Source organism: Siccirubricoccus sp. G192 (assembly GCF_019084075.1).
Classification (GTDB): domain Bacteria; phylum Pseudomonadota; class Alphaproteobacteria; order Acetobacterales; family Acetobacteraceae; genus G192.
The window spans coordinates 5216731-5270951 of record NZ_JAHREN010000001.1 but is presented as its reverse complement, the minus strand read 5'-3'; the positions used below and the strand labels follow the sequence as shown (position 1 = coordinate 5270951).

General features: G+C 68.4%; 54 protein-coding genes, 1 tRNA gene, 8 pseudogenes and 1 riboswitch (2 of these 64 only partly in view). Of the genes and pseudogenes, 42 read left to right on the top strand and 21 right to left on the bottom strand.

Going from position 1 to position 54221, the window contains the following annotated elements; translation table 11 throughout:
• The 5 genes and pseudogenes from KSF81_RS25415 to KSF81_RS30515 form a co-directional block, all read left to right on the top strand.
• Positions 1-234, top strand: partial view of a fumarylacetoacetate hydrolase family protein gene (locus KSF81_RS25415; RefSeq protein WP_217381340.1) — the 3' portion only. Its footprint begins 453 nt before the window's first position; only the last 234 of its 687 coding nucleotides appear in the window; its start codon lies off the left edge, out of view; the stop codon is at positions 232-234.
• A 1-nt stretch (position 235) separates the two neighbouring features.
• Positions 236-1081, top strand: a complete 846-nt coding sequence (locus tag KSF81_RS25410; protein WP_217381339.1) for an exodeoxyribonuclease III — start codon at positions 236-238, stop codon at positions 1079-1081.
• 107 nt (positions 1082-1188) lie between these two features.
• Positions 1189-1863 carry a tRNA (adenosine(37)-N6)-threonylcarbamoyltransferase complex dimerization subunit type 1 TsaB gene (tsaB, locus tag KSF81_RS25405; RefSeq protein WP_217381338.1) on the top strand — a complete coding sequence of 225 codons (675 nt, stop codon included), beginning with the start codon at positions 1189-1191 and terminating at the stop codon, positions 1861-1863.
• 5 nt (positions 1864-1868) lie between these two features.
• Positions 1869-2069: pseudogene (locus KSF81_RS32500) on the top strand (ribosomal-protein-alanine acetyltransferase); the annotation flags it as partial.
• Between the two features lie 55 nt (positions 2070-2124).
• Positions 2125-2298, top strand: a complete 174-nt coding sequence (locus KSF81_RS30515) for a hypothetical protein (RefSeq protein WP_254453743.1) — start codon at positions 2125-2127, stop codon at positions 2296-2298.
• 43 nt (positions 2299-2341) lie between these two features.
• Here the strand turns inward: KSF81_RS30515 and KSF81_RS25395 are convergent, their stop codons facing one another.
• Positions 2342-2587, bottom strand: a complete 246-nt coding sequence (locus KSF81_RS25395) for a sulfurtransferase TusA family protein (RefSeq protein WP_217381337.1) — start codon at positions 2585-2587, stop codon at positions 2342-2344.
• Between the two features lie 100 nt (positions 2588-2687).
• On the opposite strand from KSF81_RS25395, the gene KSF81_RS25390 reads away from it, so the two are divergent.
• The 3 genes from KSF81_RS25390 to KSF81_RS25380 all read left to right on the top strand — a co-directional run bounded on the left by KSF81_RS25390 (position 2688) and on the right by KSF81_RS25380 (position 4805).
• Positions 2688-3167, top strand: a complete 480-nt coding sequence (locus tag KSF81_RS25390; RefSeq protein ID WP_217381851.1) for a MucR family transcriptional regulator — start codon at positions 2688-2690, stop codon at positions 3165-3167.
• A 268-nt stretch (positions 3168-3435) separates the two neighbouring features.
• A complete protein-coding gene (locus tag KSF81_RS25385) occupies positions 3436-3948 on the top strand; it encodes a Fur family transcriptional regulator (RefSeq protein ID WP_217381336.1) in 513 nt (170 codons plus the stop codon).
• Positions 3945-4805 carry a GNAT family N-acetyltransferase gene (locus KSF81_RS25380; protein ID WP_217381335.1) on the top strand — a complete coding sequence of 287 codons (861 nt, stop codon included), beginning with the start codon at positions 3945-3947 and terminating at the stop codon, positions 4803-4805. The genes KSF81_RS25385 and KSF81_RS25380 overlap by 4 nt, the downstream gene beginning before the upstream one ends.
• Before the next feature lie 12 nt (positions 4806-4817).
• Here the strand turns inward: KSF81_RS25380 and apaG are convergent, their stop codons facing one another.
• Together apaG and metZ are read right to left on the bottom strand one after the other, a co-directional pair.
• Positions 4818-5228, bottom strand: a complete 411-nt coding sequence (gene apaG, locus KSF81_RS25375; protein WP_217381334.1) for a Co2+/Mg2+ efflux protein ApaG — start codon at positions 5226-5228, stop codon at positions 4818-4820.
• 123 nt (positions 5229-5351) lie between these two features.
• Positions 5352-6596 carry an O-succinylhomoserine sulfhydrylase gene (gene metZ / locus KSF81_RS25370; RefSeq protein ID WP_217381333.1) on the bottom strand — a complete coding sequence of 415 codons (1245 nt, stop codon included), beginning with the start codon at positions 6594-6596 and terminating at the stop codon, positions 5352-5354.
• Positions 6597-6657: 61 nt separating this feature from the next.
• Positions 6658-6736: riboswitch (SAM riboswitch) on the bottom strand.
• Between the two features lie 165 nt (positions 6737-6901).
• Here metZ and KSF81_RS25365 point away from each other — a divergent pair.
• The 4 genes from KSF81_RS25365 to KSF81_RS25350 all read left to right on the top strand — a co-directional run bounded on the left by KSF81_RS25365 (position 6902) and on the right by KSF81_RS25350 (position 9835).
• Positions 6902-6976: transfer RNA gene (locus tag KSF81_RS25365), tRNA-Gly, on the top strand.
• A 666-nt stretch (positions 6977-7642) separates the two neighbouring features.
• A complete protein-coding gene (locus KSF81_RS25360; protein ID WP_217381332.1) occupies positions 7643-8341 on the top strand; it encodes a CoA transferase subunit A in 699 nt (232 codons plus the stop codon).
• 13 nt (positions 8342-8354) lie between these two features.
• A complete protein-coding gene (locus KSF81_RS25355; protein ID WP_217381331.1) occupies positions 8355-9014 on the top strand; it encodes a 3-oxoacid CoA-transferase subunit B in 660 nt (219 codons plus the stop codon).
• Positions 9015-9085: 71 nt separating this feature from the next.
• Positions 9086-9835 carry an SDR family NAD(P)-dependent oxidoreductase gene (locus KSF81_RS25350; protein ID WP_217381330.1) on the top strand — a complete coding sequence of 250 codons (750 nt, stop codon included), beginning with the start codon at positions 9086-9088 and terminating at the stop codon, positions 9833-9835.
• Between the two features lie 53 nt (positions 9836-9888).
• Here the strand turns inward: KSF81_RS25350 and KSF81_RS31690 are convergent, their stop codons facing one another.
• Positions 9889-10323 carry a CsbD family protein gene (locus KSF81_RS31690; protein WP_217381329.1) on the bottom strand — a complete coding sequence of 145 codons (435 nt, stop codon included), beginning with the start codon at positions 10321-10323 and terminating at the stop codon, positions 9889-9891.
• Between the two features lie 138 nt (positions 10324-10461).
• Positions 10462-12078, bottom strand: a complete 1617-nt coding sequence (locus KSF81_RS25340; protein WP_217381328.1) for an ABC transporter substrate-binding protein — start codon at positions 12076-12078, stop codon at positions 10462-10464.
• A gap of 178 nt (positions 12079-12256) precedes the next feature.
• Between KSF81_RS25340 and KSF81_RS25335 the strand changes: the two genes are divergently transcribed.
• Genes KSF81_RS25335 through KSF81_RS25325 form a run of 3 tightly spaced genes read left to right on the top strand, consistent with a single transcriptional unit; the run spans position 12257 to position 14395 of the window.
• The gene (locus KSF81_RS25335) at positions 12257-12967 is read left to right on the top strand and encodes a glycine/sarcosine/betaine reductase selenoprotein B family protein (protein WP_217381327.1); all 711 of its coding nucleotides are present in this window, start codon (positions 12257-12259) and stop codon (positions 12965-12967) included.
• A 40-nt stretch (positions 12968-13007) separates the two neighbouring features.
• Positions 13008-13193 (top strand): hypothetical protein, encoded by a 186-nt coding sequence (locus KSF81_RS25330; protein ID WP_217381326.1) that lies wholly within the window; start codon positions 13008-13010, stop codon positions 13191-13193.
• Positions 13190-14395, top strand: a complete 1206-nt coding sequence (locus KSF81_RS25325) for a CaiB/BaiF CoA-transferase family protein (protein ID WP_217381325.1) — start codon at positions 13190-13192, stop codon at positions 14393-14395. Before KSF81_RS25330 ends, KSF81_RS25325 begins: the two co-directional genes overlap by 4 nt.
• A 79-nt stretch (positions 14396-14474) precedes the next feature.
• Here the strand turns inward: KSF81_RS25325 and KSF81_RS25320 are convergent, their stop codons facing one another.
• Positions 14475-15398, bottom strand: a complete 924-nt coding sequence (locus KSF81_RS25320) for a LysR family transcriptional regulator (protein WP_217381324.1) — start codon at positions 15396-15398, stop codon at positions 14475-14477.
• A 157-nt stretch (positions 15399-15555) separates the two neighbouring features.
• On the opposite strand from KSF81_RS25320, the gene wrbA reads away from it, so the two are divergent.
• The 8 genes from wrbA to KSF81_RS25280 all read left to right on the top strand — a co-directional run bounded on the left by wrbA (position 15556) and on the right by KSF81_RS25280 (position 23008).
• Complete coding sequence (gene wrbA, locus KSF81_RS25315; protein WP_217381323.1) at positions 15556-16155, top strand: NAD(P)H:quinone oxidoreductase; 600 nt, start codon at positions 15556-15558, stop codon at positions 16153-16155.
• 109 nt (positions 16156-16264) lie between these two features.
• The gene (locus KSF81_RS25310) at positions 16265-17209 is read left to right on the top strand and encodes a ring-cleaving dioxygenase (protein WP_217381322.1); all 945 of its coding nucleotides are present in this window, start codon (positions 16265-16267) and stop codon (positions 17207-17209) included.
• A gap of 24 nt (positions 17210-17233) precedes the next feature.
• Positions 17234-17905: an alpha/beta hydrolase gene (locus tag KSF81_RS25305; RefSeq protein ID WP_217381321.1), complete on the top strand. Its 672-nt coding sequence runs from the start codon at positions 17234-17236 to the stop codon at positions 17903-17905.
• A gap of 73 nt (positions 17906-17978) precedes the next feature.
• Entirely contained in the window at positions 17979-18962 is a 984-nt protein-coding gene (locus KSF81_RS25300; protein WP_217381320.1) for a pirin family protein, read from the top strand.
• A gap of 133 nt (positions 18963-19095) precedes the next feature.
• A complete protein-coding gene (locus tag KSF81_RS25295; RefSeq protein ID WP_309139673.1) occupies positions 19096-20157 on the top strand; it encodes a patatin-like phospholipase family protein in 1062 nt (353 codons plus the stop codon).
• Positions 20158-20177: 20 nt separating this feature from the next.
• Positions 20178-20960, top strand: a complete 783-nt coding sequence (locus KSF81_RS25290) for a 3-hydroxybutyrate dehydrogenase (RefSeq protein WP_217381318.1) — start codon at positions 20178-20180, stop codon at positions 20958-20960.
• A 71-nt stretch (positions 20961-21031) separates the two neighbouring features.
• Positions 21032-21475, top strand: a complete 444-nt coding sequence (locus tag KSF81_RS25285; RefSeq protein ID WP_217381317.1) for a DUF2721 domain-containing protein — start codon at positions 21032-21034, stop codon at positions 21473-21475.
• A 180-nt stretch (positions 21476-21655) separates the two neighbouring features.
• Positions 21656-23008, top strand: a complete 1353-nt coding sequence (locus KSF81_RS25280) for an MFS transporter (RefSeq protein ID WP_217381316.1) — start codon at positions 21656-21658, stop codon at positions 23006-23008.
• A 211-nt stretch (positions 23009-23219) separates the two neighbouring features.
• Here KSF81_RS25280 and KSF81_RS25275 read toward each other — a convergent pair whose 3' ends face one another.
• On the bottom strand, positions 23220-24707 hold the full coding sequence (locus tag KSF81_RS25275) for a catalase (RefSeq protein ID WP_217381315.1): 1488 nt from the start codon (positions 24705-24707) through the stop codon (positions 23220-23222).
• A 635-nt stretch (positions 24708-25342) separates the two neighbouring features.
• On the opposite strand from KSF81_RS25275, the gene KSF81_RS25270 reads away from it, so the two are divergent.
• The 4 genes and pseudogenes from KSF81_RS25270 (at position 25343) to KSF81_RS25255 (ending at position 28027) form a co-directional block, all read left to right on the top strand.
• Positions 25343-25630 (top strand): hypothetical protein, encoded by a 288-nt coding sequence (locus KSF81_RS25270; RefSeq protein WP_217381314.1) that lies wholly within the window; start codon positions 25343-25345, stop codon positions 25628-25630.
• A gap of 167 nt (positions 25631-25797) precedes the next feature.
• Positions 25798-26745: a DUF5996 family protein gene (locus KSF81_RS25265; RefSeq protein WP_217381313.1), complete on the top strand. Its 948-nt coding sequence runs from the start codon at positions 25798-25800 to the stop codon at positions 26743-26745.
• Positions 26746-26813: 68 nt separating this feature from the next.
• Positions 26814-27047 (top strand): hypothetical protein, encoded by a 234-nt coding sequence (locus tag KSF81_RS25260; protein WP_217381312.1) that lies wholly within the window; start codon positions 26814-26816, stop codon positions 27045-27047.
• Between the two features lies 1 nt (position 27048).
• A pseudogene (locus KSF81_RS25255) lies at positions 27049-28027 on the top strand (glutathione S-transferase family protein).
• A gap of 347 nt (positions 28028-28374) precedes the next feature.
• Here the strand turns inward: KSF81_RS25255 and KSF81_RS25250 are convergent.
• From KSF81_RS25250 to KSF81_RS32495, 3 genes and pseudogenes are all read right to left on the bottom strand, one after another.
• Positions 28375-28830, bottom strand: a pseudogene (locus KSF81_RS25250) (transposase); the annotation flags it as partial.
• Positions 28739-29779, bottom strand: coding sequence for a recombinase zinc beta ribbon domain-containing protein (locus tag KSF81_RS25245; protein ID WP_217381311.1), 1041 nt, complete (start codon positions 29777-29779; stop codon positions 28739-28741). The pseudogene KSF81_RS25250 and the gene KSF81_RS25245, both read right to left, overlap by 92 nt.
• Before the next feature lie 277 nt (positions 29780-30056).
• Positions 30057-30446, bottom strand: a pseudogene (locus KSF81_RS32495) (recombinase family protein); the annotation flags it as partial.
• A gap of 329 nt (positions 30447-30775) precedes the next feature.
• On the opposite strand from KSF81_RS32495, the pseudogene KSF81_RS25235 reads away from it, so the two are divergent.
• Positions 30776-31231: pseudogene (locus KSF81_RS25235) on the top strand (transposase); the annotation flags it as partial.
• Between the two features lie 33 nt (positions 31232-31264).
• Here KSF81_RS25235 and KSF81_RS25230 read toward each other — a convergent pair.
• Together KSF81_RS25230 and KSF81_RS25225 are read right to left on the bottom strand one after the other, a co-directional pair.
• Complete coding sequence (locus tag KSF81_RS25230) at positions 31265-31474, bottom strand: hypothetical protein (RefSeq protein ID WP_217381310.1); 210 nt, start codon at positions 31472-31474, stop codon at positions 31265-31267.
• 177 nt (positions 31475-31651) lie between these two features.
• Positions 31652-32125 (bottom strand): hypothetical protein, encoded by a 474-nt coding sequence (locus KSF81_RS25225; RefSeq protein ID WP_217381309.1) that lies wholly within the window; start codon positions 32123-32125, stop codon positions 31652-31654.
• 202 nt (positions 32126-32327) lie between these two features.
• Here KSF81_RS25225 and KSF81_RS25220 point away from each other — a divergent pair, with 202 nt between their 5' ends.
• The 5 genes from KSF81_RS25220 (at position 32328) to KSF81_RS25200 (ending at position 37177) form a co-directional block, all read left to right on the top strand.
• Positions 32328-33677 (top strand): IS1380 family transposase, encoded by a 1350-nt coding sequence (locus KSF81_RS25220; protein WP_217381308.1) that lies wholly within the window; start codon positions 32328-32330, stop codon positions 33675-33677.
• A 650-nt stretch (positions 33678-34327) separates the two neighbouring features.
• Complete coding sequence (gene tnpA / locus KSF81_RS25215) at positions 34328-34753, top strand: IS66-like element accessory protein TnpA (RefSeq protein WP_217377327.1); 426 nt, start codon at positions 34328-34330, stop codon at positions 34751-34753.
• Positions 34750-35106 carry an IS66 family insertion sequence element accessory protein TnpB gene (gene tnpB / locus KSF81_RS25210; protein WP_217377328.1) on the top strand — a complete coding sequence of 119 codons (357 nt, stop codon included), beginning with the start codon at positions 34750-34752 and terminating at the stop codon, positions 35104-35106. The genes tnpA (KSF81_RS25215) and tnpB (KSF81_RS25210) overlap by 4 nt, the downstream gene beginning before the upstream one ends.
• Positions 35107-35119: 13 nt before the next feature.
• Positions 35120-36715, top strand: coding sequence for an IS66 family transposase (tnpC, locus tag KSF81_RS25205; protein WP_217381307.1), 1596 nt, complete (start codon positions 35120-35122; stop codon positions 36713-36715).
• 63 nt (positions 36716-36778) lie between these two features.
• Positions 36779-37177: a hypothetical protein gene (locus KSF81_RS25200; protein ID WP_217381306.1), complete on the top strand. Its 399-nt coding sequence runs from the start codon at positions 36779-36781 to the stop codon at positions 37175-37177.
• A gap of 48 nt (positions 37178-37225) precedes the next feature.
• Here KSF81_RS25200 and KSF81_RS25195 read toward each other — a convergent pair whose 3' ends face one another.
• Positions 37226-38329: a helix-turn-helix transcriptional regulator gene (locus KSF81_RS25195; RefSeq protein ID WP_217381305.1), complete on the bottom strand. Its 1104-nt coding sequence runs from the start codon at positions 38327-38329 to the stop codon at positions 37226-37228.
• A 584-nt stretch (positions 38330-38913) separates the two neighbouring features.
• Between KSF81_RS25195 and KSF81_RS25190 the strand changes: the two genes are divergently transcribed.
• Positions 38914-39054, top strand: a complete 141-nt coding sequence (locus KSF81_RS25190; RefSeq protein ID WP_217381304.1) for a hypothetical protein — start codon at positions 38914-38916, stop codon at positions 39052-39054.
• Positions 39054-39695 carry a LysE family transporter gene (locus tag KSF81_RS25185; protein WP_217381303.1) on the top strand — a complete coding sequence of 214 codons (642 nt, stop codon included), beginning with the start codon at positions 39054-39056 and terminating at the stop codon, positions 39693-39695. Before KSF81_RS25190 ends, KSF81_RS25185 begins: the two co-directional genes overlap by 1 nt.
• A 116-nt stretch (positions 39696-39811) precedes the next feature.
• On the opposite strand, the gene tnpC (KSF81_RS25180) is transcribed toward KSF81_RS25185, so the two are convergent.
• From tnpC (KSF81_RS25180) to KSF81_RS25165, 4 genes are all read right to left on the bottom strand, one after another.
• Positions 39812-41407: an IS66 family transposase gene (gene tnpC, locus KSF81_RS25180; protein WP_254453374.1), complete on the bottom strand. Its 1596-nt coding sequence runs from the start codon at positions 41405-41407 to the stop codon at positions 39812-39814.
• A 13-nt stretch (positions 41408-41420) separates the two neighbouring features.
• Complete coding sequence (gene tnpB, locus KSF81_RS25175; RefSeq protein ID WP_217378046.1) at positions 41421-41777, bottom strand: IS66 family insertion sequence element accessory protein TnpB; 357 nt, start codon at positions 41775-41777, stop codon at positions 41421-41423.
• Positions 41774-42196 carry an IS66-like element accessory protein TnpA gene (gene tnpA, locus KSF81_RS25170; RefSeq protein WP_217378047.1) on the bottom strand — a complete coding sequence of 141 codons (423 nt, stop codon included), beginning with the start codon at positions 42194-42196 and terminating at the stop codon, positions 41774-41776. Before tnpA (KSF81_RS25170) ends, tnpB (KSF81_RS25175) begins: the two co-directional genes overlap by 4 nt.
• A 217-nt stretch (positions 42197-42413) precedes the next feature.
• Positions 42414-44009 (bottom strand): ABC transporter substrate-binding protein, encoded by a 1596-nt coding sequence (locus KSF81_RS25165; protein WP_217381302.1) that lies wholly within the window; start codon positions 44007-44009, stop codon positions 42414-42416.
• Positions 44010-44230: 221 nt separating this feature from the next.
• Here KSF81_RS25165 and KSF81_RS32490 point away from each other — a divergent pair, with 221 nt between their 5' ends.
• Complete coding sequence (locus KSF81_RS32490) at positions 44231-44575, top strand: transposase (protein WP_375293354.1); 345 nt, start codon at positions 44231-44233, stop codon at positions 44573-44575.
• Between the two features lie 88 nt (positions 44576-44663).
• Here KSF81_RS32490 and KSF81_RS32485 read toward each other — a convergent pair whose 3' ends face one another.
• Positions 44664-44915, bottom strand: a complete 252-nt coding sequence (locus tag KSF81_RS32485) for a helix-turn-helix transcriptional regulator (RefSeq protein ID WP_375293378.1) — start codon at positions 44913-44915, stop codon at positions 44664-44666.
• Between the two features lie 164 nt (positions 44916-45079).
• Positions 45080-45646 (bottom strand): annotated as a pseudogene (locus KSF81_RS32480) (hypothetical protein); the annotation flags it as partial.
• A gap of 377 nt (positions 45647-46023) precedes the next feature.
• On the opposite strand from KSF81_RS32480, the gene KSF81_RS25150 reads away from it, so the two are divergent.
• The 5 genes from KSF81_RS25150 to KSF81_RS25130 all read left to right on the top strand — a co-directional run bounded on the left by KSF81_RS25150 (position 46024) and on the right by KSF81_RS25130 (position 51959).
• Entirely contained in the window at positions 46024-46812 is a 789-nt protein-coding gene (locus KSF81_RS25150) for a hypothetical protein (RefSeq protein ID WP_217381299.1), read from the top strand.
• A 75-nt stretch (positions 46813-46887) separates the two neighbouring features.
• Positions 46888-48033, top strand: a complete 1146-nt coding sequence (locus tag KSF81_RS25145) for a hypothetical protein (RefSeq protein WP_217381298.1) — start codon at positions 46888-46890, stop codon at positions 48031-48033.
• A complete protein-coding gene (locus KSF81_RS25140; RefSeq protein WP_217381297.1) occupies positions 48030-50168 on the top strand; it encodes a hypothetical protein in 2139 nt (712 codons plus the stop codon). Before KSF81_RS25145 ends, KSF81_RS25140 begins: the two co-directional genes overlap by 4 nt.
• Positions 50169-50206: 38 nt before the next feature.
• The gene (locus tag KSF81_RS25135) at positions 50207-51652 is read left to right on the top strand and encodes a hypothetical protein (protein ID WP_217381296.1); all 1446 of its coding nucleotides are present in this window, start codon (positions 50207-50209) and stop codon (positions 51650-51652) included.
• Between the two features lie 94 nt (positions 51653-51746).
• Entirely contained in the window at positions 51747-51959 is a 213-nt protein-coding gene (locus KSF81_RS25130; protein WP_254453741.1) for a transposase, read from the top strand.
• Between the two features lie 13 nt (positions 51960-51972).
• Here the strand turns inward: KSF81_RS25130 and KSF81_RS25125 are convergent.
• Positions 51973-52308, bottom strand: a pseudogene (locus KSF81_RS25125) (transposase); the annotation flags it as partial.
• A 2-nt stretch (positions 52309-52310) separates the two neighbouring features.
• Between KSF81_RS25125 and KSF81_RS25120 the strand changes: the two are divergent.
• Positions 52311-53712, top strand: a pseudogene (locus KSF81_RS25120) (IS30 family transposase).
• Here the strand turns inward: KSF81_RS25120 and KSF81_RS25115 are convergent.
• Positions 53612-54221, bottom strand: partial view of an IS3 family transposase gene (locus KSF81_RS25115; RefSeq protein WP_254453373.1) — the 3' portion only. The gene runs 74 nt beyond the window's last position; only the last 610 of its 684 coding nucleotides appear in the window; its start codon lies beyond the right edge, outside the window — the gene reads right to left on this strand; its stop codon occupies positions 53612-53614. The pseudogene KSF81_RS25120 and the gene KSF81_RS25115 sit on opposite strands and share 101 nt — an antisense overlap.

Below are 54221 nucleotides of genomic sequence, written 5' to 3'. Positions count from 1 at the left end.
TCGAAGGGCCGGATCGAGCTGAAGGTGAACGGCAAGGTCCGGCAGACCTCGGATTTGTCCAAGCTGATCTGGTCGGTGCCGGAGGTGATCTCCAACCTCTCCCACCTGGTGCGGCTGGCGCCGGGCGACCTCATCATGACCGGCACGCCGGAAGGCGTCGCGGCGGTGGAGCGGGGCGACCTGCTGGAAGGCTTCGTCGAGGGTGTCGGCGAGGTCCGCTGCCGGATCGTCTGAGATGCCTGCCGCGCCGAACCTGGCCCGCGCCACGGCGCGGCGGCCGCTCCGCATCGCCACCTGGAACATCAACTCCGTCCGCCTCCGCCGGCCGCTGCTGGCCGAACTCGTCAAGGCGCTCGACCCCGACGTGCTCTGCCTGCAGGAGACGAAATGCCCGGATGAGGTCTTCCCGCTGGAAGACCTGAGGGCCTTCGGCTTCCCGCATGTCGCCTACAAGGGGATGAAGGGCTACAACGGCGTCGCCATCCTCTCCCGCCTGCCCTTCACGGCGCGGCAGGACGACCCGGACTGGTGTGGCAAGGGCGATTGCCGGCACCTGGCGGTGGAACTGGACGCGCCGGGCGGGCCGATCGAGCTGCATGACTTCTACGTGCCGGCCGGCGGCGATACGCCGGACCGGGAGGCCAACCCGAAATTCGCCCATAAGCTGGATTTCGTGGCCGAGGCCACCGCCTGGACCGCCGGCCGCGGCACCGCCAAACGCAGCGTGCTGGTGGGCGACCTCAATATCGCGCCGCTCGAACATGATGTCTGGAGCCACCGGCAGATGCTCGGCGTGGTGTCCCATACGCCGGTCGAGGTCGCGGCGCTGGAGGGCTGGCAGCGGGCCGGCGAATGGCACGATGCGCTGCGCCATTTCGTGCCGGCCGAGGAAAAGCTCTATACGTGGTGGTCCTACCGGGCGCGGGACTGGGAAGCGGCGGATCGTGGCCGGCGGCTGGACCATGTCTGGGTCAGTGGCGACCTGGCCGGGCGCCTGACCCGCCACGCCGTCCTGAAACCTGCCCGCGGCTGGACCCAGGCCAGCGACCATGTGCCGGTCATGGTGGAATTGGCGCTCTGAATCGGGCAGTGGAATAATATCTGCCATGGTCTCTCTTTCTCGTGAGCGATAGCATGGCGGGGCGGGGCGGCGACCAGCCTGTCGAAGGCCCCGGGGGAAAACGCCCGGTGTGGATCCTCGCCCTTGATGCCTCGCTCGCCCGCTGCTCCGCCGCCGTGCTGGCGGATGGCGTGGTGCTGGCACAACAGATCCAGGACGTGGCGCGCGGCCATGCCGCCGCCCTGCCGCCGCTGGCCGCCGCGGTGCTGGCCGAGGCCGGGGTGCCGCCCGCGAATCTGGATGCGGTGGCGGCGGTGGTCGGGCCGGGCGGCTTCACCGGCCTGCGCGCCGCCCTCGCCCTGGCCGAGGGCATTGCGCTCGGCGCCGGCCTGCCGGTGATCGGCGTCACCACCGGGGAGGCATTGGCAGCCGCCCTGCCGGAGGCCATCCGCGCCCGCCACACGGTCTGGGCGGTGGTGGACAACCGGCGTGGCCGGGTGGCGCTGGAACGCTTCGCCCCGGGCGCCGCCGCGGCGCAGGGGCCGCCGGAAATCCTCGCCGAAGCGGAGCTGCCGCAGCCCGCCGGCAAGGTCGCGGTGGTGGGCGATGCCGCCGCCGCCGTCGCAGCCAGGCTGGCCGCCCGTGGCGTGGATGTGGTGCTGACCGGGCTGCACCTGCCCGAGGCCGCCGCCGCCGCCCGTGTGGCGGCCCTGCGCCTGGCCGGCCGGCTGCCGCCGCTGGCCGCCCGGCCGCTCTATGTGGAGCCGCCGGCGGTGCGCCTGCCCGCCGCCACCCGGACGTGACCGTGATGCTGCGGCAGGCCGCCGGGGAGGATGCCCCGGCCCTCGCCGCCCTGCACGCCGCCGCCTTCCCGTCGGCCGAGGCCTGGGGGGCGGCGGCGATCGGCCTGATGCTGGCCATGCCGGGCGCCTTTGGCCTGTGGCGCGAAGGGCAGGGCTTCGTGCTGGCCCGCGTCGCAGCGGGAGAGGCGGAGATCCTCACCTTGGCGGTGCGGCCGGAAGCGCGCCGGCAGGGGCTCGGCGCCGCGCTGATGGCGGGGGGCGATGGCAGCGGCGCGGGCCCGCGGGGCGGCGGCGATGTTCCTGGAGGTGGCGGCCGGCAATCCGGCCGCGCTGGCGCTGTACAGGGGGCTGGGCTTCGACCGGGTCGGCCAGCGCCGGCGCTATTATCCGGACGGGTCGGACGCGCTGGTGCTGCGGCGGGACCTGGTTTCTTGAGACCAGCGCCCCGGCTTGCGGCCCCGGCCGGGACGCCCCTGGCCTAACCCTTCCGCAGCAGCAGCAGCGTGATGCCGTCCGGCAGTTCCTGCTGCGCCAGCACGGCATGGCCCTGCTCGGCGGCGGTGCGCGGGACGTTGCGGCGGGGCTCCTCGCCGCGCAGCCGGATCAGCAGCGTCTGCCCCGGCTGCATACGATCCAATGCCAGACGGGTCCGCACAAAGGTCATGGGGCAAGTCTCCGCGGTTATGTCGAGTTGGCGATCCGCGGTCAATTCTTGGCTTGGCATAGGATTCACCGGTTCATGCCCTTCAAACCCGAAAAACGCGTTGCGAAACGGCGAGAGGTGGCACTATAGCTTCCAAACTTTGATCGGGAAGATGCGTGTCATGGCTGAAGAAACCCCCACGGCCGACCTGTTGGGACTGACGGCGGAAATCGTCTCCGCGCATGTCTCCAACAATCCGGTTTCGCTCGGCGACCTGCCGAACCTGATCCAGGATGTATACCGCACCCTTGCTTCCGTCGGCCTGCCGGCGGTGAAACCGCAGCCGGAGCGGCCGCAGCCTGCGGTGCCCATCAAGAAGTCGATCACCCCCGAATACCTGATCTGCCTGGAGGACGGGAAGAAGTTGAAGATGCTGAAGCGGCATCTGCAGACTTCCTATGGCCTGACCCCGGAGCAGTACCGGGAGCGTTGGGGTTTGACCTCGGATTATCCGATGGTGGCACCGAATTATGCCAAGCATCGCTCCACCCTGGCCAAGAAGATCGGCCTCGGCACCAAGCCGCGCGGCCGCCCGCCCGGCAGCCGGCGCCGGGAGGCCGCCATGGCCGCCATGGCCACGTCGCCGACCAAGACCAACTGATCCGGCCGCCCGTCGCCGCTCGTCCGCAGATCCCGGCTGCGGCACGGAGGCGGCGGGCGCGCCCTCCCGCCTTGCGGAGGGCGCCACTGGAGCGGAAGGCGGCGCATATGATTGCCGCGCGCTGGCCAGGCATGCGCTTTTCGGCCTATTGGTCAGGCACGCGTTTCAGCGTGATGGTGGCGGCAGCCGCAGCAGGCTATGGTGGTGATCGAGACACGCACGGCAGGCCCTGCCTGCCGTCCGCCAGGAAGGGCACCGGCCCACGCGCATGGATACCCGCGCTTCGAATAACCGCGAAGGCGCCTCCCGCATCGAACGGCTCTGCATCGACCGCGGCCTGAAGATGACCGGGCAGCGCCGCCTGATCGCCCGCGTGCTGTCCGACAGCGCCGACCACCCCGATGTGGAGGAGCTGTATCGCCGCGCCGTGGCGCAGGACAGCCGCATCTCCATCGCGACGGTCTATCGCACCGTGCGCCTGCTGGAGGAGAAGGGCATCCTGGAGCGGCATGACTTTGGTGGTGCCCGCGCCCGCTACGAACCCACCGAGCATGGCCACCACCACCACCTGATCGATGTGGATACCGGCCGGGTGATCGAATTCGAGGAGCCGCAGCACGAGGCCCTGGCGCAGGCGATCGCGGCACGGCTCGGCTTCGAGCTGGTGGACCACCGGCTGGAATTGTTCGGCCGCCGCTTCCCCGAGGCCAAGCCCGCGCCCCGCCCGGGGCCACGCCGCGTGACACCGCGCCGCACCACCAACGGGCGGGACGCCGAATGACCCCTGAAAGCTCCCTCTCCTCCACCGAAGCTGACACCGAGGCCGGCTTCGGCGAGATCCGCGCCGGCAATCTCGGTGTCCGCATCGCCGAGACGGCGGCCGAGGTCGATGCCGCGCAGGCGCTGCGCTTCCGCGTCTTCTATGAGGAAATGGGCGCCCACCCGGATGCCAGCACCCTGGCCGCCCGCCGCGACAGGGATGCCTTCGATGCGGTGGCCGACCATCTCCTGGTGCTGGACCACGATATCGGCAATGGGCCGGAGGCGGTGGTCGGCACCTACCGGCTGATCCGCCGGTCCGCCGCCGCGAAGCTCGGCCGCTTCTACTCGGCGGATGAATACGACATCACGCCGCTGGTGAACCTACCCGGACAGATCCTGGAGCTCGGCCGGTCCTGCGTGCATGCCAATTACCGCACGCGCGGCAGCCTGCAGCTGCTCTGGCGCGGCATCGCGGCCTATATCTACAAGCATGAGGTCGTCGTGATGTTCGGCTGCGCCAGCCTGCCGGGAACCGACCCGGACGCGCTGGCGCCGCAGCTCACCTATCTGCATGCCAACCACCTGGCGCCGGCGGCGCTGCGGCCGCGCGCCCTGCCAAACCGCTATGTGGCGATGGACCGTCTGGACCCGGCCGGGCTCGACACGCGGGCGGTGCTGAACGAGCTGCCGCCGCTGGTGAAGGGCTATCTGCGGCTCGGTGGCTTCGTCGGCGAAGGCGCGGTGCTGGACCGGCAATTCAACACCACGGATGTCTGCGTGGTGGTGAAGACGGATCTCCTCACCGACAAATACCACAAGCACTACGAACGCAAGCGGGGCGGCCCGGGCCAGGGTGATGAAAGGTCCGGCGAATAGCCCGCTTCCGCCTCAATGGACCCCGCCGGGCTGGTGCGGGCTGTCCAGGCTGAAGCTCGGGATCGTCACGTCGAAGGGCTCGCCGGTATCGCTCACCACCATGTGGTAGGTGCCGCGCATGAAGCCGGAGGGCGTCGCCAGCGGCGTGGCGGAGGTGTATTCGAAGCTCTCGCCCGGATCGAGCACTGGCTGCTCCCCCACCACCCCGTCGCCCTGCACCTGCTGGGTGCGGCCCAGGGCATCGGTGATGCGCCAGGTGCGGCGCAGCAATTGCACGGTCCGGCGGCCCTCATTGGCGATGGTGACGCGATAGGCCCAGGCGAATTGGCCACGCTCCGGCTCCGACTGGTCGGCCAGGTAGAAGGCGCGCACCGTCACCCGGATGTCGCGCGTGACCTCGGTATAGGCAGGAGGGGTGGGCATGGCCGGCTCAGCCCCCGCGCGAGGTCGCGGGGGCGAAGGCGGTCCCGGTTTCCAGCATCATCGGCTCTGCTCCCAGTCCCGCCAGCCTGCCATGCCGGCAGTGCGGCACGCTACTCCGGCGGCCTATTCTGCCGCGCGCGAATCGATGGCACCGGCGGAGTCCAGCGCCTCGGCCAGGTCGTCGATCAGATCGGCGACATCCTCCAGCCCGACCGAGAGGCGGATCGTGCCTTCGGTGATGCCGAGCCGCGCCCGTTCCTCGGCGCCGATCCGCATATGGGTGGTGGTGGCGGGGTGGGTCACCATGCTCTTGGCGTCGCCGAGATTGTTCGAGACATCGATGATGCGCAGCGCGTTGCAGAAGCGGAAGGCCGCCTCCTTGGCGCCCCCTGGGGCGCCCCCTGGGCCTCCGGCGAGGTCGAAGGTCACCACCGTGCCGCCGCCCGACATCAGCCGCTTGGCCAGCGCATGCTGCGGGTGGTCGGCCCGGAAGGGATACAGCACGCGGTCGACCTCCGCCCGCTCCGACAGGAAATCGGCGATGGCGGCAGCGCTGCGCCCCATGGCATTGACCCGCAACGCCAGGGTCTCCAGCCCCTTCAGGATCACCCAGGCATTGAAGGGCGAGAGCGCCGGACCGGTATTGCGGGTGAAGGGCTGCAGCACCTCATCGACCCATTTCTTGCTGCCGAGCACGGCGCCGCCGAGGGTGCGGCCCTGGCCGTCCATGTGCTTGGTGCAGGAATAGACCACCACATCGGCGCCCAGCGTCAGTGGCTTCTGCAGCAGCGGCGTCGCGAAGACATTGTCCACCACCACGATGGCGCCGGCCTGGTGCGCCAGCGCCGCCACCGCCGGCAGGTCCGCCATTTCCAGCATCGGGTTGGAGGGCGTCTCCAGCAGCACCAGGGCGGCGGGGCGGGACAGCGCGCTCTCCCACTGCGCGAGATCCGTGCCATCCACGAATTCCGTCTGGATGCCGTAGCGCGGCAGCAGGGTGGAGACGATCCAGTGGCAGGAGCCGAACAGCGCGCGGGAGGCCACCATGCGGTCGCCGGTCTTCAGATGCGACAGCAGGGCGGCATGCACCGCGGCCATGCCGGTGGCGGTGACGCGGCAGGCCTCGGCGCCTTCCAGCGCGGCCAGGCGCGCCTCCAGCATCGCCACGGTGGGGTTGCCGAAGCGGGAATACTGGTAGTGCTGCTCGGCGCCGGTGAAGGTCGCCTCCGCCTGCTCGGCGCTGTCGTAGACAAAGCCGGAGGTGAGGAACAGCGCCTCGGAGGTTTCGGCGTGGTTGCTGCGGTTGGTGCCTCCACGGACCAGCAGGGTGGCGGGGCGGAGCGGGCGATGCGGCAGGGATTTGGACATGGGTGAGGGACACCTTCAGCACGCGGCGTCCGGCCCCCTGAGCGGGGCGCGAGGGTGCCTATGGCAACCCCCAACGGCCGTTTAGCGCGCTTGTTTCACCTCGCCGCAAGCTGGCCGGACAAATCGCGAGGGGCAGCGCAGCCGCCACCAGGGCCACTGGCATAGGCCCGGCCAGCCGCACGGGTCAAGCGGCGAAGCGTGCGGATCCTGTCCCGACCCACCCCGCAAGGGCGCGGGCCGCGGCACGGGCGCATGTGGCCGAGCCTTGCCGCGCAGCGCCGGCACCGCTAATACTGGCCCGTGGCGCGGGCGTAGTTCAGAGGTAGAACGTCAGCTTCCCAAGCTGAATGTCGTGGGTTCGATTCCCATCGCCCGCTCCAAGGTTTTCAGCAGCCTGGCCAGGCATGGCTGTGCGGGACACGCCAGCCCCGGGCCGCGGGGGCACGCCCAGGACACGAATTTCCTCCGCGGCTTGGATCCACTGCCTCCTGCTCAGCGGGGCCAAGGTTCGGGCCCTTGTGCGCCTGCCATCGCTCAGCGTCTTTCGGGGATAGCATGCTCCGAGCCAAGGCAATGCCCGTGGTTCATGGTCCGCGAGCGTAGCCAGGATGCGGCAACCCGCGGGGGCGCCGCGGCAGCCAGTCTCCACCATGCGCGCCAGTTCGGCGCGCAACGCCTCGAGCCGCCGCAGTTTCCCTTCCACTTCGGCCAGCCAGGCGGAAACGATGCCGTGCGCCGCCTCGCCGGGGTGATCGGCCGCCCGGGCTTGCCGACAGCTCCCGACCGGCCGGAGGCATGACGGAGCGAGTGCCTCCACCGCCTGGGCATCGCCACGGTGTTCCATCAGTGTCTTGCAGCGCTGCACAGCCATCCCGGCGCTTTGCGGCATCCCATGCTGCGTTGCAGGAGGGTCGCAAGGCGCTGCTGCCGCGCCCGCTCTGGTGCTGTGGTCCAGTCTTCACTAACGTTTCCAGCCAGACCATTCCGGGGCGGCCGATCAATGCCACCGCGCGAAAGGCGGAATCCATCGGTGGGGGGCCGGGACGATGATCAATAAATTCGTGCGTTCCATGGCGGAGGCCATGAACGGCATCAAGGACAACTCCACCGTGCTGCTGGCCGGGTTTGGCGATGTCGGCACGCCCAATGCCCTGCTGGACGGGTTGATCGAGCAGGGCGCCACCAATCTCACCATCGTCGCCAATGCCGGCGGGCGGGCGCGCAGCCCGGACCACCCGGCGCGCGGCCTGCCACGGCTGATCGAACTCGGCCGTGTGAAGAAGCTGATCTGCAGCTTCGTTCGCGCCCAGAGCATAGCCGGCGAGGCGGTGCGCGACGGGCGGATGGAGGTGGAAGTGGTGCCGCAAGGCACGCTGGCGGAGCGCATCCGCGCCGCCGGCGCCGGCGTGCCCGCCTTCTTCACCCCCACCGGCGCGGACACGCTGGTGGCCGAGGGCAGGGAGGCGCGCGAATACGACGGCCGCACCTGCATCCTGGAACGCGCGCTGCCCGGTGATGTGGCGCTGGTCGAGGCCTGGATGGCGGATCGCTGGGGCAACCTGACTTATCGGGACAGCGGCCGCAACTTCAACCCGGTCATGGCCATGGCGGGAAAACTCACCATCGTGCAAACGCATCATGTCTGCGATCTCGGCCATTTGCCGGCAAACGAGATCGTCACCCCGGGGATCTTCGTCGATCGCGTGCTGCACGTCGAGGCCGGCGATCCGAAGCTGCCGGAATGAAGGGGCGCACGCGATGAACGAAACCGCACATGCATTCAGGCCGCTCGGCCGGGCCGGCATGGCCGCCCGCGCGGCGCAGGACATCCCGGAAGGCTGGTATGTCAACCTCGGCATCGGCATTCCCAGCCTGATCGCCGATCACGTGCCGGCAGACCGGGAAGTCGTCTTCCACTCCGAGAACGGCATCCTCGGCATGGGCCCGGCGCCGGAGAAGCACCGGGAGAATCCCTGGCTGATCAATGCCAGCACGCAGCGCGTCAGCCTGCGCACCGGCGGCAGCTATGTCCACCATGCCGACAGCTTCGGCATCGTCCGCGGTGGGCATCTCGATCTCTGCGTCCTCGGCGGCTTCCAGGTGGCGGAGAACGGCGACCTGGCGAACTGGGCACAATCGGCCAGCGAAGCAGGCCGCCAGATCGGCGGCGCGATGGACCTGGCCGTCGGGGCCAAGCGCGTCTGGGTGACCATGGAACACACCACCAAGCATGGCCATGCCCGCATCCTGAAGCAGTGCAGCTATCCGCTGACGGCGAAGCACTGCGTCAGCCGCATCTATACCAACCTCGCAGTGCTGGAGGTCACGCCGAAGGGCTTCGTGGTGATCGACATAATCCCCGGCCTGTCCTTCGATGAGTTGCAGGCACGCACGGAAGCCGTGCTGCACCGCGCCTGACAGCCTCGTTGCCCCCTGACCGGGGAGAGCAACGCGGCATTGGCCAGCGCATGTCCTCGGGAGATGAAGCGATGGGCACTCTGGACGGCAAGGTGGCGCTGGTAACTGGCGCGGGCAGGAACATAGGCCGCGCCATCGCGCTGCACCTGGCGCGCGACGGTGCCGCGGTTGTGGTCAACGGCCGTTCCGATCGTGCCGCCATCGAGGCGGTCGCGGGCGAGATCGTCGCCATGGGCGGCAAGGCCCTTGCCCATCTGGCCGATGTCTCCGACCCGCATGCGGTTGCGCAGATGGCCGAGTTCGCGGCGGCCAGGCTGGGCGGCATCGACATCGCGGTGTCGAATGCCGGGCTGCGACGCCAGACGCCGTTCCTCGACATGTCCTTCGAGGAATGGCGGGAGATCCTGGCCGTGGCGCTCGACGGCGCCTTCATCCTGTCGCAGGCGGTCGTGCCGCACATGATCCGCCGCGGTGGTGGCGCGATCATCGGGCTCTCGGGCATCTCGACCCATATCGGCACACCGAACCGCGCCCATGTCTCTGCCTCCAAGGCGGGGCTCGAAGGTCTCATGCGGGCGCTTGCGGTGGAGTTGGCGCCCCATGGCATCCGCTGCAATTGCGTGGCGCCGGGCGCCATCGACACCCTGCGCGGCGCCTCGGCAGGCACGCTGCCGGCCACGCGCGGCGATGCCACCGTGCCGCTGCGGCGCAAGGGTTCGGTTGACGAGATCGCCGCCATGGTCCGTCTGTTGGCCGGCCCGGAAGGCGGCTATGTCACGGGCCAGACGATCCACGTGAATGGCGGCGCATTCCTGACGTGAGTTGCCCTGCCTTTCCGGTCCGGACGTGACTCGGCCAGGAGTGCCGCCGGCCATCACCGGCGGTAGATGTATGTCGCGCCCTTGGTCAATCGGCCCAGAAAATACCCCGCAATGGCAGCGCCGCTGATCGCGGCCAGTGGGTGGTCCCACACCAGATCCGCAAGGGCGTCCGACCGGCGGGCCACGGCGGCCTCCGCCTGCCTTGCATAGGCATCCACCCGCGCGCTCGCCGCGGCCAGCCTGGGCGCAACGGGCTCGGCCGAGACTTCGTCGAGTTCCTCTCGAAGATGCCGGATTTCGGTCTGCGCCGACTCGCCGGCTTCCCTGGCCGCGTCCTTCGCGCCGCCCGCGGCATTGCGGACCGTCCCCGCCGCATGGTCGGCCGCGCCCTCCGCCTGCAGCTTGGCGTCACCCAGCACGCGGCCGGCGGCCGCCTCGGCCGAACCTTTGGCCTGCTGCGCTGAGCCGGCGATGCGATCCTCATCCATCGGCAATCTCCTCCCGATGCCTTCTGCCTGAACCCGCGGCCAGGCTGATGCGCCCTTGCAACGCTGCCGCCGCCAGGGAGTTCACCCTTCGGTGCATGGCGCGGTAGGCGCTCGGCCATCCAGACCACGGTGCCCGCACTATTGCATCTCCACCGTCGTCAGGTCCTGGAACCAGGATTGAGCAGAGACAAAGCCGCGCACGCGCCGGCTCATGGCGCGCGGATTGAGGTCGTGCACGACCCACAGCCAGGGCGGGTTGTCCACCAGACGCTCATGTGCCGTGCGCAGGAGCGCCTGAACACGTGCCGGGTCTGCCTCCACCTCCAGCGCCGCAAAGGCGGCCTCGAACGCCTCGTCGCGCCACTGGCCGGAGTTCGAGCCGCGCGGGGAGAAGCTGGACGCAAGGAACCAGCGTGCCATCTGGGACGGATCGGAGGAGATGAGGGAGATGTTCACGGCATCTGCACCAAGCCACCCCGGGGCCGTGGGCTCGGATCGGAGCGCGATGAGCAGCGTGTTCCATTCCACAACCTCGAAAGCGACCTCCACACCGCAGTTCTCGCGCAGTGATTGCTGCAGGAACTCGTTCATCGGCAGCGGCAGCATCTGGCCGGAGCCTGAGTTGGAGATGCCGATACGCAGCCGCAGCGGGCGCTGCGCGTTGAAGCCTGCCTCAGCCAGCAGGGCACGACCTCGCGCGGCATCCAGTCGATATCGGTTCTGCGGGTTGCCGAAATTCGGGTCATCCGGCTTGAAGAATCCGACCGACGGCTCGGCGGTGCCGTTCAACAACTGCACCATCTCAGCGCGATCGAAGCAGTAGTTCAGGCCCTGCCGCACGCGCGGATCCGCCGTCGGGCTGCTTTGGCGGCCGGCGGCGAATACCCAGGGCCAGACATGCGGGTAGGAGTTCGTCACGATGTTGAAGCCCGCCTGACGGAGGCTGGGGATGGCGTCGGGCGGCGGCACCTCGATCCAATCGACCTGGCCTGAGCGCAGTGCGGCAAGGCGGGTATTCGCCTCAGGCATGGGCAGCAGCACGATACGGTCGAGGCGCGCCCGGCGGTTCGTGTCCCAGTAGCTGTCGTTGCGACCGAGCTCGACAAGCTGGCGGGGCACGAAGCGCGTCAGGCGGAACGGGCCTGTTCCCGCCGCCGGCAGCGCGGCGACACGGGCCCAATCGCGCCCGCCCTGCTCCCAGGAATTCGGCGAGGTGAGCAGGATGTTGCTGACGATGTAAGGCGTGTAGGAGATTGGCCGCACCGTTTCCAGCTCGACCGCAAGGTCATCCAGCTTCCGGTATGCGGTGAGCACCGAAACCCGCCCGCGCGCAATGGCGCTGCCAGCCGGATCGAATTGCGGACTGTCATTGCGGAAGAAACGATCCAGATTCCAGATTACCGCATCGGCGTTGAAGGGCGTGCCGTCATGAAAGACGACGCCGGCCCTCAGCGAGAACCGCCATTTGCGGGGGTCGGCGGCATCCTGCTCCCAGCGCTCAGCCAGTCCGGGGCGCAAGGTTGCCACCTGGTCAGGGCGCGACAGATCCCAGAGCACCAAAGCCTCGAATATCGGATAGCCGAGGAAACGCATGCCCTCGGAGCCATTGTTCGGCATCCCGGTGGTGGTTGGCACGTCGGTCGCTGTCATTGCGATCCGCAACGTCCGGGGCGATGGCTGCGCGTCAGCCGGCCGCCCTGCCCCCGCAATGAGGCTGACCAGCGTGAGCACGGCAGCGCCAACGGCGTTCCTCATCCCGTCTCCTCCCCTCGCTGTCCGAAGCGTGGGGGCGCCCAAGGTCGAAAGTAAAGGGGCTTCAGTGCCTTCCCGGGAATGGCCCTGGCCGGGTGATTTCACTCGGGCGGAGTTTGCTCTAGCGTCACGCTGATATGCCATCGCCTCGCCGGTTGCCGGCGGGCAGGAGGAAGCCACGATGAGCACCGCCGAAATCGACCGCGCCATGGGTTTCGCGCCCGATTACGACAGCCCGGTCCCCTACATGGCGCGCACCCGCGCCTACTACCAGGCGATCGGCTACGACCCCTATCGCTGGGCGCACTACCGCGACGTGCCCTTCACCCCCTTTACCAGGAAGCTGTCGGAAAGCCGCATCGGGCTGATCACCACCGCAGCACCCTACGACCCTGCCAAGGGGGACCAGGGGCCCGGTGCGCCCTACAATTCCGGCGCGAAATTCTACGAGCCGTATTCAGGGGACACAGCCGCCGACCACGACCTGCGCATCTCCCATATCGGCTACGACCGCAAGCACACCACCGCGACCGATTGCAACAGCTGGTTCCCGCTGCCTCTGCTGCGTGCGGCGGTGAAGGCCGGGCGGATCAAGGAGCTGTCCCCCCGCTTCCACGGCGCGCCGACCAACCGCAGCCACCGCCACACCGTCGAGATCGACTGCCCCGAGCTGGTGCAGCGATGCCAGGAAGACGGCGTGGACGCGGTGATCCTGGTGCCGAACTGCCCGGTCTGCCACCAGACCTGCAGCCTGGTGGCGCGCGCCCTGGAAGCCGCAGGCATCCCGACCGTCATCATGGGCTGCGCCAAGGACATCGTGGAGCATTGCGGCGTGCCGCGTTTCCTGTTCAGCGACTTCCCCCCTGGGCAACAGCGCCGGCAAGCCGCATGACCCGGAGAGCCAGGCCCGCACGCTGGAACTGGCGCTGCGCGTGCTGGAAACCGCGCCGGGGCCGCGCACCACGGTGCAGAACCCGATCCGCTGGACCGAGGACGGGCTCTGGAAGAACGACTACAACAACCTCGAGCAGATCGGCGAGGCGGAGCTGGCCCGTCGGCGCGAGGAGTTCCTGAAGCAGAAGGCGGTCGCCAAGGGCCTGCGCGAGAAGGCGGCATGACCGGCCCAGGTGCCCGCCCCTTCGAGGGCGTGAAGATCCTGGACTTCACCCAGGTGCTGGCCGGCCCCTTCGGGGTCTGCCAACTGGGGTTGCTCGGCGCCGATGTGATCAAGGTGGAACGCCGCGAGGGTGAGGATGCGCGGCGCAATCCGCAATCCCGCGAATGGGCGGAACGCAACCAGGCACCGTCCTGGCAGGCGATCAACCTGAACAAGCGCAGCCTGACGCTGGACCTGCAGAAGCCCGAGGCCATCGCCATCCTCAAGCGGCTGGTGGCCGAGGCCGATGTGGTGACGGAGAATTTCCGCCCCGGCGTGATGGAGCGGCTGGGGCTTGGCCATGACGTGCTCTCCGCCATCAATCCGCGCATCATCTATTGCAGCGTCTCCGGCTTCGGCCATACCGGGCCGGACCGCAGGGAGCCGGGCTATGACGGGCGCATCCAGGCGATGTCCGGCATCATGGCCATGACCGGCCATCCCGGCGGCGATCCGCTGCGCGCCGGCTTCGCGATCTGCGACGTGCTGTCCGGCATGACCTCGGCCTTCGCCATCTCCTCCGCGCTGTTCCAGCGCACCCATACCGGCCAGGGGCAGAGGATCGACGTCTCCATGCTGGAATCCACCCTGGCCTTCCTCAGCGGCCAGGTGGCGGACTGGACGGTGGGCGGCTTCCAGCAGAAGCAATGGGGCAACCAGGCCGTCAGCCGTCGCGCCACGGCCAACCTTTTCAGGGCGCGGGACGGGCACCTGCTGCTGGCGGCGAATACCGACAAGCAGTACGAGATCCTGATGCGGGAGCTGGGCCTGACCCGGCTGTTCGACGATCCACGTTTCGCCGACTGGTTCCTGCGGCTGGAGAACCAGGCCGAATTGCGCGAGAACCTGGAGGGTGTGCTGACCCAGGACGACGCCGCGAATTGGGAGGAGAGGCTCACCGCCGCGGGCGTGCCCTGCGCCCGCATTTGGCGGGTGGACGAGATCATCGAGCACCGCCAGGTCCTGGCCCGCGACGCCCTGCAGGATGTGGAGACGCCCTGGGGCAATAGGCGCTTCGCCACTACCGGCTTCCGCATGGCGCATGGCGGTGCCCGCATCGACCGCCCCGCGCCGCAACTGGGCGCGCATACGGATGAGGTGTTGCGCGAGGCTGGCTACACCGAGGCGGAGATCGCCGCCTATCGGGAAGCACTGGTGATCTGATCCGGGCGGCCCGCGCCGGACCGGGCGCGGGCCGTTTCTTCGCCAGGGCCGGGCGGCGAAAGACACGCCTCCATCCGCGTCACGCCTCGACGGGTGTCGCCCAGGGCGCGGCGGCCAGGCGGCGCGCCAGGAACTCGATCACCGCGGCGACGCGGGCCGGCCGCAACCCGCCGGGCGGCGTGACGATGTTCAGCGCGATCGGCGGCATCGACCAGCCCGGCATCACCGCCTCCAGCCGTCCGGCGGCGAGATCCTCCCACACCAGGAACTCCGGCTGCACCGCGACACCCAACCCGGCCAGCAAGGTCGGCATCAGCGCGTCGCCGTTGTTGGCGCGCAGCGGGCCGGCCGGCGTGACGACCGCCTCCTCGCCCGAGGCGTGGATGAAGCGCCAGCGGTCTGGGCTGGGCAGATAAGCATAGCCGAGGCAGGCATGGCCGGCGAGGTCCTGCGGCTGCCCCGGGCGGCCGCGGCGCGCGAAATAGGCGGGCGCGCCCACCAGCAACCGCCGGATCCGGCAGAGGCGCCGCGCCCGCAGGCTGGAATCGGCGAGCGCCGCGATCCGCAGCGCCAGGTCGAAGCCGCCGCCAACCAGGTCCACCTGCTCGTCGCCGAGATGCAGGTCGACCGAGACCTCGGGATAGGCCGCAAGTAGCTCCGGCAGCAGGGGCGCCAGATGCGCGATGCCGAAGGACATCGGCGCGGCCAGCCGCACCAGGCCCCTCGGCGCGAGGGATTGCGACATGGCCTCCGCCTCCACCGCCTCCGCCTCGGCCAGGAGGCGGGTGGCGCCGGCGGCGGCGGCACGGCCGGTCTCCGTCAGGGCAAGGCGCCGGGAGGTGCGGTTCAGCAGGGCCGCGCCGACCCGCGCCTCCAGCCGGGCGACGGCCTTGGAAACGGTCGCCTTGGACAGGCCGAGCTCAGCGGCCGCGCGGGTGAAGGAGCCGGTCTCCGCCACCTTGGCGAAGACCGCCCAGGCTTCGAGGTCGGGCAGGCGGGGCATGGGCAAATCCGGAAACGATGAGTTTCCGTTGTTTCCCTTTTCTGTCCCTCCGCCAAGGCCGATCTTCACACCAGACGGATCGGACGCCCCTCCGCAACAGGAGGTCAGCCCGATCAATCCTCAACCGACACCATCCGAATCAATCAGGGAGTCACAGATGACCAAGGTCCTCGTCCTCTACTATTCCAGCTACGGCCACATCGAGACCATGGCCGATGCCGTTGCCGAGGGCGCGCGCAGCGCCAGGGCCGAGGCGGTGGTGAAGCGGGTGCCGGAACTGGTGCCCGAGGCGGTGGCGCGCGCCAGCCACTACAAGCTCGACCAGGCCGCGCCCATCGCCACGCCGGCCGAATTGGCGGAATACGACGCCATCATCGTCGGCACCGGCACCCGCTATGGCCGCATGACCTCGCAGATGGCGAATTTCTGGGACATGACCGGCGGCCTCTGGGCGCAGGGCAAGCTGATCGGCAAGGTCGGCGCCGCCTTCACCTCCACCGCCACCCAGCATGGCGGCCAGGAGACGACGCTGATGAACATCCACACCATGCTGCTGCACCACGGCATGGTCATCGCGGGCCTGCCCTATTCCTTCCAGGGGCAGATGCGGCTGGATGAGGTGGTCGGCGGCGCGCCCTACGGCGCCACCACGATCGCCGGCGGCGACGGCTCCCGCCAGGTCAGCGCGACCGAACTGGAGGGCGCCCGCTTCCTCGGCCGCCACGTGGCCGAGATCGCCGGCAAGCTGGCAGCCTGACACCGGCACGGAGCGTTGCTGCCGCCATGCGTCGCTGGTCCGCAGCGCGCATGACTGGCGCAATGGCAAAGAGGTGCAGCCACGAAGACGGAATAAAGGAAAGATCGCAATGCAACTCCACGGAATCCACCATCTGACCGCCGTCTCGGCGGATGCGCGCGGCAACCACGACTTCTACACGCGCGTGCTCGGGATGCGGCTGGTCAAGAAGACCGTCAACCAGGACGACGTCTCCGCCTACCACCTGTTCTACGCCGATGGCGCGGGCAACCCCGGCACCGACCTGACCTTCTTCGATTGGCCGGCCGAGCAGGAGCGGCGCGGCACGCATTCCATCGTCCGCACCGCGCTGCGGGTGGCGGGCCAGGAGGCGCTGGACTACTGGACCGCCCGCCTCGACGAGGCGGGCGTGCAGCACGGCCCGGTGCGGGAGGTGGACGGCCGGAAACAGCTCGATTTCGAGGACCCGGAAGGCCAGCGGCTGACGCTGGTGGATGATGGCGGCGCCGGTCCGTCCCACCCCTGGGACCGCAGTTCCGTGCCGGAGGCCTACCAGATCCGCGGCCTCGGGCCGATCACCATCAGCGTGCCCGACCTCGCGCCCTCCGACCACTTCCTCACCGGTGTGATGGCGATGCGCCAGGGGCGCAGCTATGCAGCGCCGGACGCGGCCGGAGTGACGGTGCATGTCTACGAGATGGGCGAAGGCGGCCCCGCGGCGGAACTGCATGTGCGGGTCGAGCCCGACCTGCCGCCGGCGCGCCCCGGCGCGGGCGGTGTGCACCATGTCGCCTTCCGGGTGCGCGACGAGGAATACGCCGCCTGGGTCGAGCGGCTGCAACGCCTGCACATCCGCTCCAGCGGCCCGGTGGACCGCTTCTGGTTCCGCAGCCTCTACACGCGGGAGCCGAACGGCATCCTCTACGAGATCGCCACCGACGGCCCGGGCTTCGCGACGGACGAGCCGCTGGAAGCGCTGGGCGAGCGCCTGGTCCTGCCGCCCTTCCTGGAGCCGCAGCGGGCGGAGATCGAGCGCGGCCTGAAGCCGATCTGATGCAGGGCGCGGGAGAGACAGATCATGCGTGACGTGACCGGAGGCACGGGGCCGCATGCCGGCCAGCCGATCGCCACGATGGGAGCGCCGCCCGCGGAGGCCGCAGGGGCGCTGATCCTGGCGCATGGCCGGGGCGGCGATGCGGAGGAGATGCTCGGGCTTGCGGGGCTGGTGGCCCCGCCGGCGCTCGCCTGCCTCGCGCCGCAGGCCGCCGGCAACACCTGGTACCCCTACCGCTTCACCGAGCCGGTCGCCCGCAACGAGCCCTATCTGTCCTCGGCGCTCGCCGTCCTGGACGACCTCGTGGACCGGCTGGTCGGGGATGGTGTTCCTGTGGAGCGCATCGCCCTGCTCGGCTTCTCGCAGGGCGCCTGCCTGGCGCTCGAATTCGCCCGCCGGCGCGCGCAGCGCCTCGGCGCCGTCATTGGCCTCAGCGGCGGCCTGATCGGCGACAGCGTGGCTCCGGCGACGGGCGCGCCGATCTTCGCGGGCATGCCGATCCTGCTCGGCTGCAGCGAGCGCGACCCGCATATCCCGATCGGACGGGTGCGCGAGACCGAGGTCGTGATGCAAGCGCTCGGGGCCGAGGTCGTCACCCGCATCTACCCGGGCGGCGACCACGGCATCAACGAGGACGAGGCGGGGATCGCGCGCCGGATCCTCGCGCGCGTGGCGGGAGCCACACCGCCAGCCTAGGGTTGGCGGCGGCAGACACCCGCCACGATCCAACCAGGTGCCACCTGCACGGGAACCCAAGGGAGCAGAGACCATGAGCTGGCAACCCGCCGAAGACCCCGAATGCCCGGCCCCGCCCAATGGCGTGGAGCTCGTGCTCCTGCCGCGCGCCCATGACGTGGGCGGCTTCGAGGCGCGCCGCGCCCTGCCGGCAAAGGAGCGGCAGATGGTCGGCCCCTTCATCTTCTTCGACCAGATGGGGCCGGGCGAATTCCTCGCCGGGCATGGGCTGGACGTGCGGCCGCACCCGCATATCGGGCTCTCGACTGTCACCTACCTGTTCGAGGGCGAGATCCTGCACCGCGACAGCCTCGGCTCGCACCAGCCGATCGTTCCGGGCGACGTGAACTGGATGACCGCAGGGCGCGGGATCGCGCATTCGGAGCGGACCGACCAGGCGCTGCGGGTCCATGGCAACCGCCTGTTCGGCATCCAGTCCTGGGTTGCGTTGCCGAAGGCGGCGGAGGAGGCAGCGCCGGCCTTCGTGCATCACCCCGGCGCATCCCTGCCGGTGATCGAGGATGGCGGGGTCCGGCTGCGGCTGGTTGCCGGCGAGGCCTGGGGCCTCGCCTCACCCGTCGCCGTCTCCTCGTCCCTCTTCTACGCCGATGCCGCCCTTTCGGCCGGCAGCGCCTTGCCCCTGCCGGAAGGGCAGGAGGAACGCGCAGCCTACGTGCTGGACGGCGAAGTCGAGGTGGCGGGTGATCGCTTCGAGCCGGGCCGCATGCTGGTGTTCCGTGCCGGGGACCGGCTGGCGCTGCGCGCCGGGCCGCGGGGCGCGCGCCTGCTGCTGCTCGGCGGCGCGGCGATGGACGGGCCGCGCTACCTGTTCTGGAACTTCGTCTCCTCCTCGCGCGAGCGGATCGAGCAGGCCAAGGCCGACTGGAAGGCCGGAGGTTTCGGCAAGGTGCCAGGCGACGAGACGGAGTTCATCCCGCTGCCCGAGCGCGTGGCGATGCGGGCGGGGAGCCGGCCGGCGGAGCCCGGGCGGGCCAGCGAGGGTTCGCCCACGAGCTAGCCGGCATCCTGCCACCTCAGGGCCAGGCAGTTCCTGGAGACATGGCGACGCGAACTCCGGCACAGAACAGAAGGAAACAGGCATGGCGCAGCGACAAGGCAGAGCGGACGGGCGCGAGGGTGGGGAAGGCTCGGTGGCTGAGGCGCACCAGGCGCCACGCGGGGATGCCAGGTCGGGGCCGCGCCGTATCAGCCTCGCGCTCCAGGGCGGCGGCGCACATGGCGCCTTCAGCTGGGGGGTGCTCGATCGCCTGCTGGAGGACGACCGCATCGTCATCGAGGCGGTCAGCGGCACCAGCGCCGGGGCGATGAACGCCGCCGCACTGGCGGCCGGCCATGCGCAGGGCGGCCGGGAGGGCGCCCGGCGGGCGCTCGACCGGTTCTGGATCAGCACCAGCGAATACGCGGCCTTCAGCCCTTTTCAACGGACCCCGGCGGACCGGCTGTTCGGGCGCTGGAACCTCGACCGCTCGCCAGGCTACCTCGTGTCCAGCCTGCTGAGCCGGCTGTTCTCGCCCTACCAGACCAATCCGCTCAACTACCAGCCGCTGCGCGAGATCCTCGCGAGCCAGATCGACATGGAGGCGGTGCGCGCCTGCCAGGCCATGCGGGTCTTCATCACCGCCACCAATGTCCGCACCGGGCGCTCGCGGGTCTTCGGCCAGGAGGATCTCTCGCTCGACGCCCTGCTCGCCTCCGCCTGCCTGCCGCATCTCTTCCAGGCCGTGGAGATCGACGGAGACCCGTATTGGGACGGCGGCTACATGGGCAACCCGGCGATCTGGCCGCTGATCTACGGTTGCCAGACCTCGGATGTGGTGCTCGTGCAGATCAATCCCCTGGTGCGCAATGGCGTCCCGCAGACTTCGCTCGAGATCGACAACCGGATGAACGAAATCGCCTTCAATGCCTCGCTCATGCACGAGATGCGCGCCATCGCCTTCGTGCAGCGCCTGCTGGAGCAGGACGCGCTGAAGGAACCCCTCGCGTCGCAGTACAAGAACATGCGCATCCACATGATCGGCGACGAGGAAGGGATGAAGGCGCTCGGCGTCACCAGCAAGTTCAACGCCGAGCGCGACTTCCTCGAACACCTGAAGGCCGCCGGCCGCGCCTGCGCCGGGCGCTGGCTGGAAGCGACCTTCGACGATCTCGGCCTCCGCTCGAGCGTGGACGTCCGGGGCACCTTCCTGTGACAGGCAAAGGAGCAGGAGACATGCTGAAGGGCAGGACCGCAATCATCACCGGCTCGACGAGCGGTATCGGGCTCGGCATCGCCGAGACGCTGGCCGCGGCCGGCGCCGCCGTGATGCTGAACGGCTTCGGCGACCCCGCTCAGATCGAGGAGATCCGCCGGAGCCTCGCCGAGCGGCATGGCGTCAGGGTGGCGTATTCGGGCGCCGACCTGTCGAAGCCGGCCGAGGTGCGGCGGATGGTCGAGCAGGCGGTCGCGGAGCTCGGCGCCGTGGACATCCTGGTCAACAACGCCGGCATCCAGCACGTCGCGCCCATCGACGAATTCCCTGACGACAAATGGGACGCGATCCTTGCCATCAACCTGTCCGCGGCCTTCCACGCGATCAAGGCGGCGGTGCCGGGGATGCGGGAGCGCCGCTGGGGCAGGATCGTCAACGTCGCCTCGACACACGGTCTCGTCGCCAGCGCCGGCAAGGCCGGCTATGTCGCGGCGAAGCACGGCGTCGTCGGCCTGACCAAGGTGGTCGCCCTGGATCTCGCCAATGACGGGATCACCTGCAACGCGATCTGCCCGGGCTGGGTGCTGACGCCCCTGGTCGAGCGGCAGATCGAGGCCCGGGCGAAGGAGGCAGGCATGGCGGTGCAGCAGGCGAAGGAGGAGCTGCTGCGCGAGAAGCAGCCGATGCTCGCCTTCACGACGCCGGAGCAGATCGGTGCCCTGGCCGTATTCCTGTGCTCGGACGGCGCGGCGACCATGACCGGCACCGCGCTGCCGATCGACGGCGGCTGGACGGCGCAGTAGCACCGCGGGCGCCCGGTCTGCCCGGGCGCCGAACAATCGCCAGAGCGCAACTTGTCCGAAAGCCGCCGACCATGACGCTGAATGCCGGGATCGATGACATCGCGAACGTGATCCAGCTTGCGATCGCGCCGGTGTTCCTGCTCACCGCGATCGGCGCGCTGCTCGGCGTGCAGACCAACCGTCTGGCCCGTGCGGTGGACCGCACCCGCCTGCTCGAGGAGCAACAGGGACGGGGGGCGCATAATACCTTGGCGCTGATACCGGGCGAGCTGACGGTGCTGCGGTCCCGGATGCGGCTGATCTACCTGGCGGTCGCGCTGGATGTGATCTGCGCGCTGTTCGTCGGCCTGACGATCGTGATCGCCTTCGCCGAGGCGTTCGTCGGCCTGAACCTGGCGTGGCTGATCGCGCTGCTGTTCGTGGCCGCCATGCTCGCCTTCATCGCGAGCCTCGCGGTGTTCCTGCGCGAGATCTTCCTGGCCGTCGCGCATGCCTGCGGCATGGCCGGCCGATGATCGCCGCTCTTCGGGGGCGGCGCTCGCGGACGCCGCCGCGCGTAGGATATGCGTTGCGCCGTCGTGTCGGGCCGCGGGAAAAGTGGCCTCAATCGGCGGCGCCGGCCAGATCCTTCAGAACCAGGAATGCTTCGGGCCGGCGTGCCCCGCGCGCCCGACCCCGGCCAGGGATCCTTCCTCATGCAATCGACGACCGCCAGCATCCAAGCCGTAGAGGCGCCGGCCAATCCGCGCTCCCGCGTGATCTTCGCCAGCCTGATCGGCACCACCGTCGAGTTCTACGACTTCTACGTCTATGCGACGGCGGCAGTCCTGGTGTTCCCGCACCTGTTCTTCCCGACCGGCAACGAAACCACCGCGCTGCTGTCGTCCTTCGCCGTCTTTGGTGCCGCCATGGTGGCCCGGCCGCTCGGCGCGGTCTTCTTCGGCCATCTCGGCGATAGGCGCGGCCGCAAGACGACCCTCGTCGGCGCGCTGCTGACCATGGGCATCGCGACCTTCCTGATCGGCCTGCTGCCGACCTATGCGACGGTCGGGTGGGCGGCCCCGGCACTGCTGGTGGTGCTGCGGCTGGCGCAGGGCTTCGCGCTCGGTGGCGAATGGAGCGGCGCCGCGCTAGTCGCGACCGAGAATGCGCCGGCCGGCAAGCGCGCCGTCTTCGGCACCTTCCCGCAACTCGGCGCGCCGCTCGGCTTCATCATCGCCAATGGCCTGTTCCTCGCGATCGCCGCACTGCTGCCGTCCGGCGACCCGTCCCGCCCGTCCGCGGCCTTCCTCGAGTGGGGCTGGCGCATCCCGTTCCTGTTCTCCGCCGTCATGGTGGTGGTCGGGCTCTGGGTGCGCCTCAACCTGGTGGAGAGCGCCGCCTTCGAGAAGACGGTGAGGCGCGGGCGCGTCACGAAGTTGCCGCTCGCCACGGTGTTCCGGACGCATGGGAAGGAGCTCGTGCTCGGCACCTTCTACATGCTCGCCACCTATGTGCTCTTCTACCTGATGACCACCTTCTCGCTCAGCTACGGCCGCGCGGCGGCGGATGGCCCGGTACCGGGCCTCGGCTACGACTACACCAGCTTCGTGCTGATGATGATCGTCGGCGTGGTGTTCTTCGGCATCTTCACGCTCCTGTCCGGCCCCTGGGCCGACAGGTGGGGGCGCCGCAGGACCCTCATCTGGGTCACCCTGGCGATTGCCGCCTTCGGCCTGCTCTGGGTGCCGATGCTGTCGGCCGGGTTCCTCGGCGTGATGGCCTGGCTGATCCTGGGCTTCTCCCTGATGGGCATGACCTTCGGCCCGATGGGCGCCCTGCTGCCGGAGCTCTTCCCGGCCAATCTGCGCTACACCGGCTCCGGCATCTCCTACAACGTGTCGTCCATCCTGGGGGCGGCCGTGGCGCCGTTCATCGCGGTGGCATTGTGGCGCGCCGGCGAGGGCAGCCCGTTCTGGGTCGGTGTCTATCTGTCGATGATGGCGGTGCTCACCCTGATATCCCTGCTCCTCGGGACGGAGACCAAGGATGTCGACATCGAAGCGTGAAGCACGAGTTCGCCGACTTCCCCGCCGTCAGCGTGTGAACCCGGCCAGGCTTGCCATGCGCTCCGGCCATGCTCGCCCTCATCGCAAGCCTTGCGCCGTTCCTGCGCCCGGTCACCGAGGCGGCCGGGCTCATACCGCAGGCCTGCATCCCGGCCGCCTGGTCGGCCGGGATCGGGCCGACACTGAGGGGGCAGCAGTCGGGTTTTGGTGCTCAGCTTTCGCCCATGCCTTCGGCGGGCCTGGGCGCGGAGCCGGCGCGGACCTTCTCCTCGATCCGGCGGCCGGTCTCGGGGTCGACGCTTTTCCAGTAGTCGAAGGCGCGCTCCAGCACGGGTGAGCGAACCCCGCCCAGCAGGCTGCCAGCCACCTGGTCGACCAGCTTGTCGCGCTCAGCGTCGTCCATCACCTCGCGCACCAGCGTGCCCGGCTGGCCGAAATCGTCATCCTCGGCGTGGAGCGTATAGGCGCTGCGGACCAGCGCGCCGTCGGCCTCCCAGCCATCCTCGGCCGGGCCGGTCTCGTCCGCCCAGGAACGCTCGCCGCTATTGGGGACATAGACCGGCGCCGCACCCGTGTGGTGATAGTTCATCTGGCCGTCCATCATGTAGGTGTTCACCGGCACCTTGGGCTGGTTGACCGGGAGCTGATGGAAATTGGTGCCGATGCGGTTCCGCTGGGCGTCGTTGTAGGCGAAGGCCCGGCCCAGCAGCATCTTGTCGGGCGACAGGCCGATGCCCGGCACGGTGTTGCCCGGCGAGAAGGCCGCCTGCTCGATCTGGGCGAAGAAATTCTCGGGATTGCGGTTCAGCATCATGGTGCCGACCGGGATCAGCGGATAATCCTTGTGCGACCATGTCTTGGTCAGGTCGAAAGGGTTGAACCGGTAGGTCCTGGCCTCGGCATAGGGCATGACCTGGACCGACAACTTCCAACTGGGATGCTCGCCGCGGGCGATCGCATCGAACAGATCGCGGCGGTGGAAATCGGCATCCTCGCCCGCGATCCTGGCAGCCTCGGCATTGCTGAGGAAGGCCATGCCCTGGTTGGTGTGGAAGTGGTACTTGACCCAGAACTTCTCGCCCTTGGCGTTGATCCACATGAAGGTGTGCGAGCCGTAGCCGTTCATCTGGCGCCAGGTGCGGGGCAGGCCGCGCGGGCCCATCAGATAGGTGACCTGATGCGCGCTCTCCGGATTGCTGGTCCAGAAGTCCCATTGCATGTGGTTGTTGCGCAGGCCCGAATCCGGCAGGCGCTTCTGGCTGCGGATGAAATGCGGGAACTTCATCGGGTCGCGCACGAAGAAGATCGGCGTGTTGTTGCCGACCAGATCGTAATTGCCTTCGTCCGTGTAGAATTTCAGCGAGAAGCCGCGCACGTCGCGCCAAGTGTCGGGGCTGCCCTGCTCGCCGGCCACGGTGGAGAAGCGCGCCAGCATCTCGGTCTTCGCGCCCTTCCGGAACAGGGAAGCCTTGGTATAGGCGGAGACGTCCTGGGTGGTCTCGAACACGCCGAAGGCGCCAGCGCCCTTGGCATGGGGCTGCCGCTCCGGAACCTTCTCGCGGTTGAAATGCGCCATCTGCTCCAGGAAGTGCACGTCATGGAGCAGGACCGGTCCGTTCGGGCCGACCGTCAGGGAGTTGCGGTCGCTTGGCGCCGGTGCGCCAGTGCTCATGGTTGAGCCGGTGGGCTGCTTGGCCATGGTCCCTCCTGTCAGATGCCGCTAGGGCATACGCCTGCATGGAAGCTCCACGTTGCATCCCTGATGCACCGCAATCAACGTTTGAAGCGACCATGCCGCTGCCCGTCTGATTTCCTGGAGCCGACCATCGCATATGGTGCCGGACTTCCCGAATTGCAGCCATCGACGCGCCTGCTGGCAGGCCCGCGGGCCTCTTGCGACAACTTGAACGCCCGCACTTCCGCCGGCTGAACGGCTCCCCTGCACTCCGCGACCGGCATGACAGCCTGATGAATGGCCGCGGCTCCGGCCTGGCTTCCTTCGGCGCCCGGACCTGTCGAGCACCGGGATGTGTAGCGCGATGCATCGCTTCCCGGCCAGCCAGCCCGGTATCGTCGCCGAATCGCAGCCGGTGTCGAAGAACAGGCATCCTGGCATCAGGCCGAACCTCTCGGCGGTTGCGGGCCGCTTTTCTGGCCCTCGGGAAAAGAGGTGCCGACGCTCGCGATCCCGTTCGCGCGGTGCCGCCGGCGGTGGCCTGCAACCACCCATGCCTCGCCCCGTTTAGCTGCCGGGTTCTCCAAGGCGAGGCTCCGCGCTCGAGGATGCCGGGCATGAGCCCTCCTTCGGCCATGGGACCAGCGAGGAGGTGCAGCGTGATCGTGCACGAACGCGGCAGGATCTGGGTCACGGACATCGTCGCCGTTGCCGCGGTTCTGGTGGCTCTTGCGCGCTTGGCAGGCCGGGGCAGGCGCCAGGGGAAGGAAACCTCCCCGGCCGCCACCGTCCGGCGCGGTCCGGCGCGGCACCTTGGCGAGGCCCGGCCGACGAGCCCGGAGGCGATGCACAGCCCGCCGCGGGAGCCCTGGGACAAGGTCGACGAGGCCTCGGATGGATCGTTCCCGGCCAGCGACCCGCCCGGCTACTACGCCATCAGGGTCTGACCGGCGCTCGGCGCGGCAGCAACGGAGGAGCCACCGCCTCCTGCCATCACGGTGTGGTGCCGGCATCGGGCTTTCGGGTTTGCGGCCCTGCGCCGGCGAAGGTTGCCGTGCCGCCGACGGGCGCGGCCGCGTGGTCGCGCATCGGGCTTCATCCATTGGAGGCCGCCATGACCGAGACCGAACACGCGGCAGGCTCACCTCGGGCGGGCGAGGCTTGGCCAAGCCTGCCCCTCGACACCTGGACCGACACCTACACCACGCTCCACCGCTGGACCCAGATCGTCGGCAAGATCCGCCTCGCCCGGGCGCCTATGCTGAACCACTGGTGGCAGACGACCCTCTACGTCACCTGCCGTGGCCTGACGACCGCGCCGATGCCGCACGGGACGCGCCGCTTCCAGATCGACTTCGACTTCATCGACCACCGGCTTCTCATCCAGGCCGATGATGGAAAGCATGAGAGCATCCCACTGGCGCCCTGCTCCGTGGCGGATTTCCACCAGGAGGTCATGGCCCGGCTGCGCGCCCTCGGGCTCGAGACGCGGATCTGGACGATGCCGGTGGAGATCGAGGATCCGATCCCCTTCGAGGCAGACCACACGCACGCCTCCTACGACCCGGACCACGCCAATCGCTGCTGGCGCATGCTCGGGCAGGCCGCCCGGGTGATGCAGGCGTTCCGGGGAGGCTTCCTCGGCAAGGCCAGCCCCGTGCATTTCTTCTGGGGCGGCTTCGACCTCGCGGTGACGCGCTTCTCCGGGCGCCGCGCCCCCTTGCACCCGGGCGTGCCCGGCCTGGCCGACTGGGTGACGCAGGAGGCCTACTCGCACGAGGTCAGCAGTTGCGGCATCTGGCCCGGCGACGCCAGCACCGGCGGGCCCGCCTTCTATGCCTATGCCTACCCGGAGCCGCCGGGCTTCGCGGAGGCGCGCGTCCGGCCCGATGCCGCCTTCTACAGCCGGGAGAAGGGCGAGTTCCTGCTCCCCTACGACGCTGTTCGCCGCGCGGCCTCGCCGGAGGGCGACCTGCTCGCCTTCTTCCAGGACACCTATGCCACCGCTGCCGACCTCGGGCGTTGGGACCGCGACGCGCTGGAGCGGGGGCCGACGGGCTAGAGCCGATCGCCGCAGGGCGGAACCGCCCGGAGGCGGAATCGGCCCTACGAACAACGGGCTACAGCGGCGTGCCGAACCATCAATTCGGCACGCCGCTGCAGGTGCCCTTCGTGAGCCTCGGTGGCGCTAACCACGGTTGGCTGAAGGCCCGCCGCCATGTCGCCTTCGCCCGCTATCATGAACCCGCCCGCATGAACCGGGGCTGCCTGCGGGTCTGGAACGACAGCGAGATCGCGCCCGGCCGCCGCCGTGATGCGGCCGCTGCGAAACCACAGGCCGCTTCGGGCGGGATGGAGCGTTGAGATGGGACTTCTTGTCGACGGCGTCTGGCAGGACCGGTGGTACGATACCGGGAAGAGCGACGGGCGCTTCGTCCGCGGCGAGAGCCGGTTCCGCAACTGGGTCACGCCGGACGGCGCGCCCGGCCCCACGGGTGAGGGCGGCTTCGCCGCCGAGCCCGGGCGCTACCACCTCTACATCTCGCGCGCCTGTCCCTGGGCGCACCGGACCATGATCTTCCGCGCCCTGAAGGGGCTGGAGGATGCCCTCTCCTTCTCGGTCACGCACTGGCTCATGGCCGAACAAGGGATGGACCTTCGAACCAGGCCCGGGCGTGGTCCCCGACACGGTCAACGGCGCACGGTACATGCACGAGATCTACACCCGCGCCGACCCGCGCTACTCGGGCCGCGTCACGGTGCCGGTGCTCTGGGACAAGCAGCGGCAAACCATCGTCAGCAACGAATCCTCCGACATCCTCCGCATGCTCAACAGCGCCTTCGACGGGGTCGGCGCATGGGCGGGCGACTACTACCCGGAGGATCTGCGCGGCGAGATCGATGCCCTGAACGCGCGCGTTTACGACAGGGTGAACAACGGCGTCTACAAGGCGGGTTTCGCCACCACGCAGGCCGCCCATGAGGAGGCCGTCCGCCCACTGTTCGAGACACTGGACTGGCTGGAGGAGCGGCTGTCGGGCCAGCGCTTCCTCTGCGGCGCCCGGCAGACCGAGGCCGACTGGCGCCTCTTCACCACGCTGGTGCGCTTCGACCCGGTCTATGTCGGCCACTTCAAGTGCAACATCCGCCGGCTCGTCGACTATCCGAGCCTCTGGTCCTATACGCGCGAGCTGTACCAGACGCCCGGGATCCGCGGCACGGTCGACTTCGGCCACATCAAGGGGCACTACTACCAGAGCCACGCCACGATCAACCCGACCGGCATCGTGCCGCTCGGGCCTGCCATCGACTTCGACGCGTCCCCGGACCGACGCCTGCCGTAGCGTGATGGTGGCGCGGCTGGGCGAAAGCCGGCGCCACTCGGCCTTCAACTGCGATCTCGTCCCAGGCCTTCGCATGGCTGGGACAATCGATGTTGAGATCGTGGCAGTACCGGTTCCAGAAAGGCACGGCGTCGAACGCTTCCTCCCGGCCGAGGATGTTCAGCGCCGCCGCCCGCCCCATCCGCCTGGCAACCCCCAGTGCTCCACGCGGATGCGCCCGCCGCTATGCGGGTCGGGCCAGCGCGCCACATCGCCGGCCGCCCGTGAGGCGGAGGCGCCAATGCTGGCGGATCGTGTCCCCGAACGTGGTGTAGGAGCTGTGCTCCTCGGCAGGCTGAGCCGCCGGGTCAGGCGGCCACGGCGGGCAGGCTGATAGTGGGATTGTCGCTTACGGAGCTGATGGTTTCCAGGGTCATGTAGCGGGCCCGCTGGGTGGCCCACTCGTCGGACTGCTCGAGCAGGATCGCGCCGATCAGCCTGACGGCGGCGGCATCATTGGGAAAGATGCCGACGACATCGGTTCGGCGCTTGATCTCGCCATTGAGGCGCTCGATGGGGTTGGTGCTGTGGATCTTGGCGCGGTGCTCGCGGGGGAAGTCCATGTAGGCGAGCACGTCATGCTCGGCGGCGTCCATCAGTTCGGCCAGCCTGGGCACCTTGGGGCGGAGCTGGTCGGCGACGCGGCGCCACTGGACATGGGCGGCGGGCGCATCAGCCTCGGCGAAGGCTGTGCCAATCCAGGCGGAGACCAGGCGGCGCTGGGTCTTTCCGGCATATGCCGTGGCGTTGCGCATGAAGTGCACGATCCGAACGCAATTGCAGTTGCGGGGTGGAGGCGCCGCTGCCGCTCGGCTGGCCGGGGGACAGTGGGATGACATGGCGGATCTCCAGGCTGCCATCGCCGACGATGATGCGCTCGATGACCAGTTGCAAGATGGCCTGCTTGTCGGCGAGGCTGGCGTCCTCCAGGCGAGAGCCCACGCGGGCGCAGAAGGCCTCCAGGCTGGTCCGCACCGCCTCGGCCTGGGCGCGCTGCTGACGCAACCGTTCCCTCTCCTGCTGTTGGCGTTCGAGGGCGCGTCGCTCCTCGGCGAGGCGGTGGCGCCGCTCGGACATCTCAGCCAGGCTGACGGCACCAGCCTCGTAGGCATCGAGCAGGCGCTTGTCGGCGCGGCTGGTGCGCTCCATCCGGGTGCGGAGCAACTGGTCGGCGGCGCGCTCGCGGTCGGATCCACCCTCCACGGCGGCGAAGCGCGCGAACTGCGCGACCAGCCGCGCCGGATCGGCGAGCAGGCCCACGACATGGTCCCAGACGGCGGCCTCGACCTCCTCGGCCTTGACGTTGCGGCTCGGGCACCGCTCGGGCCGGGCAGTCAGGATGCAGTCCTTGCCGTGGCACTGGTAGTAGCGCCGCTCCGATTGGCTCACCGTCGCTCGGTAGGTGCGCCCGAACATGGCCAGGCCGCAGGTCCGGCAGGTGAGCAGGCAGCGCAGCAGGTAATTGTACCTCGTGTTGTTCCTGAACGAGAGCGCGGCGTTGCGCGCGAGCTGTGCCTGCGCCCTGTCCCAGGTATCGGCATCGACCAGCGCCGGCACGGAGATGGCAATCCATTGCTCGCGTGGCTTCGGCTGGCGGCATGATGCCTCGTGGCTGCGCGACCCCCGGATGCGAGGCTTTTTGGGCGGCACGAAGCTGTAGCGGTTGGCGTAGGCCGTGCCGGCGTAGATCGGGTCGGCGAGGATGTGGTGCACGACCGACGGCGACCAGGGATGCCGGCCCGAACGGGGGGAAGTGCGGCCCGGCGTTCAGGCGCTTGAGGATCTGCCGGATGGTCATCCGTTCGTCCGTGAGCCACCCATAGATCATGCGGACCAGGTCAGCCTCGCCCTCGTCGACCACGAGGTGGCCCGGCACCGCCTCGCGGCGCGGCACGTACCTATAGCCGTACGGGGCACGGCCGCACTGGTAGTGGCCCTCTCGGGCCTTCTGCAGTTTGCCGCGGCGGAACCGCTCACCCATCACGGCGCGCTCGTATTCCGCGATGGCGCCCTGGATCTGCAGGAGCAACTGGTCGTTCGGGTCATCCGAGATCGGGTGCTGCAGGAACGTCACCTGGCAGCCGGCCTTGCGGAACTCCTCGAGCAGCAGCACCTGGTACGCGTATCGCCGCGCGAGGCGGTCGGGGCTCAGCACCGCGACGTGCTCGACGGCGCCGTCGCGGGCCGCGTCGCGCAGGGCATCAAGGCCGGGCCGGTCAAGGCGCGCGCCGCTGTATCCCTCGTCGCGGAAGACGTGCGCCTCGTCGAGTTCGTGGCCCCCGCCGACCGCCCAGGCCCGCAAGGCTGCGAGCTGGCTGCCGATGGTCTGCTGGCGCTCCTGCCGCTCGGTGGACACACGGGCGTAGATGGCGACGTGCATGGTGGTTCACCTCTCATGCTGGCACCGGCGGGGAATGGCGGTGCGCTGGCTGCCGCCGTGCCGTCAAGCAGGCGGCGGTAGACCTGATCCAGACGATCGGGACCGTCGCGCGTCCGGACCGGGACCGAGCGGACCGTCCAGCGCGGTCCGACGTAGGCGGACGACGATCGCGGCATCGGCGGAGGGCTCCATGGGAGGAGGCCCTGTTCGAACGCCTATCCCTCGCCGCGGGGGAACTTGGCATCCCGGCGCTGCCGCTTGGTCGCCGGTCCCGCTCCCGAAAAGGGGAGCGAAATGACCAGCCACAGCACGTCGATTGCGTTCGGATCGTGCACTTCATGCGCAACGCCACGGCATATGCCGGAAAGACCCAGCGCCGCCTGGTCTCCGCCTGGATTGGCACAGCCTTCGCCGAGGCCGATGCGCCCGCCGCCCATGTCCAGTGGCGCCGCGTCGCCGACCAGCTCCGCCCCAAGGTGCTCAGGCTGGCCGAACTGATGGACGCCGCCGAGCATGACGTGCTCGCCTACATGGACTTCCCCCGCGAGCACCGCGCCAAGATCCACAGCACCAACCCCATCGAGCGCCTCAATGGCGAGATCAAGCGCCGAACCGATGTCGTCGGCATCTTTCCCAATGATGCCGCCGCCGTCAGGCTGATCGGCGCGATCCTGCTCGAGCAGTCCGACGAGTGGGCCACCCAGCGGGCCCGCTACATGACCCTGGAAACCATCAGCTCCGTAAGCGACAATCCCACTATCAGCCTGCCCGCCGTGGCCGCCTGACCCGGCGGCTCAGCCTGCCGAGGAGCACAGCTCCTACACCACGCCCAGGGGCACGATCCGGCTCTCGGTTTCGGCCAATGCCTGGGTGTCGAATTCCGCCTCGTACACCTCGGCGAGGGCGGCAAGCGCATCCAAACGATCTCCGTCGGGGCTGCAACGATCCGGCTCCCCCTCGACCAAGCACCTGATCTCCGCCAGCACCTGTGCGTAATCGGTTTCGAAGACGATCTGCGCGATCTGCATGGCTCTTTGTGCCCGAATGAGAGAGGGATGCGGGCTGTTATTATACTGAAGGTTGAGATTTTGCGTCCAGCCGTTTTGAAACGATTGCTGCGACGCAGCAGGGACATGGGGGTGCCTGAGGAGCCACGGGCGCCACCGGGCCTTGCAGAAGCGGCCCAGCTTCGGGCAGTGGCCTCGCTATGCGTCGCAGGCCGGGTGGCTTGCGGAGGCAGCGCGAAGCTCGTCCCAGGTAGCAAGGAGCACCAACCGGTGCTCGGGGGCCTCCAGCATCCAGGTGAGCGGCACGGCTATGCAGCCGTCACCCAGGCCGAGGCGGGTCTCAAGGGCAATGAGGGCCATCACGGGTCGGGGCCGGCCCATGGCAGCGGCGACGGCCTTAAGGGTGCCAAGCCGCGTCTCATCGTTGGCGAAGACGTCTCGCCCATGCAGGTCTTCGGCCTGGAGGAGTCCCTCGGCCAGCGCGACCGACACGGATTGCGGCAGCCGGCGTGGTGCGGAGGGTGCCCTCCCTGCGGAAGCCCAGAGCGAGGTAGCGGTGAGTGGCGCGATCAGCATTGCCGCAAGTGCCGCAGCGGCGCGGCGGAAATGCGGACGGTGCAGCACCCGGCCGCAGCGCGGCTGACCGGTTGCGGCAGGCTTGAAGTCAGGCATGGCAATACGCTTCCTACTGCGCGGCGCCATTCGGAACCGCACAAGAATACAGGAGGGCATGTCGCCTCGGTGCGGCCCACAGGCAGGCGCTAGTGGAACCAGCTAACCCGCTTTATGCACGAGAGCTGGCGGGCATAGTGCAAGCCGCTGAACGGCAATAGGATTCGGTTGCGACACTCAAATCCAGCCGTTTCCGGAGCCCATGCCCGCCAAGGTTGAATCTAGCCCGCCACTGCCCGGCCTGTCACCGGTTGCTGGCAAACCTCTGGTCGCCCGCTTCGATGGCGGGCAACTGTCCTCCGATGGCGGCCTGCTCGCCCTGCGCGAGGTCGAGCGACGGCTTGGCATCGCGGATCGGCTTGCGGCTTGCATTGACGACCCGCGCGCTCCGGGCCGGGTCCGGCACGGCATTGCCGCCATTCTGCGCTTCCGGATGCTGATGATCGCGGCCGGCTACGAGGACGGCAACGACGCGGACAGCCTACGGCACGATCCGGTCTTCAAGCTCGCGCTCGACCAGCTGCCCGACGGCGCCGCGCTTTGCTCGCAGCCGACCATCTCGCGGCTGGAGAACCTGCCGGATCTGCGCACCCTGCTGCGCACGGCCCAGGCCATGGTTGGGCTCTACTGCGGCAACTTCCGCCAGGTGCCACGTCGGATCGTGCTGGATGTGGACGACACTTTCGATGCGGTCCATGGCGAGCAGCAGTTGCGGCTGTTCAACGCCCACTACGACGAATATGGCTTCCAGCCGATCGTGGTGTTCGATGGTGAGGGCCGGCCGGTGGTCGCCATGCTACGCCCCGCCCACCGCCCCAGCGGGCGCGAAGCCCGGGCGTTCCTGCGCCGGCTGGTGCGCGAGATCCGGGCGCACTGGCCGCGGGTGGAGATCCTGATCCGCGCCGACAGCCACTACTGCGCCCCGGAGGTGCTCGACTTCTGCCGTGCCGAAGGTCTCGATTTCATCCTCGGCGTCGCTTCCACCACGACGCTGCGCCGCCATGTCACGGCACTCGAGCAAAGCGCCGCCGCCCGGCGGGCCGCCATGCCCGGGGCCGACAAGCTGCGCCGCTACACGGAGTTCTATGATGGTGCCGGAAGCTGGAGCCGGGTTGAGCGCATCATCGCCCGGATCGAGGCCAGCGCCCAAGGAACCGACACTCGGTTCATCGTCACCAACCTCTCCGGTGGCTCAGCGCGCGCCCTCTACGAGCGGAGCTACTGCCAGCGCGGACAGGCGGAAAACCATCTGAAAGCCTGGAAGCGGCACCTCGCCGCCGACCGGACCTCCTGCTCGCGCGCCACGGCCAACCAGTTCCGCCTGATGCTGCACACCGGCGCCTACTGGCTGCTGTGGTCCCTGCGTAGCCTCATGCCGAAGCGCTCCACCTGGCGCACCGCGCAGTTCGACACCCTCCGGCTGCGCCTGGTCAAGCTCGCCACCCGCGTCGTCGCGCTGAAAACCCGGGTCATGCTGCACCTGCCGAGCGCCTGTCCGGACCACGCCATCATGCGCCTTGCCCTCAGCCGTCTGCCGCGCCTGACCTGCTGAGCCGCGGGGCGGATGCCCCTGCCGAGCCCTTCGACCCGCAACCAACCAACCCCGCGATCCGCAGCCGACAGTTGGCCCCGAGGCCAGCGGCAACGCCGCGCGCCCGCACAACCGAAACGCGAGCCGCCGTGGCGCTTCCCGCCCTCACACCCAGCCCGGTGAATTTTTCAGGCTAGTGCGTCTCCGATCTGACTTTGATCGGCGCATAACAAACAGCGAGGCCAAGCGGTCACTGGAGATATTCCGGGGTCTTCTGCTCAGCGAGATGGCAGATTGCAGGCTCTTTCTCGGACCAAAAGACAGATTATCTTTCCATGATAACCACCGTCTGTTCGGAGATGCCGTTTACGACGGCTTTCCAAGCGCGCGCATGGATATACGCGAAGCCGGCAATTGCTGGCTGTTCGGCCGGAACAACGCCGTAGTCTACCACCTCATGTGTGCCGCTGAGTTTGGATTGCGTGCTTTGGCGAAGGACCGGCGTATCCCCGCACCAAGAGGGCCGATTGAGTTTGAACAATGGGGAACGATCCTCGGTCAGTGCGAGAGGAAAGTGGCCGAGATTGAGAACTGGCCTCGATCTATTGTAAGCGCGGCGTCGAGGCCCGTCTTCCTGCGGGGTGGGTAGATGTGCTGGTTCGGCGTGGAGCATGGAGCTTCGGGCCGACATTATGGTCGACATTAACGATGGCGCGAAGGACGGCGGCTATCGGCGTGTAGAGGTTCTGACCGGGCCTGGCCGACGGCGGAAGTGGTCTGAGGACGACAAGGCGCGGATCGTGGCGGAGACGCTGCGGCCGGGCACGGTGGTGGCCGATGTGGCGCGACGCTGGCAGGTCAGTTCGCAGCAGGTGTTCACGTGGCGTCGGGAGATGCGGCGCGCGGCGGTGGCGCCGCTGAGCTTCGTGCCGGTCGTGGCGGAGACGCCGGTGCGTGCGCCCGAGGCGGCTCTGCCATTGCCTGCGCCACCATCAATCGAGGTGGGGGTGGCCGGCGCGGTTCTGCGCGTCACGCCCGGCACTGACGTCGACCTGCTGACGGCGGTGTTGCGGGCCATTCGAGCGTCAGCGGCATGATCGCGCCGCCCGCCGGGGCGCGGATCCTGCTGGCCACCAAGCCGGTCGACTTCTGCAAGGGCGCGCACAGCCTGGCCGCGCTCGCCGTCGAGGTGCTGGGCGCCGATCCCTTTACGGGCGCGGTGCTGGTGTTCCGGTCGCGGCGCGCCGACCGGATCAAGATCCTGCTTTGGGACGGCAGCGGCCTGGTCCTCGTCTGGAAGCAACTGGAGGCCTCCACGTTCCGCTGGCCGGTGATCGTGGACGGCGTGGTCCGCCTGACGCCGGTGGAGTTCGCCGCGCTGTTCGACGGCATTGATTGGCGACGCGTCCAGGCCACGCGGGAGATTCCCACGCCGAGCGTCCCTGCATAGAATCGGCGGCACGATGCGCGCCGCGGATGACGACACGCCGAGCCTGCCGGAGGATGCTGCGACGCTGCGCGCGCTGCTGATCGAGACGCTGGCGAGGTGCGACACGCTCAGCACCGAGCTTGGGAGCATTACCGCCGAGCGTGATGCACTGGCGAGCCAGAATGAGCGCCTGCAGCACCTGCTGCTGAAGCTCAAGCGCCGTCAGTTCGGCACGAAGTCCGAGCGTCTCCCGGAGGAGCAGTTGCTGTTCGCGTTCGAGGAGATCGAGGCGACGCTGGCTGGCAACGCGGCCGAGGCGGGCAAGCGGTCTCCGACGCTGCGCGATAACCAGACCAAGCGTCGCCGCGAGGGCCGCGGCGGCCTGCCGGCGCATCTGCCACGGGTCGAGCAGGTGCTGGCGCCGGAGGCGACGACCTGCCCCTGCTGCCAGGGCCCGCTGGTCGAGATCGGCAGCGACACCGCCAGGCGGCTGGACGTGATCCCCGCCCAGTTCCGCGTCGTCGTGACGAAGCGGCCGAAGCTGGCGTGTCGCGCCTGCCCCGGCGTGGTCATGCAGGAGCCCGCGCCGGCCCGCCTGATTGAGGGGGGCATGCCGACCGAGGCAACGGTCGCGCATGTGCTGGTCTCCCGCTACGCCGACCACCTGCCGCTTTATCGCCAGTCGCAGATCCTGGCGCGGCAGGGGATCGAGATCGGCCGCGAGGTGCTCGCCGACTGGGCCGGCACGGGTGCGACGGAGATCGTCCCCGTGGTCCGGCGGATGCGCGAGATCCTGCTCGGCTCGTTGCGGCTGTTCGCCGACGAGACCACCATGCCGGTCCTCGACCCAGGGCGCGGTCAGACGAAGAAGGGCTATGCCTGGGCAATCGCCCGCGATAACCGGCCCTGGGGCGGCACCGATCCACCGGCGGTGGTGTTCCACTACGCGCCGGGCCGCGGCGCCGAGCATGCAAAAGCACTGCTGGCCGGCTACCAGGGCATCCTACAATGCGACGGCTACGGTGCGTACAAAACGCTGGCCGCGGCGGATGGCGGCATCACGCTGGCATTCTGCTGGAGCCATGTGCGGCGGGAATTCATCGAACTGGCGAGGGGCAAGACCGCGCCGATCGCCCAGGAGACGTTGAAGCGCATCGCTGCCCTCTACGCGGTCGAGACGGAGCTGCGCGGCAAGCCACCTGACCTCCGTCGAGTGGGCCGGCAGGAACAGAGCCGTCCCCTCGTCGAGGCGCTGTTCGCCTGGCTCTCGGAGCAACTGGCACGCCTGCCCGGCGGCAGCCCCACCGCGGGGGCCATCCGCTACGCGCTGAACCATCGCGACGGCTTGGTGCGGTTCCTGGATGACGGCAGGATCGAGCTCGACAACAACACCGTGGAACGCGCCATTCGGCCGATCTGTCTCAGCCGAAAGAACGCGTTATTCGCCTCCGGCGACGATGGCGGGGCAAGATGGGCGGCCGTGGCCTCCCTGGTCGAGACCTGCAAGCTGAACGGCGTCGACCCGCAGCGCTACTTCACTGACGTGCTGACCCGCCTCGTGAACGGCTGGCCCAACGGCCACATCGACGAGCTCATGCCGTGGTGCTGGGCGCCCAACCACAACGGCTGACCGTCAAACGCGAGCCACACGGGCCTCGTCGCCGCGCTTACGATGGTTGCGCATGCCGGATGGATGATGTGGCGCCCGCACGCCGCCCAGGCCGTCACGCCATCACGCTGGACCCAGGTGATGGTTGGTGCGGCTGGCGGCATCACCGGGGGTATCGCTGGGTTTCCGGCAGGGCCGCTCGTAGCCTGGTGCGGCTGGCGCGGCATGGGGCGCGTGGGCCTTTGGAACATCACCCAGCCCTATATCCTGGTCATGCAGATGGCGGCGTTGCCGCTGCTGCACATGCTGGCGCCCGCGCGCGCGCAGATGGCGGGCTTCGAACCCTCATTGTTGCTGGTCACCGGGCCTGCGTTATTCGGCACACTGTGCGGGTTGCAACTGCATGGACTGCTGTCGGACCGCCACTTCGCGCGCCTGGTGAATGTCATGCTGTTTGCCGCCGGCGTGGGCATACTGCTGTGAGGCGCGGCTACGCGGACGTCCGGCCGGATCGGCGGTGTACGGCGGAAGCTAGGATCGCAACGCGCGCCGCACCGTGTCCAGCGGCGATTCGCCGAAACGACGACGAAACGCGATGCCGAACCGGGATGCGTTGGTGAACCCGTAGCGGCGTGCGACAGCCCCGATTGGGGTCGCGCCCGCGTTGCGGCACAGCTCGGCATGCACCTGCTCGAGCCGGCACGCATGCAAGGCTGCCAGTGGCGTCCGGCCGCGGAACCGCTGGAACGCGGAGCCGAGAGTTCGGACGCTGCATCCCGCTGCAGCGGCGATGTCGGAAAGGTGGATCGGGCTCGCGCAATGCACGCGCATGAACTCCTCCGCGCGTCGGACATAGACTGGCACCGCGCTGGCCGGCCCGACGTCCAGCTGATCGGAGTGGTTGTGGGCTGCACCGCGCAGGATCAGCGCCATCAGCAGATCGGTTGTGGAGGCGAGTGCGACGGCGTTGTCGGCGACCCCGCCCGGTCGCTCGAACTCAGAGCGGATGAAGTCGAGCTGGTACTTCAGACTGGCGGTCAGCCCGGAACTCCAATCCAAAGCTGACCGAAAGCAGAGAGGCTTGAGGAGGCGCTTGTCGAGCATGTGCTCCAGCGCCTCCTCCAACTTCGCAACTTGGACGAACACGTTGGTTCGCACGCTCTCGTCACTGGTCACCATTCGCATGTCGGGACTGAAACGGTAGACGAGGCCTTGGGAATCCGTTCCCGTCGCCATCTCGCCCTGCCTGATCAATGTCATCTTGCCCTGAAGCGGTGTGGTGAAGCAGAAGAGGTCACTTTCACCTTGAATCGCCGTTTCCGTCGCGAAGCGGCTATCGACGTAGGTGGCCACGATGGCGCCCGCGCCGCGGACAGCGAGGGAAAAGATCGGATTGTCGAAGCGCTGTCGCAGAAGCGCATGATCGAGCAAATGGAACCGGTAGGGACTGGCCGGTCCCGAAAAGCGACTGCTCAAGCGCGAACGGCTATCGAGTTCCGACGCATCATTCGCGCGAACGACGTTGAACGTCGTCAGCCTGTCGAAGTAGGACGGCGGTGCGGGCAATGGCATGGCTGCACTATCCCTTAAGGCGCGGGCACGTTCGCGCACCAGCCCTTGCTGAAGAAGCAACATAGACCGATCCGGCAGCGATAGGACACTTCCGGCAGGAAACCGGGTCCGGGCCATGCTTTGGGTCTCATCCCGGTGTCCGGGCGTGCAAATAAGGCTGGTCACTGGAACACGCCAGCCATGTACGAAGCCAACCAAAAACCATTCATCGGCTCAGCTGCCAACTCCCCGGCCAGCTCAATGCCTGAACCCGCCTGCGCGGCCGCGTTGGAAGTCGTGCAGGCACGCGTTCGCATGGCAGCCCTGCACGGCGATCCCTTGAGTGTGCAAGCCGCGGCCCACGGCCACAGGGCTGCGGAAAGCCGAGCACTCCTGGGCAGGCTTGTGCACGCCGCGCGGGCAATGCTGCGTCCTGCGAGGCCGGGCATCCGAGCCGAACGCGCAAGGGGTGCCAACGTCGTGGGTCACAATCCATGACATCTTTCGCACCGGGGCAAAGCTTAGCCGCGAACCTCGGCACCTTGGCAGTGCCGTGCTTGTCCAGCGACACAGCCCCATCCAGGCTGGGTGGCGCACAGTCCTGCTGCGGCGCTGGCCGGCTTGGCGCGGCGCCGTCTGGCGACGCCAAATCGAGGTCGGCAGGTGGCATGCTGACCGATATCATCAAGGAAGGCACGGTGCCGACGCCCATCGCCGGGCACGCGCTGCCGTTCGCCGTCATTGCTGCGCTTGACATGGCAGATTCGCTGCTCCTGCCAGGCGTCTGGCAGGACGCGGTGCGGCAGTAATGCCGCCGGACATGGTGCTCGGCCCGACTACGGCGCTGGCCGGGTTCGCGCTCGGATATCTTGCTCTCATGGCGGCGCCAGGAGCGAACATGCTCGCCATTGGCTCTGTCGCATCGTTGCGCGGCTTCCTGGGCGTGCTGCCGCTCTGCGCCGGCGTCGCGGCAGGCGCCAGCGCACTGGCCGTAGCGCTGGCGCTGGCCAGCGACCTACTGGGCCAGGATCTCGGCTGGGAACACGCCGGGCGGAAGATCGGTGCGCTGCTGCTGCTGATGGTGGCTTTTCGGGTAGCGGTGGCACCAAGACCGGTGGACTGCCACGACCCGAATGCGCCGGCGCCGTCCGCGCGCGATCGCACGTTCGTCTTCGTCACCGGCTTCTTTGTGGCTGTCAGCAATCCCGCGACGGCGGCCTTCTTCATCGCGCAGTTCTTGGGTCCCGTGGGCGCCGCAAAGACGCTGCCCCTGGTGTTGGCGCTGGTGCCGCTGCTGGCGCTGCTCGGCTGCGCGGTCATCGCCGCGTTGTTCGCACGGCCCGCCGCGCGGCGGCTGATGCAGCTCCACTACAGGCTGGCCCGCATGGTTTCCGCCGCCGTGCTCGTAGCAATGGCGCTGGGAATGCTGCGTCCGGTGCTCTCGGGCTGATGCACGCGTCAGCGCCGCTGGGCCAGCTGCCGGCGGACCCGCGCCAGGCACATTGTAAGCGGCGGCTACGGACCCTTGGCGCCCTCAGCTGAGGAGGGCGGCTCCTGCGAGTCGGCCTAGCACCAGGGCATCAGCTCGTCGATACGGTCGTTGGGCCAGCCATTGACCAGGCGGGTAAGCAGGTCGGTGAAGTAGCGCTGCGGGTCGACGCCATTCAGTTTGCATGTCTCGACGAGCGAGGCTGCCGCGCACCACCGCGTTCCGCCGTCATCGCCGGACGCAAAGAGTGAGTTCTTTCTGCTCAGGCACACGGGCCGGATGGCGCGCTCGACCACATTGGTGTCGAGCTCGATCCTGCCATCGTCGAGGAACTGGATCAGGCCCTCGCGGTGGTTCAGCGGATAGCGGATCGCCTTGGCGGTCGGGCTGCCGCCGGGCAGGCGCGCGAGCTGGTCCTCGAACCAGGCGAACAGCGCATCGACCAGTGGCTTGGTCTTTGCCCGGCGGACGGCCTGCCGGGTCTCCGGCGGCTTGCCGCGGATTTCGGCCTCGATGGCGTAGAGCGCGGCGATGCGCTGCAGCGTCTCGGTGGCGATCGGCGCGGTGTTGCCCTTGGCCAGCTCGATGAACCCCCTTCGTACATGCGACCAGCAGAACGCGAGGGTGATGCCCTCCTTGGCCGCGGCCAGCGTCTTGTAGGCGGCGTAGCCATCGCATTGCAGGATGCCCTGGTAATCGGCCAGCAGCGCCTTCGGATGCTTGGCGCCGCGGCCTGGCGCGTAGTGGAACACGACAGCCGGTGGATCGGTGCCGCCCCAGGGCCGGTCATCGCGGGCGATTGCCCAGGCATAGCCCTTCTTCGTCTGACCGCGCCCCGGGTCGAGCACCGGCATCGTGGTCTCGTCCGCAAACAGGCGTGGCGAGGTCTGCAGGAGCTCGTGCATACGTCGCGCCACGGGCGCGATCTCGCGGGCTGCCGTGCCGAGCCAGTCGGCAAGCACCGCGCGGCCGATCTCGATCCCCTGGCGCGCCAGGATCTGCGCCTGCCGATACAGGGGCAGGTGATCCGCGTAGCGCGACACCAGGACATGCGCGACCGTCGCCTCGGTCGGCATGCCGCCCTCGACCAGGCGGGCGGGTGCTGGCGCCTGCAGCACGACGCCGGGACAGGCCCTGCAGGCCAGCTTCGGGCGCCTGGTCACGAGGACCCGGAACTGGGCGGGGATCACGTCCAGCCGCCTGGCGGTGTCGCTGCCGATCTCGACCAGCGGGCCCTGGCAGCAGGGGCAGGTCGTCGCCTCCGGCGCCAGCACCTGCTCGATCTCCGGCAGGTGCGCGGGCAGGCGGCCGCGGCCGGCCCGGCGGCGCTGCTTCTGCTGCTCGCGGGTCGCCGGCGACTGCTTGCCCGCCTCCGCGGCATTCTCGGCCAGCGTCGCCTCGATCTCCTCGAAGGCGAACTGCAGTTGCTCGTCGGTCAGCTGCTCCGACTTCCGCCCGAACTGCCGGCGCTGCAGCTTCAGCAGCAGGTGGCGGAGACGCTCGTTCCGCTCGACCAGCGCGTCGCGTTCGGCGGTCACGCTGCCGCATCTGGATGACAGCGTGTTGCGCTCGGCAGTCAGCGTGTCGACCAGCACCCGTGTCTCGACCAGCAGCGCGCGCAGTGCTGCGGGATCCTCCGGCAGTGTCGGCGTGTCGTTGTCCGCGGCGCGCATCGTACCGCCGATTCTATGCGGGCACGCTCGGTTTGGGAATCTCCCGTGTCGCCTGCACGCGTCGCCAATCGATCCCGGAGAACAGCGCGGCGAACTCGACCGCGGTCAGGCGCAGCGTGCCATCCACGATCGGCGGCCAGCGAAAGGTGTTTGCCTCCAGCTGCTTCCAGATCAGCACCAGGCCGCTGTCATCCCAGGTCAGGATCTTCACCCGGTCGGATCGCTTCGAGCGGAACACCAGCACCACGCCCGAGAATGGATCGGTGCCGAGTTCCGCGGCTGCCAGCGCTGCCAGGGAGTGGGCGCCCTTCCGGAAATCCACCGGCTTGCTCGCCAGCAGGATCCGCACACCGGCCGGCAGCGCGATCATGCCGCCGAGGCCCGGATCGCGCGCAGCACCGTCGTCAGCAGAGCCTCATCGGTGTCAGGCGCAATGCGCAGCACCACGCCGGCCAGCTGCAACTCGATCGAGGGCGCCTGGCGCACCGTTGCACCCCCCGCTTCAAGAGTTGGGGCCGGTGGTCCGGAGACGACCGGCACGAAGCTCGGTGTCACCGGCGCAGTGGCCTCCGCCAGCGCACGACGCGCTTGCCGGCGCCAATCGAAGACCTGCTGCGGGCTTACCTGCCAACGACGGGCAACCTCGGTCACCTTCGCGCCGGACTCCGCCGTCTCAGCGACGATCCTCGCTTTCTCGTCGTCAGACCAACTCCGCCGCCGGCCAGGCCCCGTCAGAACTTCGACCCGCCGATAACCGACACCCTTCGCGTCGTCCTTAACGCTATCCATAACGTCACCCGGAAGCCTGCTGCTCCAGACTGACCCAGCACATTCACCCACATCGCGGGAAGACGGGCCTCAAACGGCCGCTTACGGCACATCGCTCACCCGGGTCGGATGAGTGGCGCAGATTGAACACGCCGGTCACGCTGTCCCGTATCATCGCGACGAGGGGCGACGCCAGCCTCGCTCAGGCTGCCGATGGCGCCGACGAAGGGCCGGCGCGTCAGGCGTTCCGGCGGACGTTCCAGAAATAGGGCGACGTGCCCGGCAGCACGCCCTCAAGCGTTCGACGGAAGGCCGTATGGCTGAAGAAGCGCCCAAGCGGAATCGTTGCGACATCGCTGTTCGCCACGCGCCCGATCTCGTTCGCGATCACCCGCCGCGCTTGGGGGGTTGGCGCGTCGAGCCACTCGTTCGTCAGCCTTTCGACCTCCGCGCTCGCGTACCAGCCGGGCCAGCCGTTGGCACCTTGGCCGCGTGTCAGCACGTTCACGGCCGGGTTCACAAAGTTCCCGGCCTGACCGAAGGAGTGGAACACGCTCCAACCGCCGCGCCCGGGCGGCTCGCGGCTCGCGCGGCGCTGGACGACGGTGCCCCAGTCGCTGGCGGCGAGTTCCACGTTAAGCCCCAGACGGCGCAGCACGTCGGCGGTGATCTCGCCCATCGGGCGGATGACGGCGACGTCTGTCGGGTTGATCACCACCGTATGCGTGCCCGCCAGCCCTGCCTCGGCAATCATGGCGCGCGCCCGGGCAAGGTCGCGCGGTCCTTGCATGAGCTCGGCGCCGGCGGAGGTCGCGTGGTCGGTGCCGCAGGGAAACAGCGAGAAGCAGGTCTCCCATAACGACCGGTCTGGGCCGTTGATCGCCTGCATGTAGTCCTCCTGGCTCAGCGCGGCTGCCACTGCTTGTCGCGCGCGCAGGTCGTTGAAGGGCGCATGGAGGTGATTGAAGCGAAGGAATGCCATGTGGCCGATGGGGTCCGTGACAAGCGTCTGGATTCCGCGGTGGCCTGCAAGCGCGGGCATCAGATCGGGGGGCGGCTGCTCCCACCAGTCCACCTCACCCGTCTGCAGGGCGGCGGCTACGGTCGCTGCATCGGGAATGATGCGCCACTCTATCCGCTCGAAATGCGCCACCTTGCCGCCGGTGCCCCATTCGGACTGCTCAGAACGCGGCACGTAGCGGTTGAACTTCGCGTAGACGACGCGGCTGCCGGAGACGAACTCGTCGCGCAGGAAACGGTAGGGGCCGCTGCCGACCACCTCGGTGATCTGCGTGTTCGGATCCATGCGGGCGATGCGCTCCGGCATCATGAAGGGGACCTGGGGGAAACTCTTTCCCAGGGCGTCGAGCATGGCGGGGAATGGGCGCGTGAGGCGGATCTCGATGACGCTGTCATCCGCCGCACCCCAGCGCTCCACGCGTGCATTGAGGATTTGACCGAGGCCGTCGCGTCGTGCCCAGCGCGAGAGGCTTGCCGCGCAGTCCTGGGCGCGGACCGGTTCGCCATCGTGGAAGCGCAGGCCTTCCCGCAGCCGGATGCGCCAAGTAAGTCCGTCATCGGAAACGGTGTGACCCTCCGCCATCTGGGGCCGCGGGCGGAAGCGGCTGTCTATCGAGTAGAGCGTGTCATAGACAGCGAGTGCGTGATTGTGGGTTACCGTGGAGGTCGTCCAGATCGGGTCGAGCGCGGTGAGATCGGCCTGTGGGACGAAGCGCAGCACCCTCGGGTCAGTGCCACGCTGGGCTTGGCTCAGGGCCGGTGCGGCCAGAACGGCGGTGGTGGCGGCGGCTGTCAAAAGCCTGCGGCGATTCATGCGTGTGTGGTCCGTCCGGGTGTGTCGACGAATACTGGCGGACGTACGCGGTTTGATGCCAAGCCCGGGACTCGCGTCCGGCGGAATGGTCCCCCGTGCATGTGTAACAACTTTGTCGTCCACAAGTCCAGTGTGATCGTAAGCATCAGCCGGCACCGGGGTTGAGTTGATGGGGTAGGAGCGGTTCCAAACTTCACGCGGCCCGCGGCGTTGAGGTTCGGGTGCGGGAGGTCCGGCGCCGAAACTGGTCGACGGAGGGGCGGCTGCGGATGGTCCGAGAGACGCTGGAGCCTGGGGTGGTCGTCCAGACGGTGGCGGACCGCCACGGCGTCAGCGCGGGCCAGTTCTACACCTGGCGTAAGCAAATGGTGGCCACGGCAATATCGGGCTTTGTGCCGGAGGGAGTGCACCGGGATTCGATTTGTCGTTGCCCTCGAGGTAGGGTTGCGTGGTATCTTCGCGGTTCGAAGGTCGGTGTGCGCTGTTCCCCGCCAGGCTGGACCAAGTCAAAGACACGCTGCACCCAAACGTTGCGGTCAGCTTCTGAGACAGCTTGGACCCGATGACATCTGTCTCCACCCGCGTGGGGCGCTCACGTGACAAATGAATTCAGCCGGCATGACCGTCGGGGGATCGACGACATTGGGCTCAGGCTCAAGGCGACTTGTGCGAAAGCGTCTCCGAGGGCGTTTGTCCGAACAGCTGTTGGTAGGCGGCCTTGAAGCGACCGGAGTTGGTGAAGCCGCAGTGGCGCGCCACCTGGGCCAACGAGGCAGCATCGCCCCCGGTTGCCAGCGCGCGCCTGGCCTGTTCCAGCCGAATTTCATGCAGCCCCTGCAAAGGGGTCTTGCCGCGAAACTTCTGGAACGCCTCGCTGAGGGTCCTGGTGCTGCACCCTGCAGCAATAGCGACCTGGGGAATTCCGGAATTGGCTCCTGGCAGTGCGCGGCCATGAAGGCCTCGGCCCGGCGGACATAGGCCGGAACCGCCGTCCCCCGGCTACGCTGCGTTCCGCGCCGCTCGATCTCGCCGGTGTAGTTGTGCGTAGCGCCCGCCAGCATTAGCGCGATCAGCAGGTCGGTCATCGATGCCAGGGCTAGCGCGTTGTCGGCGATGCCGTCGGGTCGCTGGAACTCCAGCATCAGGAACTCCAACTGGCGCTTCAGGCTGGAAGCGAGCCCACCGCTCCAATCCAGCCCTGGCCTGAATTTCAGCGGCTGCGGAAGGTGCTGGTCCAGGAGACGCTCGAGCGCGGCCTCGACCTCGGCTGCGTCGATGAAGACGTTGGTGCGCGCATTGCCGTCGCTGGTCAGCAGCCGGACATCAGCTCCCGGGCGGAAGGCGAGGCCACAACCCGGCATCGCAATGGTCTCGTCTCGCCCGTTGCGAAGTGCTATCCTGCCGTGCCGCAGTATGGTGAAGCAGAACAGGCCGCTTTCCTCGCCGTCCATCGTCACCTCGGTTGCAAAACGGCTTTCCGCGTGACCGGCGATGACCGAGCCGGCGCTGCGGGTGGCTAGGGTGAAGATTGGCCGGTCGAAGTTCGTCCGCCATAGCGCCCGGTCCTGCACCTGGTAGGCATAACTGGTTCTGGGGCGTGCGACGCGCTCGACTATGCGCGTTGTGCCGTCCAGCATGTTGCAATCGCTGGTCGCTATGACGTCGAACATCTTGAGCGCCATCGGATCGATAGCGTTCGCGTCTGATCGCACTGCGGCATTCTCCCCACCGGTCTCAACTGACGGGCGAGCCTTGCACGGCGTCGGGGCATCGCCAACCAAGCGCTTCGCGTTGCAGGCTCGGCCAGTTGCGTGAGCGCGGAGACGCCTGCGTGGATCCGACGTACGGGCGGATCGTGGACAGATTCGGCAGCACCTGGACAGGTTCGGCAGGAATCTAGCGCTAGCCGTCGGATCGGCCTTCCCGCAGGCATCCTGCAATGGCATGTCCCCGGCATTGTGATCGATCGGCACATGCCGGCACGCTCCGCCGCCCCACAATGCAGAGAGGCCGAATGCAGGAGCCGTCCAACTGGAAGGAGCTGGACGCCACAGTCGAGCCGCTGTGGGCGCTTGCGCATCCTGTGATCCTGGCGCTGCACGGAGTCGAGCGTGACGCGGCGGGGATCGCCGAGCGCGCGAGCACCGCGACCGGGTTGCTGAAACGCGCAACGACGGCGCTGGCCGGAACGCCGCGCTGGGATTTCACCGCGATGAACGAACTCACCGACATATACATGAAGGTAAGCATCCTCTGCGACGAGATGCGGGGCTTGCAGGCCGCGTGCCTGAACACCGCCCAGAATAACGACCACCTGATGACGCCGCAGCGCGACGCGGCCTCCGCGATGTTGGAGAGGTGCAGGGCGATCGCCGACAGCGCCGCCGCTGCCGCGGAACAGCCCGAGGCGCCGGACCCCGACCACGAGGCTGCGCTTCAGAAGTGGCATGGACGCGGCTTCCTGCTGACGGTCGAGCGGTATGGCTTCGGCTCCGGCGCCGGCGAATTCTCGCTGCAGCGGAAGAAGCTGAAAGAGCTCGCCGGTGCATGCGCCGGAACGCTGGGGTTGCTGGCGGCGTGGCTGGCCGAGCTCGACCGCCTGGCGCAGCTGCAGCGTGGCACCTGGGTGCTGGTCGGCGCGGAGCTTGCCAGCGCCGCGGCGACGCTAGGCGACAGGAACACGTGGCAGGGGATCGAGGCATGGTCGCTGTCCAGGTCGCGGCCGCTGTTGACGCTGGCGGCGATCCGGCAGGTGGCCGCGGGGGCAACCGAGTACCTCACCACCCTGCACCAGCCGAAGTGACGGCCCCGGGCCGAGTTGCGTTGCCTGAGACCGTTGTCGGTACATGATTAAATCAAGGGAAGACGAGGGACCGGCATGACCGCAGACATTTCCGCCGAGGCCGTCCGCAAGAAGGCCGAAGCCTTCCTGGATCTCAAGTGGGTCAAGGCGATGTATTCCTACACCCGCACGGTCAGCGGCATCAACGCGCCCGAGCCGCCACTCGACCAGCCGGGGATGATCACCGAAAACCGGCCGGGGAAGCCCATCCTCACCGTGCCGGCGCTGATGGACCGCGCAAGGCAGAACGCCGGCCGGTGGGAACCGCTGCTTGGCGACATGCTGAAGGTGGCGCAGCCCATCAAAGACTACGCCCGCGCCTCGATCATCACGGTCGAGCAGATCGGCAAGGACAGCAAAAAGTTGGCGCCGGCGGTCTGGGCCAAGCTCAGCGCCGAGGAGCAACAGGTGCTCAAGGCGCAGTTCGATGAGATGGTGTCGGATCTCAAGGAGGCAGCCGAAGCCAACAGCGTGAAGGCCTTGACGATGCGCGACAAGATCCTCGCCTTCAAGGCCGACATCGTTGAGGACTACGATTCATCGGCCGAGGTACAAAAGAAATATAAAGGCTGGATCGAAGAACAGGAGAAGGACATCCATGTCTGGGAAGAAGCGCACGGCCTGGAGAAGGGCGACACCAAGGCCTACATCGCGAAGCTGCAGCAGGACATCCACGACTACAATGTGAAGTGGCAGGGCCTGGCCGGCGGCGCAGGCAGCTCGGCCCTGTTCCTGTTCGTGCTGCCGCCGTTCGGCGTGATCGCCACGCTGATCATGGCCAGCGTGATGGGGACGCAGGCGAAGGTGGCGAAGCTGGAAATGGAGGCGCTGGCCGCCCGGCTCGACAAGGCCAACAAGTACAGCGCGGTGACGGTCTTCTTCAGTACCATCGATTCGATGTTCGAGAGGATGAAGGAGGCGATCGCCCAGGCCGCCGAGGCGCTGGGCAACGTCGCCGGGCTGTGGTCGGCGATCGCGCTCGACCTGCAGACCGTGCAGGACACATCCATGACCGGCGTGGGTGGCCTTGGCGGCGACAAGGGGTGGCCGGCGCCGGTTTCGCTGACCAAAAGGCTGGGCGTTGTCGGGTCGTACGAGCTCCTGATCAAGGACTGCGACGTGTTCGTGCAGTACGCCTTCGTGACGGACATCCGCAAGGTCGAGCCGGGGTTCGGCAAGTGACCGACCCCAGGAACGGCCTGCCGCCTATCGCGCCGCCGATCGCGGGCCCCGTGCGCGGCAGCACCGCGGGCGGCATCATCCGCGTGCCGTGGGAATCCGGCATGGATTCCGGCAGCGGCTACGACACGGTCACCCGCACCACGATGTCCTCGGCCTGCGCCGACGTGACCGCGCTGGGCAGCCATTCCGTGATGGGCCCCTACATCGGCCAGAAGGTGCAGAAGAAGATCGTGCAGGTCGAAAGCACCGAAAGCCTGCGCGAGATGCTGCAGCTCGGCACCGAGGTGAGCGGGGGCTACGACGCGTTCTCGGCCAACACGGTCGGCAAGTTCCTGCGCGAGTCAAGGGTCGACAAGTTCAGCCTGTTCTTCCTGGTGATCTGCTACGCCGAGAACACCGACTTCCGGGTCGACGGTTTTAGCGTCGAACCGCGCTTCAACCGCATGAAGGACGATGAGTTCCGCCGCGGCTTCGGCAACTACTTCGTCAGCGGCTGGGTGCGCGGCGGCTACCTGATCGCGCTGGCCGAGATCACCGCCGAATCCAAACAGGCGCTGGACGAAGTCCGGGCCTCTGTGGGCGGCGGCTACAAGAAGGGGCCGATCACGGCCGACGCCTCGTTCACGTCGGACTGGGGGCGATGGACCTCGATTAGCGGGGTGCATCACTCGGTGGAGGTGATCTACGCCGGCATGGGCGGCGCGCCGGTGAAGAGCGTGCCCGTCTCGCCCGGCCGGCCGGTGGAACCCCGGACGGACGGCGGTGGCGGGGGCAGCGGGGGCGGGGGCGGCGCGGGTCCTGCCCTGCCGGACCTGACGCCGGATGACCTGGTTCCGATCGACGACGACGAGGACGGCGACGACACGGATGGCGACGAGGACGGCGTGCTTTCCGAGGCGGAGAGTGCGGCGATCCGCAAGGCGGAGGCAGGCCTGCCGACCCACGCCCCCCGAAGCGGCGGCAGCGCCAGGAGCGAAGGTGGCGGGCGGGGCGGGGGCAGTGCGGCGCCGGTGGCCAACCCGCCCGCGCGCGCGCCGAAAAAGCCGTTAGAGCCCATTGCGCCCAGGCTGAACCCGGGCCAGCCGGTCGACAACGACGCGGTGAAGATGGAAATGGAGGCGCTGCTCAAAGCGGCCGACGACCTGCCAGAACACGCCAAGACGCACGGCGTGCCGCTGTTCGCGATCCTGGAGGCGTACGCGCCGAGATACCGGGACCTCGTGGGCGAGATCGACATCGAGCGCGAGGCGTTCCGCGACAAGATGCGCTTCGTCAGCGACGTCTACCTGAAGGCCAGGCGCGTGCACAATTGCGCGGCCTATGCCGTGGAGCATTCCAGCGAATTCACCAGGCCGAAAAGCGACCTCGAGGCGCTGGTGGCAGGGATGAAGACGCTGATGCAGGCCTGCGAAAGGGCATCGGCGGCGCTGAAGGAAAACCCGGGCTACGCGCTGCCGCCAAGCATCGTGATGCCGGCGGATTCCGACATTCCGGACTGGGCAACCGAAAGGAAGCAGTTCAAGCCCTTCGCCTCGCCGCTCAACCCGGCGCTGTTCACGGCGCTGCTAGAGAAGGCGGTGGAGGCGGCTCTGGCGCACCCCAACCTTGAAGCGCGGAAGGTGCTGCGGAAGCACTTGGGCCTGGTGGTCGACAAAAGCATGCAGAACCTTGGCCATGCAGCCGCCTCGCTCGCCGCGATCGCCACGGTGTTCCCCGCGCTCGACCGCGAGCCGGAGACGCGCCAGGCGAGCTTGGAAGAGTTGGTCGAGGATGCGGCCGGCTGGAAGGACACGTGGGGAGGAGACAGCGCCCTGATCGCGGCCGAGTTCGCGGCGCTGGAAGGCCAGTCGGGCTTGGATGCGACGGCGCTGGACTTCCTGAAATGGCTCAATCCGGTGCTGTTCGGCCCCGACAAGACGCCCGAGAAGCAGTCCATGGGCTTCTCCGCCTTCTGGGAAGCGCTGCACGGGGGCCTGCAGGAACTGGCCAGAAACATACGCCCGTTCCCCACCACGGCGTTCGCCGCGCTGGTGGATTTCGGCACCGTGAAATCATGGACGGACCGGGCGGCGGCTTTCCGGGCCCAGGCCGCCGCCATCGATTCCCGCATCCGCGACCGGCTGAAACACGGTTAGCACGAAGGCCCACGCGGCCGGCAGGAGAGGGACGAAGCATGCAGTGGAAGTTGGAAGACACGCCCAAGCGTGGCGTGAGCGAACATGGCTGGCGGCGGAAGACCGTGTTCCGGCCCGGAACCCGCCTGGTCTGGAGTGAGGAGGAGAGGGAGGCCTTCACCGACCTCCACGCGCTAGCCCGCACCTGGAGCTTCAGTTGGGCGACCGGCAAAATGGTCGACCTGCCCAACCCTGGCGCTGGCAGCGTCATCGACCGGCTTGCCAACGGACAAGGACTGTCCCTGGTCTTGGCGAAGACCTTGAACGACATCGCGCAGGTCGCGTCCGCGAAAGGGTTCAAGCCGCCGGCTAGCTTCACTGCGACGTCGAACTGGAGCCTGGGAGGAGGCGAGCTCGAGGTCTTCTTCATGCGCCCCTCGGCGATCGCCAATGACGGCACAGGGTCGGGCTTCGGCAGGGTCTGCTTCCTGTTGAAGATACGGCCGCAGCACGGCCAGGAGGCACGCAACTTCTACCAATGGGGATTGAGGGCCACCAACAAAGTGGCGCTGGACGTGACCCTGCCGATCAAGGATTGGGGGATGAATCACCTGCAGCAGGTTCACAACAAGGTCTGGATCGCGACAAACGCCCGCGGCCAGCGCGCGGCCTTGAAGTTCGAAATCTCCCAGAACGTCGACAGGTTCGGCTGCACCAACTTCCTCGCCAGCCACGTCTTCGACGGAACTGCCGCGAACGTACTGGCCGATGCGGGCGACATCACCGCGATCAAGGGCGCGCATGTACGGAACGGTGCGACGTACGTCCCATCAGATCCCGAATACCCGCCGCCCAAGCTACCGGCGCATGGAGAGCTCCTGGATTGCATAAGGGTTCTCAGCCCACCCACCGGATCATTGCTTTGCAAGATCGAATACAAGCCAGGTCGGCCCAACGTTCAGGACCAGTTGAACGCCCTCAACAAGGGCCCCGCCGACGCACGCGCGGCCGGCCTCCTCGCAATTCACCAGGGGCTCTTCGTCAAACGAAACTTCCGGCGCTTTGGCAAGATGGCCGTGTTCGACATCGTGGTGAGCAACGGGGACCGTCTTCGTCCCTTGAAGGATGGTGAGAATTTCGAGCTGCAAGTGAACAACTTCGATTTCGACAATGCCGGTCAACCAGTCGCTCTCGACAATTTTGATCCTAACCCCAAGGACTTCACCCCAGACACCTGGAACGGATACCTCTCCACGTTAGCCACCAGTAACAAGGTAAGTTACTACGCGCGCCGCGTCATCGACCAGCTGGTCGAAAGGACCGAGGCCTATGGATTTCTCCAGGCCAACGCTCGGAAACGGCTGGAGGACGCCTTCGTGGAAGGCGTCACGTTGGGCAAGCTGACGCTGGTCGCGTTCCTGGTGGCGCAGGGGAGGACGTTGCAGTCGGATTTTGGCGAATCCGGCCGCGAGGTCCATCGCCGGATCATGATGCTGCAGGACTAGGCCGTGTGGACGGATTCCGGGAAGTTGAAAGCGGGCTGGATTCCCGGATTGGCTGATCGGTGCTTCATGGCGTGTCGGTTTTTGGGGGACCGACATGCTGACGCGGATGACGGAGCGGGACTGGGAGGTGGTGCTTGAGGTGTTTCGGGCGGCCCAATCCCGGCGCGGCGACAAGGGGCGCAACGACCGACGCTTCCTCGAGGCGCTGCACTACTTCACGGTCCACAACGTCACCTGGCGTGCCCTTCCGGCCGAGTTCGGCAACTGGAACTGGGTTTGGGTTTGTCCCGCTCTGGTGGACAGTTGATGGGCTTGGTTGATTACGGGTCTGCTGTGGCGGCTTGATGCTCCTCTTTTTCGTAGGTCATGGGCGATCGGTAGCCCAGCGATGAATGGAGCCTGGCTGGGTTGTACCAGGCCTCGATGAAGCTGAAGGTTGCCATGCGCGCTTCGGCGTGGGAGGCGAAGCGGCGTCGCGCGAGCAACTCGCATTCCAGGATGGCGAAGAAGCTCTCGCACAGGGCATTGTCATAGGCGTCGCCGACGGAACCCATGGACGGCCGGATGCCGGCTTCTCTGCAGCGCTTGCCGAACGCCAGGGACGTATATTGGGTGGATTCAAGTGGTCGTCGCAACACCAAGGCGGAGGGTGGTTGCGATGGCGGGTCGGCGGCGTTTGGATCGGGCTTTGCGGGCGAAGTCTCCTTCGCCAGGCCGCCCGGGAGTAGCCCGGCGTGAGGACCAGCGGCGCTTCTGGACGTTGATTGCGGCGGGACAGTCGAGCTGGGACGCGGCGATCGGCGTGGGGGTGTCGGAGGCGGTTGGGTCCCGCTGGTTTCGGGAGGCGGGCGGGATGCCACCATCGACGCTCGGGCGGTCGTCAAAGCCGCCTTCGGGACGATACCTGTTGTTTGCGGAGCGCGAGGAGATTGCGCTGCTGCGAGCCCAGGGCTGTGGAGTGCGAGAGGTTGCCCGGCGGCTGCGACGGGCGGCATCGACGGTCTCGCGCGAGCTACGGCGCAATGCGGCCACGCGCAGCGGCAACCTGGAGTACAGGGCCACGACGGCGCAGTGGCATGCTGAGCGGGCGGCGCGGCGTCCGAAGCCGGCGAAGCTGGTGACGCACCCGGCGCTGAGGGCGTATGTGCAAGATCGGCTGGCGGGTGCCGTGGTCTCTCCAGGCGGGGCTACGGTGCCCGGACCGGCGGTGCCGTGGAAGGGCCGGCGGCATGGACCGAGGCAGCCTCGGCGCTGGGCGAGAGGATGGAGCCCGCAGCAGATCTCGCGGCGGCTGCGGCTCGACTTTCCTGGCGATGGTGCGATGCGGATCAGCCATGAGGCCATCTACCAGTCGCTCTACGTCCAGGGCCGCGGCGCGCTGCGCCGCGAGCTGACGGCCTGCCTGCGAACCGGGCGGGCGCTGCGCGTGCCGCGGGCGCGGAGCCGGGGGGCGCGGCAAGTCGCATGTCGCGCCCGAGGTGCTGATCAGCCAGCGCCCGGCGGAGGCGGACGACCGGGCCGTGCCGGGGCATTGGGAGGGAGACCTCATCCTTGGCCTTGGCAGCTCAGCAATCGGCACCCTGGTGGAGCGCACGACGCGGTTCACGATGCTGCTGCACCTGCCCCGCATGCCGGGTCATGGAGAGGGAACGCGCGTCAAGAACGGCCCGGCGCTGGCCGGGCATGGGGCGGAAGCGGTGCGCGACGCCATCACCCGCATGATCACCACCCTGCCGGAGGCGCTGCGCCGGTCGCTGACCTGGGACCAGGGGGCGGAGATGAGCGAGCACGCCCGGCTGCGGATCGACACCGGCGTGCAGGTGTACTTCTGCGAGCCGCACAGCCCGTGGCAGCGTGGCACGAACGAGAACACCAACGGGCTGCTGCGGCAGTACTTCCCGAAGGGGACTGACCTGAGCGCGCACGGCGCCGATGACCTCGCGGCCGTGGCTGCGGCGCTCAATGGCAGGCCTCGCAAGACGCTCGGCTGGAGAACGCCAGCCGAAGCGCTTGACGAGGCGCTGCGATCGGCTCAGGCAGGCGTTGCGACGACCAGTTGAGCCTGGGTTGCGACCCCTGATCCGAGTGGTGAATGACGCCGCGCGGCCGGCGTTGGCCGACGGCCATGTCGAGCGCATCGAGCACCAGCTCGGTGCGGAGATGGTTGGCGGTAGCCCAGCCAACGACCTTGCGGCTCCAGACATCGAGCACGACGGCGAGGTAGAGGAAGCCGGCTGCCGTGGGAATGAACGTGATGTCTGCGACCCATAGCTGGTTGGGACCGCTGGCCGTGAAGTTGCGGTCGACCAGGTCCGGCGCCGGCCTGCTGCTGTCGTCACGGCGGGTTGTCACCGGTCCGCCGCGGCGATGGCTGGCACCGACCAGCCCGGTGCTGCGCATGAGCCGTGCAATGCGCTTGCGGCCGTGCCGGATACCGGCAGAGCGCAGGGCGGCATGCACCGTAAGCGCGGCGTAGGTCTGGCGCGAGGTCGCGTGCACGGTGCGGATCCGCCGCAGCAGCGCCGCATCCTCCTCGGCACGGGCCGACAGAGGCCGACCGAGCCAAGCG

Excerpts from the sequence above, each read along its gene's own strand:
- KSF81_RS25380 (WP_217381335.1), top strand. The coding sequence starts at position 3,945 with ATGACCCCTGAAAGCTCCCTCTCCTCCACCGAAGCTGACACCGAGGCC.
- KSF81_RS25230 (WP_217381310.1), bottom strand. The coding sequence starts at position 31,474 with ATGCAGATCGCGCAGATCGTCTTCGAAACCGATTACGCACAGGTGCTG.
- KSF81_RS25320 (WP_217381324.1), bottom strand. The coding sequence starts at position 15,398 with ATGCCCCGCCTGCCCGACCTCGAAGCCTGGGCGGTCTTCGCCAAGGTG.
- tnpC (WP_254453374.1), bottom strand. The coding sequence starts at position 41,407 with ATGCGCGCCGCGGACAACGACACGCCGACACTGCCGGAGGATCCCGCA.
- KSF81_RS25350 (WP_217381330.1), top strand. The coding sequence starts at position 9,086 with ATGGGCACTCTGGACGGCAAGGTGGCGCTGGTAACTGGCGCGGGCAGG.
- KSF81_RS25265 (WP_217381313.1), top strand. The coding sequence starts at position 25,798 with ATGACCGAGACCGAACACGCGGCAGGCTCACCTCGGGCGGGCGAGGCT.
- KSF81_RS25195 (WP_217381305.1), bottom strand. The coding sequence starts at position 38,329 with ATGTTGCTTCTTCAGCAAGGGCTGGTGCGCGAACGTGCCCGCGCCTTA.
- KSF81_RS25225 (WP_217381309.1), bottom strand. The coding sequence starts at position 32,125 with ATGCCTGACTTCAAGCCTGCCGCAACCGGTCAGCCGCGCTGCGGCCGG.
- KSF81_RS25310 (WP_217381322.1), top strand. The coding sequence starts at position 16,265 with ATGCAACTCCACGGAATCCACCATCTGACCGCCGTCTCGGCGGATGCG.
- KSF81_RS30515 (WP_254453743.1), top strand. The coding sequence starts at position 2,125 with ATGGCAGCGGCGCGGGCCCGCGGGGCGGCGGCGATGTTCCTGGAGGTG.
- KSF81_RS31690 (WP_217381329.1), bottom strand. The coding sequence starts at position 10,323 with ATGGATGAGGATCGCATCGCCGGCTCAGCGCAGCAGGCCAAAGGTTCG.
- KSF81_RS25300 (WP_217381320.1), top strand. The coding sequence starts at position 17,979 with ATGAGCTGGCAACCCGCCGAAGACCCCGAATGCCCGGCCCCGCCCAAT.
- KSF81_RS25220 (WP_217381308.1), top strand. The coding sequence starts at position 32,328 with ATGCCCGCCAAGGTTGAATCTAGCCCGCCACTGCCCGGCCTGTCACCG.
- KSF81_RS25200 (WP_217381306.1), top strand. The coding sequence starts at position 36,779 with ATGATGTGGCGCCCGCACGCCGCCCAGGCCGTCACGCCATCACGCTGG.
- KSF81_RS25385 (WP_217381336.1), top strand. The coding sequence starts at position 3,436 with ATGGATACCCGCGCTTCGAATAACCGCGAAGGCGCCTCCCGCATCGAA.
- tnpB (WP_217378046.1), bottom strand. The coding sequence starts at position 41,777 with ATGATCGCGCTGCCGGCCGGTGTGCGGATCCTGCTGGCGAGCAAGCCG.
- KSF81_RS25190 (WP_217381304.1), top strand. The coding sequence starts at position 38,914 with ATGCTGACCGATATCATCAAGGAAGGCACGGTGCCGACGCCCATCGCC.
- KSF81_RS25135 (WP_217381296.1), top strand. The coding sequence starts at position 50,207 with ATGCAGTGGAAGTTGGAAGACACGCCCAAGCGTGGCGTGAGCGAACAT.
- KSF81_RS25285 (WP_217381317.1), top strand. The coding sequence starts at position 21,032 with ATGACGCTGAATGCCGGGATCGATGACATCGCGAACGTGATCCAGCTT.
- metZ (WP_217381333.1), bottom strand. The coding sequence starts at position 6,596 with ATGTCCAAATCCCTGCCGCATCGCCCGCTCCGCCCCGCCACCCTGCTG.
- KSF81_RS25360 (WP_217381332.1), top strand. The coding sequence starts at position 7,643 with ATGATCAATAAATTCGTGCGTTCCATGGCGGAGGCCATGAACGGCATC.
- KSF81_RS25325 (WP_217381325.1), top strand. The coding sequence starts at position 13,190 with ATGACCGGCCCAGGTGCCCGCCCCTTCGAGGGCGTGAAGATCCTGGAC.
- tnpA (WP_217377327.1), top strand. The coding sequence starts at position 34,328 with ATGGAGCTTCGGGCCGACATTATGGTCGACATTAACGATGGCGCGAAG.
- KSF81_RS25275 (WP_217381315.1), bottom strand. The coding sequence starts at position 24,707 with ATGGCCAAGCAGCCCACCGGCTCAACCATGAGCACTGGCGCACCGGCG.
- KSF81_RS25130 (WP_254453741.1), top strand. The coding sequence starts at position 51,747 with ATGCTGACGCGGATGACGGAGCGGGACTGGGAGGTGGTGCTTGAGGTG.
- KSF81_RS25185 (WP_217381303.1), top strand. The coding sequence starts at position 39,054 with ATGCCGCCGGACATGGTGCTCGGCCCGACTACGGCGCTGGCCGGGTTC.
- KSF81_RS25395 (WP_217381337.1), bottom strand. The coding sequence starts at position 2,587 with ATGCCAAGCCAAGAATTGACCGCGGATCGCCAACTCGACATAACCGCG.
- tnpB (WP_217377328.1), top strand. The coding sequence starts at position 34,750 with ATGATCGCGCCGCCCGCCGGGGCGCGGATCCTGCTGGCCACCAAGCCG.
- KSF81_RS25335 (WP_217381327.1), top strand. The coding sequence starts at position 12,257 with ATGAGCACCGCCGAAATCGACCGCGCCATGGGTTTCGCGCCCGATTAC.
- KSF81_RS25145 (WP_217381298.1), top strand. The coding sequence starts at position 46,888 with ATGACCGCAGACATTTCCGCCGAGGCCGTCCGCAAGAAGGCCGAAGCC.
- KSF81_RS25410 (WP_217381339.1), top strand. The coding sequence starts at position 236 with ATGCCTGCCGCGCCGAACCTGGCCCGCGCCACGGCGCGGCGGCCGCTC.
- wrbA (WP_217381323.1), top strand. The coding sequence starts at position 15,556 with ATGACCAAGGTCCTCGTCCTCTACTATTCCAGCTACGGCCACATCGAG.
- KSF81_RS25165 (WP_217381302.1), bottom strand. The coding sequence starts at position 44,009 with ATGAATCGCCGCAGGCTTTTGACAGCCGCCGCCACCACCGCCGTTCTG.
- KSF81_RS25305 (WP_217381321.1), top strand. The coding sequence starts at position 17,234 with ATGCGTGACGTGACCGGAGGCACGGGGCCGCATGCCGGCCAGCCGATC.
- KSF81_RS25150 (WP_217381299.1), top strand. The coding sequence starts at position 46,024 with ATGCAGGAGCCGTCCAACTGGAAGGAGCTGGACGCCACAGTCGAGCCG.
- KSF81_RS25355 (WP_217381331.1), top strand. The coding sequence starts at position 8,355 with ATGAACGAAACCGCACATGCATTCAGGCCGCTCGGCCGGGCCGGCATG.
- tnpC (WP_217381307.1), top strand. The coding sequence starts at position 35,120 with ATGCGCGCCGCGGATGACGACACGCCGAGCCTGCCGGAGGATGCTGCG.
- apaG (WP_217381334.1), bottom strand. The coding sequence starts at position 5,228 with ATGCCCACCCCTCCTGCCTATACCGAGGTCACGCGCGACATCCGGGTG.
- KSF81_RS25280 (WP_217381316.1), top strand. The coding sequence starts at position 21,656 with ATGCAATCGACGACCGCCAGCATCCAAGCCGTAGAGGCGCCGGCCAAT.
- KSF81_RS25390 (WP_217381851.1), top strand. The coding sequence starts at position 2,688 with ATGGCTGAAGAAACCCCCACGGCCGACCTGTTGGGACTGACGGCGGAA.
- KSF81_RS25340 (WP_217381328.1), bottom strand. The coding sequence starts at position 12,078 with ATGAGGAACGCCGTTGGCGCTGCCGTGCTCACGCTGGTCAGCCTCATT.
- tnpA (WP_217378047.1), bottom strand. The coding sequence starts at position 42,196 with ATGGATAGCGTTAAGGACGACGCGAAGGGTGTCGGTTATCGGCGGGTC.
- KSF81_RS25290 (WP_217381318.1), top strand. The coding sequence starts at position 20,178 with ATGCTGAAGGGCAGGACCGCAATCATCACCGGCTCGACGAGCGGTATC.